This window comes from Prosthecomicrobium sp. N25, from assembly GCF_037203705.1.
Lineage (GTDB): Bacteria > Pseudomonadota > Alphaproteobacteria > Rhizobiales > Ancalomicrobiaceae > Prosthecodimorpha.
The window spans coordinates 218,992-273,456 of the sequence record NZ_JBBCAT010000004.1; the positions used below are offsets into that span (position 1 = coordinate 218,992).

Genomic DNA, 54,465 nt, shown 5'->3' on the forward strand with positions numbered 1-54,465 from the left:
TTCGGGACGCTCCGAGGTGATCAAGATCTGGAGCCGCCGCTCCACGATCCTGCCTCACTTCGTCGGCCTCACCTTCGGCGTCTACAACGGCCACAAGCACATCCCCGTGCTGGTGTCGGAAGACATGGTCGGCCACAAGTTCGGCGAGTTCTCGCCGACGCGGACCTACTATGGTCATGCGGCCGACAAGAAGGCGAAGAGGAAGTAAGCCGATGAGCAAGCCCAAGACCGAGCGCGCGCTCAGCGACAAAGAGGCCCAGGCGGTGGCGCGGAACATCCGCATCAGCCCGCAGAAGCTGAACCTCGTCGCGTCCCTGATCCGGGGCAAGAAGGTCTCCACCGCGCTGGCGGAGCTGACCTTCTCGCACAAGCGCATCGCCAAGGACGTCAAGAAGACGCTCGAGAGCGCGATCGCGAATGCCGAGAACAACCACGAGCTCGACGTGGACAGCCTGGTGGTGAGCCAGGCCTTCGTCGGGAAGGCCATGGTGATGAAGCGGTTTCACGCTCGTGCCCGCGGGCGCGCCGGCCGCGTCGAGAAGCCCTTCTCGCACCTGACGATCATCGTCCGCGAAGTGGAGTCCGCCTGATGGGACAGAAGGTCAACCCGATCGGGCTTCGGCTCGGCATCAACCGGACCTGGGATTCGCGCTGGTACGCCGGCAAGGGCGAGTACGGCAAGCTGCTCCACGAGGACATGGCGATCCGCAAGTACCTCATGGGCGAGCTGAAGCAGGCGGCGGTCTCCAAGATCGTCATCGAGCGTCCGCACAAGAAGTGCCGCGTCACGATCCACTCGGCCCGTCCGGGCGTCGTGATCGGCAAGAAGGGCACGGACATCGACAAGCTGCGCAAGGGCGTGGCGAAGCTGACCGACTCCGAGGTGCACATCAACATCGTGGAGGTCCGCAAGCCGGAGACCGACTCGACGCTGGTGGCCGCCTCGATCGCCCAGCAGCTCGAGCGCCGCGTCGCCTTCCGCCGGGCCATGAAGCGCGCCGTCCAGTCGGCGATGCGCCTCGGGGCCGAGGGCATCCGCATCAACTGCTCCGGCCGTCTCGGCGGCGCCGAGATCGCGCGACTGGAGTGGTACCGCGAGGGACGCGTGCCGCTGCACACGTTGCGCGCCGACATCGACTTCGGGACCGCGACGGCGATCACCGCCTACGGCACCTGCGGCGTGAAGGTGTGGATCTTCAAGGGCGAGATCCTCGAGCACGATCCGATGGCGTCGGAGCGGCGGGCCCAGGAGCCCGAGACCGGCCGCCGCGAGCGTGGCGAGGGTCGGGATCGGGATCGGGACCGTGACGGCGACCGCCGGGGTGGCCGCGGCCGCCGCGAGCGCGAGACCGAGCGGGCCGGCTGATCGGCTTCGGTTGAACGAGAGACGTGAGAGAGAACAACGATGCTGCAACCGAAGCGCACGAAGTTCCGTAAGCAGTTCAAGGGCCGCATCCACGGCACTTCGAAGGGCGCGACGGACCTGGATTTCGGAGCTTTCGGGCTCAAGGCCCTCGAGCCTGAGCGCGTCACCGCGCGCCAGATCGAGGCCGCACGCCGGGCGATCACTCGCCAGATGAAGCGCCAGGGGCGCGTCTGGATCCGCGTGTTCCCGGATGTGCCGGTGTCCTCCAAGCCGACCGAGGTCCGCATGGGCAAGGGCAAGGGCGCGCCGGAATTCTGGGCCGCCCGCGTCAAGCCGGGCCGGATCCTGTTCGAGATCGACGGCGTCAGCCAGGAGACGGCCGAGGAGGCGCTGCGGCTCGGAGCCGCCAAGCTGCCGATCCGGACCCGCTTCGTGGCCCGAATCGCCGACTGACGGGGGATTGAGCCATGAAGGCTGCCGACATCCGCACCAAGACGGTCGACGAGCTCAACGACGAGCTGGTCCGCCTGAAGAAAGAGCAGTTCAACCTTCGCTTCCAGAAGGCTACCGGACAGCTCGAGAATACCGCGCGCGTCCGTCAGGTCCGGCACGACATCGCCAGGGTCCAGACGGTGCTCCGCGAGAAGCACGTCTGAGGAGGACGAAACCATGCCGAAGCGCATCCTGCAGGGCGTCGTCGTCTCCGACAAGAACGACAAGACGATCGTGGTGGAGGTGGAGCGCCGCTTCACCCATCCGCTGCTGAAGAAGACCGTGCGCCGGTCGAAGAAGTATCACGCGCACGACGAGGGCAACCAGTTCAAGGTCGGCGACATCGTCGCGATCGAGGAAGGCCGCCCGATGTCGAAGCAGAAGCGCTGGGTCGTGGTCGGCCCGGTCGGCGCCGCCGGTTGATCCCGGACGGGCCCAAGAGAACATTCGAGAAAGGCGTTCGGTCATGATCCAGATGCAAACTAACCTCGACGTCGCCGACAATTCCGGCGCCAAGAGGGTCATGTGCATCAAGGTCCTCGGCGGTTCGAAGCGGAAGTACGCCACCGTGGGCGACATCATCGTCGTCTCGGTCAAGGAGGCGATCCCGCGCGGCCGCGTCAAGAAGGGCGACGTGATGAAGGCGGTGGTGGTCCGGGTGTCCAAGGACATCACCCGCCCGGACGGCCAGGTGATCCGGTTCGACCGGAACGCCGCCGTCCTGATCAACAATCAGAAGGAGCCGATCGGGACCCGCATCTTCGGACCGGTTCCGCGCGAGTTGCGCGCGAAGAACCACACGAAGATCCTCTCGCTCGCGCCGGAGGTGCTGTAATGGCCGCGAAGATCAAGAAGGGCGACAAGGTCGTCGTGCTCGCCGGCCGCGACAAGGGCCGCACCGGCGAGGTCATCCAGGTGATGCCGAGCGAGGAGCGTGCTCTGGTCCGCGGCATCAACATCGTGCAGCGCCACACCAAGCCGCAGGGCGTGAACGAGGGCGGGATCATCCGCAAGGAGGCCCCGATCCATCTGTCGAACCTGGCGGTGGCGGACCCGAAGACGGGCGAGCCCACCCGCGTCGGCTTCAAGATTCTCGACGACGGCCGGAAGGTCCGTTTCGCCAAGCGCTCGGGGGACCTGATCGATGGCTGAGCTCGCCAACTATTCGCCGCGGATGCGCAAGCACTACGACGAGGTCGTGCGCCCGGCGATGATCGAGAAGTTCGGGTACAAGAACCCGATGGAAGTGCCGACCCTCGACAAGATCGTCCTGAACATGGGCGTCGGCGAGGCGACGGCGGACTCCAAGAAGCCGTCGGTCGCGGCCGCGGACCTCGCCCTGATCGCCGGCCAGAAGCCGGTCGTGACCCGGGCCCGCAAGGCGATCGCGACCTTCAAGATCCGTGAGAACATGCCGATCGGCGCCAAGGTTACCCTGCGCAAGACCCGCATGTTCGAGTTCCTCGACCGTCTCGTGACGATCGCGCTGCCGCGCGTCCGGGACTTCCGGGGCCTCAACCCGAAGAGCTTCGACGGCCGCGGCAACTATGCCATGGGCGTCAAGGAACACATCATTTTCCCGGAGATCAACTACGACAAGGTCGATCAGGTCTGGGGAATGGACATCATCGTCTGTACGACGGCGAAAACGGACGAGGAGGCCAGGGAGCTCCTGAAGCTCTTCAACTTCCCGTTCCGCCAGTGAGCCGTTACGGCAGAGGATAGGAAAAAATGGCAAAGACGAGTTCTGTCGAGAAGAACAACCGGCGGCGCAAGATGACGGCGAAGTTCGCCAAAAAGCGCGCCGAGCTGAAGTCGGTCGTGATGGACCGCGAGACGACCCCCGAGGATCGGATCCAGGCGGTCATGAAGCTCGCGGCTCTTCCGCGCAACGGCGCCAAGGTGCGGATCCGCAACCGCTGCGAGATCACGGGCCGGCCGCGTGCGTACTACCGCAAGCTGAAGATGTCGCGCCTGGCGCTTCGTGAACTGGGCAACCAGGGCATGATCCCGGGCCTCGTGAAGTCGAGCTGGTGAGGAGGGTCCCATGACGATGACCGATCCCCTGGGCGATATGCTGACCCGGATCCGGAACGCTCAGCTCCGGAAGAAGTCTAAGGTCAACACGCCGGCGTCCAAGCTGCGCGCCAACGTGCTCGACGTCCTCAAGAGCGAGGGCTACATCCGCGGCTACACGTCGGTGGAAGCCGGTGCGGGCCGTTCCGAGTTCGAGATCGAGCTCAAGTATTTCGACGGCGAACCCGTGATCCGGACCATCGAGCGCGTCTCGAAGCCGGGCCGCCGGGTGTACTCGTCGGTCGCCAACATTCCGCGCGTCGCCAACGGCCTCGGCGTCACCATCCTGTCCACGCCGAAGGGCGTGATGGCGGATCACGATGCCCGCGAGTCGAATGTCGGCGGCGAAGTGCTCTGCCGCGTATTCTGACCGGGAAAGGACAAGCACCATGTCTCGTATCGGAAAGAAGCCCGTGGCGGTCCCGAGCGGCGTGAACGCCGACGTGGCGGGCCAGACGGTCAGCGTCAAGGGTCCGAAGGGGACGCTCTCCTTCGTGGTCCACGACCTGGTCGAGGTGAGCAAGGGCACGGACGGCATCGCGGTCAAGCCGCGGGACGAGTCCAAGCAGGCGCGGTCGCTCTGGGGCATGTCCCGGACGATGATCTCGAACCTGATGGTCGGCGTGTCGAAGGGCTTCGAGAAGAAGCTCGAGATCAACGGCGTCGGCTACAAGGCGGCGCTCGCCGGCAAGACCCTGAACCTCTCGCTCGGCTACAGCCACGACATCGTGTATCCGGTTCCGGAGGGAATCACGATCGCAGTCGCCGGGCAGAAGCAGGACCAGATCACCATCACCGGCATCGACAAGCAGCGTGTCGGACAGGTGGCGGCGGAAATCCGCGAGTTCCGCGGGCCCGAGCCCTACAAGGGCAAGGGCGTGAAGTACGCCGATGAGAAGATCTTCCGCAAGGAAGGCAAGAAGAAGTAAGGAGCGGTCATCATGGCTCATGCGTCTACTACGGAGCGCCGTCGCGCCCGCGTCCGCCGCGCCGTGAAGGCCGCTGCCAACGGCCGCGTCCGGCTGTCGGTCTTCCGGTCTTCGAAGAACATCTACGCGCAGGTCATCGACGACGTGAAGGGGGTCACGCTGGCCGCCGCCTCGTCGCTCGAGAAGGATCTCAAGGGGTCGCTGAAGACCGGCGCGGACGTGGAAGCCGCCAAGGCGGTCGGCAAGCTCTTGGCGGAGCGCGCCAAGGCGGCCGGGGTCGACAAGGTCGTCTTCGACCGCGGCGGCTACATCTACCACGGCCGCGTCAAGGCGCTGGCCGAAGCGGCCCGCGAGGGCGGCCTCGAGTTCTGATCGATCTGAGAAAGACTTATGCGCGCTTCTTCAAGCTGCGCGGGAAGGAACGGTAACTATGGCTACGCGTGAGCGGGAAGAGCGCGACAGCGAATTCGTCGACCGGCTGGTGCACATCAACCGCGTCGCCAAGGTGGTGAAGGGCGGCCGGCGCTTCGGCTTCGCGGCGCTCGTCGTCGTCGGCGACCAGAAGGGCCGCGTCGGCTTCGGCCACGGCAAGGCCCGCGAGGTTCCCGAGGCGATCCGCAAGGCGACCGAGGCGGCCAAGCGCAGCCTGGTCCGCGTGCCGCTCCGCGAGGGGCGCACGCTGCATCACGACGTGGCGGGCCATCACGGCGCCGGCAAGGTGATCCTGCGGGCGGCTCCGGCCGGCACGGGCATCATCGCGGGCGGCCCGATGCGCGCCGTGTTCGAGACGCTCGGCGTCCAGGACGTGGTGGCGAAGTCGCTCGGTTCGTCGAACCCCTACAACATGGTGCGCGCGACCTTCGACGCCCTGAAGCACGAGGACAGCCCGCGCTCGGTCGCGGCGCGCCGCGGCATCAAGGTCTCGGCCCTGCAGGCGCGGCGCCGCGAAGAGGGTGTCGACGCGGGCGCAGAAGCCTGACCGTCCGGCGATCACTGACAGAGCCGGGGCCGCTTGAACCAGGGCGGCCTCGTCCATAGCTGAAGAAACACGGGGATCGTCCCAATGTCGACCACCGACAAGACCGTCACGGTCGAGCAGACCGGCAGCCCGAGCCGCCGTCCCGGCGACCAGCGGGCCACGCTGATCGGCCTCGGCCTCAACAAGCGGCATCGCCGTTCCACCCTGAAGGACTCTCCTCAGGTGCGGGGCATGATCGCCAAGGTGCAGCATCTCGTCCGCGTCGTGGACGAGTGAGATTTAGGGATCGATCCCCATGAAGCTGAACCAGATCAGCGACAACCCCGGCGCCGTCAAGGCCGGCAAGCGGCTCGGCCGCGGCATCGGCTCGGGCCTGGGCAAGACCTCGGGCAAGGGCGTCAAGGGCCAGAAGGCGCGCCGCGGCGTGGCCATCAACGGCTTCGAGGGCGGCCAGATGCCGCTGCACCGGCGCCTGCCGAAGCGCGGCTTCAACAACATCTTCCGCCTCGACCTCAACGAGGTCAGCCTGGCGAAGGTGCAGGCCGCGATCGAGGCCGGCAAGCTCGATCCGAAGGCGACCGTGACCGCGGAGGCCCTCAAGGCCGCCGGGATCATCCGGCGCGTCAAGGACGGCGTCCGCCTTCTCGGGCCCGGCGAACTGACCGCCGCCGTCACCTTCGAGGTGGCCGGCGCGTCGAAGCCGGCGGCCGAGGCGGTCGAGAAGGCCGGCGGCAAGGTCGTGGCGCTCCTGGCGCAGGCCGCCGCCGAGGCGTGACACCGAAGGCGAACACGACCGGGGCCGCTTCCTGAGGCGGCCCCGGTTTCCCGTCTCGGGGCGGGCATCCTGGCAATCGGAGAGGCGAATGGCTTCGGCAGCTGAACAACTCGCAGCGAACCTCAATTGGGGTGCCTTCGCCAAGGCCGAGGAACTCAAGAAGCGCATCTGGTTCACCCTCGGCGCGCTGCTCGTCTACCGCCTCGGGACCTACCTGCCGCTGCCGGGCATCAATCCCACGGCGCTGTCGCAGGCCTTCCACAATGCCCAGACGGGCATCATCGGCCTCTTCAACATGTTCTCGGGCGGCGCGGTCGGCCGCATGGCGATCTTCGCGCTCGGGATCATGCCCTACATCTCGGCCTCGATCATCGTCCAGCTGCTCACGACGGTGCTGCCGTCCTTCGAGGCGATGAAGAAGGAGGGCGAGTCGGGCCGCAAGCAGCTGAACCAGTACACGCGCTACCTGACCGTGATCCTGGCCGTCTTCCAGGCCTACGGCATCTCGGTCGGCCTCGAGGGCTCGACCAACGTGGTCGCCGACCCGGGCCTGTTCTTCCGTGTCTCGACCGTGCTGACCCTGCTCGGCGGCACCATGTTCCTGATGTGGCTCGGCGAGCAGATCACGTCGCGGGGCATCGGCAACGGCATCTCGCTCATCATCTTCGCGGGCATCGTGGCGGAGCTGCCGCGGGCGATCGCGGGCACCCTCGAGCTCGGCCGGCAGGGCGCGATCTCGACGGGCGCGATCCTCGGCATCATCGTGCTGGCCGTCGTCGTCATCGCCTTCATCGTGTTCATGGAGCGCGCGCAGCGCCGGCTCCTGATCCAGTATCCGAAGCGCCAGGTCGGCAATCAGATCATGCAGGGGCAGTCGTCGCACCTGCCGCTGAAGCTGAACACCTCGGGCGTCATCCCGCCGATCTTCGCCTCCTCGCTGCTCCTGGTGCCGGCGACAGTCGCCAACTTCCAGGCGGGCCAGGCGGGCGGGTGGCTGACCAGCGTGACCGCGTTCCTGGGGCACGGCCAGCCGGCCTACATGGTGCTCTACGCGGCGCTGATCATCTTCTTCTGCTTCTTCTACACCGCGATCGTGTTCAACCCGACCGACACGGCCGACAATCTGAAGAAGCACGGCGGCTTCATCCCCGGCATCCGGCCGGGCGAGCGCACCGCCGAATACATCGACTACGTGCTGACCCGTATCACCGTCGTCGGCGCGATGTACATCACCGTCGTTTGTCTCTTACCCGAATTCCTCATTTCCTGGACCGGCGTCCCGTTCTATTTCGGGGGCACGTCGCTGCTGATCGTGGTCTCGGTGACCATGGACACGGTGTCGCAAATCCAGGGACATCTGCTCGCCCACCAGTACGAAGGTCTGATCAAGCGGGCGAAGCTGAAAGGGGGACGGAAATGAGACTGATCCTGCTCGGGCCTCCGGGGGCCGGGAAGGGGACCCAGGCACAGCGGCTCGTCGAGAAGCACGGCATCGTGCAGCTCTCGACCGGCGACATGCTGCGGGCGGCCGTGAAGGCGGGAACCGAGGTGGGGCTCAAGGCCAAGGCGGTCATGGACGCCGGCCAGCTCGTCTCCGACGACATCGTGGTCGGCGTGGTCGCGGACCGGATCGATCAGGCGGACTGCCAGAAGGGCTTCATCCTGGACGGCTTCCCGCGGACGGTGCCGCAGGCCGAGGCGCTGACCCGGATGCTGGCCTCCAAGGGCATGAAGCTCGACGCGGTGATCGAGCTCAAGGTGGACGAGGACGCGCTCGTCCGGCGGATGGAGACCCGTGTCCGGGAAACGATCGCGGCGGGCGGGCAGGTCCGTGCGGACGACAACCCGGAAAGCTTCAAGAAGCGCCTCGTGGAGTTCCGCGAGAAGACCGCGCCCCTGTCGTCCTACTACGCGGGGACGGGCGAACTCAGGACCGTCGACGGGATGAAGCCGATCGACGCGGTGACGAAGGACATCGAGACGATCCTCGGCTGAGGCGGCCGCCGGTCGAGGGACCGGCGGCGCGGCCGCGCAGGAGGGCGTCCGACGACGATCGGCCCGGCGCCGGAGCGGCCCCCTCGCGGGGCGTCCGGCGGCGGGCGGCTGGATACCCCGGACGGGTTGACGCCCGCTCGTGGAATCTCTATATCCCGACCCTCAATCGCGACATCCATGCGATCGGCGTCGGGGCCCCGAGGGGGACCGGCACCGGTCTCGTCGTCTTGTGTGCGACCCCTTCGGGCCTGGACGAGGCTCAGGAACGTGGTCGTCCCCGGACGACCCGATCGACTGGAGAGGACTGCCGTGGCCCGCATTGCAGGCGTGAACATTCCGACGAACAAGCGCGTGGTCATTGCGCTTCAGTACATCCACGGGATCGGCCCGCGGAAGGCTCAGGAGATCATGGACAAGGTCCGGATCCAGCCCGAGCGCCGGGTCAACGAGCTCTCGGACGCCGAGGTGCTGCAGATCCGCGAAGTGATCGACCGCGACTACATGGTGGAGGGTGACCTTCGCCGCGAAGTCGCGATGAACATCAAGCGCCTGATGGACCTCGGCTGCTACCGCGGCCTGCGCCATCGTCGCGGCCTGCCGGTGCGCGGACAGCGGACGCACACCAACGCGCGGACCCGCAAGGGTCCCGCCAAGGCGATCGCCGGCAAGAAGAAGTAAGGACGGGGCGGGACCGGCCGCGCGCGAGCGCCGCCGGCCGTCGGCTCCCGACGAAGTTCAAGGATCAGCCACATGGCCAAGGAAGCGCAGCGCGTGAAGCGCCGTGAGCGGAAGAACATCTCCTCCGGCGTCGCCCACGTGAACTCCACGTTCAACAACACCATGATCACGATCACCGACGCCCAGGGCAACACCATCGCCTGGTCGTCGGCCGGTGCCAACGGCTTCAAGGGCTCGCGCAAGTCGACCCCGTTCGCGGCGCAGGTCGCGGCCGAGGAGTGCGCGCGCAAGGCCCAGGAGCACGGCATGCGCACGATCGAGGTCGAGGTGCGCGGTCCCGGTTCGGGCCGCGAGTCGGCGCTCCGGGCGTTGCAGGCGGCGGGCTTCGTGGTCACCTCGATCCGCGACGTGACCCCGATCCCGCACAACGGATGCCGCCCGCGCAAGCGGCGCCGCGTCTGACCGGATTGGACGAACCGTCGTTCGGCCGCGCGTAACCTGCGGCCCTCGTCAAGGCGGACGGCGCATCGGGATCCTCGGACCCGGGCCGTCCGCAGTGTCGTTCGGAGAGACCCGACCCGGATCCGCCGGGCGTGGCCCCTGATCCTCCGGCGGCCCACTCGAACCTTGGGTGACCCCGTGACCATCCACAAGAACTGGCAAGAGCTCATCCGCCCGAGCAAGCTCGACGTCAAGGCCGGCGACGACGGGCGCCGCGTCGCCACGGTCGTGGCCGAACCGCTGGAGCGCGGCTTCGGCCTGACGCTCGGCAACGCCCTCCGGCGCGTGCTCCTCTCGTCGCTGCAGGGCGCCGCCGTCACGGCCGTGCAGATCGACGGCGTGCTGCACGAGTTCTCCTCGATCCCGGGCGTCCGCGAGGACGTGACGGACATCGTGCTGAACATCAAGGAGATCGCCATCCGGATGCAGGGCGACGGGCCGAAGCGCATGGTCGTGCGCAAGTCGGGCCCCGGCGTCGTGACCGCGGGCGATATCCAGACCGTCGGCGACATCGAGATCCTGAACCCTGAGCTGGTGATCTGCACCCTCGACGAGGGTGCGGAGATCCGCATGGAGTTCACGGCCAACACGGGCAAGGGCTACGTGCCGGCCGACCGGAACCGTCCCGAGGACGCGCCGATCGGGCTCATCCCGGTCGACAGCATCTATTCCCCGGTCAAGAAGGTCAGCTACCGCGTCGAGAACACCCGCGAGGGCCAGGTGCTCGACTACGACAAGCTCACCCTGACGGTGGAGACCGACGGCTCGGTGAAGCCGGAGGACGCGGTCGCGTATGCGGCGCGCATCATCCAGGATCAGCTCGCGATCTTCGTGAACTTCGAGGAGCCGCGGAAGGCGGAGGTCGAGGAGCGGGTGCCGGAGCTCGCCTTCAACCCGGCGCTGCTCAAGAAGGTGGACGAGCTCGAGCTGTCGGTGCGGTCGGCGAACTGCCTGAAGAACGACAACATCGTCTACATCGGCGACCTCATCCAGAAGACCGAGGCGGAGATGCTCCGTACCCCGAACTTCGGCCGCAAGTCGCTCAACGAGATCAAGGAAGTTCTCGCCCAGATGGGTCTCCATCTCGGCATGGAGGTCACCAATTGGCCGCCGGAGAACATCGAGGAACTCGCCAAGCGTTACGAGGACCACCAGCTCTGAAGCCCGGGCCGCCCGCCAGTCGGGCGGCCGCTTCTGGACCACGGCCGGCCTTCGGGCCGGTCGACAAGGACTACTTCGCCCGGATGACGCATGCCCGGGGTGCGACGGTCTCCTCCGGGGCCGAAGCTCCGGGGCGCGTCTCCGGATCGTCGCAGAGAGGCGCTCCCGCGGGGGCGCGGGCCGGGCAGGGATGCCCCGCCAGACCAGGAGACCAGTCATGCGTCACGGCAATTCGGGCCGCAAGTTCGCCCGTACCCACGAGCACCGCAAGGCCATGTTCGCCAACATGGCGGCCTCGCTCATCACCCACGAGCAGATCGTCACCACGCTGCCGAAGGCGAAGGACCTGCGTCCGGTCGTGGAGAAGCTGATCACGCTGGCCAAGCGCGGCGACCTCAACTCGCGCCGCAACGCGGTCGCGCAGATCCGCGACGAGAAGGCCGTCAAGAAGCTCTTCGACGTGCTCGGCCCGCGCTACAAGGACCGCAACGGCGGCTATACGCGCGTCCTGAAGGCCGGCTTCCGGCACGGCGACAACGCCGCCGTCGGCGTGATCGAGTTCGTCGACCGCGACGTCTCGGCCAAGGGCGCCGAGGACCGCGCGCGCGCCGAGGCGGCGGAGGCCGCGGAGGGCTGAGGTCCTTCCGGTTCCCGTGGAGTTCGAGAGGGGTGGCCGTCGGCCGCCCCTTTTCTTTTGGGGGCGCGACGGTTCAGCCCAGGAGCGGGACCAGGGTCGCCACCAGGACGACCGCCATGGCGATGTTGAACCACTTCAGCCGGACGGGATCGGCGAGCAGTCTCCGGAGGGCCATGCCGGACAGGATCCACGTCGCGAGTGCCGGCAGGTTGACGAGGCCGAACACCAGGGCGACGGCCGCAACCGAGGCGAGCGGGCTCTCCGGCCTGGCGTGAAGCGCCATCGTGGTCCCCGCCACCGCCCAGGCCTTGGGGTTCAGCCACTGGAAGCCCGCGGCCTCCAGGAACCCGATCGGCCGCTCCGATCCGGCCGGCGCGGCCCCGACCGAGCGGGCCGTGCCGATGCGCCAGGCTAGGTAGACGAGGTAGACGGCACCCGCCGCGTTCAGGACGAGCCGCAGCGCGGGCACGGCGGCCAGCAGGGCCCCGATCCCGAGCCCCACGGCGATCAGGACGGACAGGAAGCCCGTGGTGATGCCGGCGAGGAGCGGCACGGTTCGCCGGACGCCGTAGGTCGCGCCGGAGGCGAGCAGCATGAGGTTGCTGGGTCCCGGCGAGATCGAGGTCACCAGGGCGAAGAGGGCAAGGGGCAGGAGGGAGTCGGTCTGCATGGCTGGCACCTGTCTTGATGGACGGGTGCATCCTGACGTCCGCGCCGGAGGAGCAGTGGTCCGGAATCCTGACTACCGGCGACGGGCCGAGGGCGGGAGCCTGCCGATCGCGGCATCACCCGGCTAGGGCCTGGGGAGCGACGTCGGCGAGGAGATAGCGCTCGAACCAGAGGGGGAACGCGCGGACGAGCGGGCGGGGCCCCTCCAGGCGCAGGCCGAGCCGTTGCGCCTCGGCGAAGGTCGTGTCGCCGCGCCACCATCCGACCAGCGGCGCAAGCGGTCCGCCGATCGACAGGGGTTCGGGGAAGCCGGGGTTCAGGCCGCAGACGGACGCCGTACCGTCCTTCATGAGCATGAAGCGGAGAGGATGGGCCCGGATCTCGAACCGGAGCACGAGCGCTTCGGCCGGCGCGGCGTCGCGACTGACGCGGCGCGCCATGTCGTGCAACAGGGGATCGAGGTCCAGGTCCTCGGCCGCGGCATGGCGCGGCAGCCATTTCTGCCCCCAGGTGCCGAGCGCCAGGACGAGCGGCTCGAGGTCGCGGCCGGCCGGGGTCAGCCTGTAGGTCGGACCCCTGGCACTCTCGTCCCGCTCCAGAACGCCGCAGGCGACCAGGTCCTGAAGCCGTTCGGCCAGCACGGTCCGGGAGATTCGCGGCACACCCTTTCGGAAGTCGCTGAATCGGGTGGCTCCCATCAGCACTTCGCGTACGATCAGCAGCGTCCAGCGGCCCCCGAGGATCTCGTGGGCGCGGGCGATCGCGCAGAACTGCCCATAGCCGGTCATGGGGCCAGGATAGCACAGGCGCGACAGGCGGCCGGTCCGAAAAACGGACCGCCTGCAGGGTCGCGATGCGACGTCCCGCGTCGGATTGCGACAACTCGCCGACCGGATCCCGTGTCACGGTCGGTCCTGTCCCTCAGCCTGCCCAAAGCCGGATTCCGCCATGCTCTCCCGAGCCCCCCTCGATATCGCCCGCCTCGTCGCCGAGCGGCGGCCCGGCCACACGCTGGCGGCGCCCTTCTACCAGGCGCGCGAGATCTTCGACCTCGACCTCGACGTCATCTTCTCCCGGCACTGGATCTTCGCGGGGGTGGAGGCCGAGGTGCCGGAGGCGGGCGACTACGCGCGGCTCGACCTCGGGGCGAACTCCATCGTCATCGTCCGCGGCGACGACGACGAGGTCCGCGCCTTCCACAACGTCTGCCGCCACCGCGGCGCGCGGATCGTGACGGAGGAGAAGGGCTGTGTCGGCAAGCTCGTCTGCCCATACCACCAGTGGACCTACGAGCTGACCGGCGAACTCATCCACGCGAGCCACATGGGGGACGGGTTCGATCCGTCCTGCCACGGGCTGAAGCCGGTGCATCTGCGGTCGATCGGCGGGCTCCTGTTCATCTGCCTCGCGGCCGAGCCGCCGGCCGACATCGAGGATGCCGCTGCCGTGCTGGAGCCGCGGCTCGCCCCCTTCGATCTGCGCAACGCCAAGGTCGCGTTCCAGGCCGACCTGATCGAGGAGGGGAACTGGAAGCTCACCATGGAGAACAACCGCGAGTGCTATCACTGCGCGGGCAACCATCCGGAGCTCGGCCTCTCCTTCAACAAATACGCGGTCGGCTTCGTGCCGGATGCGGACGACGAGGCGGGCAAGGCGGAAGCCGCCGCCTACGAGGCCTCGGTGGTGCGGCAGGTGGCGGACTGGGAGGCGCGGGGCTTCCCGTCCGGGCCGGTGGAGCGCCTGTCCGGCTGCGCCACCGGGTTCCGGACGGAGCGGATCGTGCTCGACGGCGCGGGCGAGAGCCAGACGCTCGACACCAAGGTGGCATGCCGGCGGCTCCTCGGGACCGTCACGGAGCGGCGGCTCGGCGGCCTGCACATCTGGACGCAGCCGAACTCCTGGCATCACGTGATGAGCGACCACGCGGTGACCTTCTGCGCCATCCCGCTCGATCCGGAGCACACGCTGGTGCGCACCCGCTGGCTCGTCCACAAGGATGCGGTGGAGGGCGTCGACTACGACCTCGCGCGCCTGACGGAGGTCTGGACGGCGACCAACGGGCAGGACGCGGCGCTCGTCGAACTCGCCCAGAAGGGCGTGCGCAGCCTCGCCTACGAGCCGGGGCCCTATTCGCCGCTGACGGAGGGCCTCGTGGACCAGTTCGCCACCTGGTACGTCGAGCGCCTCAGGGCGCATCTCGGGTGACGGCTCCGATCCTCCCGCCGGCGAGACGAGGCGCGCCATGACCGTTCCGACCAGCCCCGCGCGCCCGCTCTGGGACCCGGAGACGGACGACCGGCTCGTCTGCCGGGCCGTCCTTGAGGAGACCGCGGAGGTGAAGACCTTCGTGTTCGCGGCGCCGGAGGGGCGTCTCTTCGCCTACGAGCCCGGCCAGTTCATGAACCTGGAGGTCGAGGTGGCGGGTGGGGTCGAGACGCGCTCCTACACGCTTTCCTCCTCGCCGGCGCGGCCGCACACGGTATCGATCTCGGTGAAGCGGATCCCGGGCGGGCTCGTCTCCAACCATCTGCACGATACGCTGATGCCGGGCACGAGCGTGAAGGCGCAGTTGCCGCTCGGCGACTTCACCACGGCGCGGCACCGGTCGCCGAAGTACCTGTTCCTGGCCGCGGGGGTCGGGGCGACGCCGCTCATGTCCATGCTGCGGGCCGAGGACGACCTGGCGACCGGGGCGGACGTCGTCTTTCTCAATGCGGCGCGGCGGCCGGAGGATCTGGTCTTCCGGCGCGAGCTGGAGACCATCGCGGCGCGGAACCGGTCCGTGCGGCTCGCCCATGTGGTGACGGGGCAGGGGCGCGAGCCCTGGGCGGGGTTCCACGGGCGGATCGACCGGGCGCTCTTGGCGGCCGTGGCGCCGGATCTCCTCGAGCGCGAGGTGTTCGTGTGCGGGCCCGCGGGCTTCATGGCGCGCGTCCGGGACATCCTCGGCGAGGCCGGCTTCGACATGGGCCGCCACCACGAGGAGAGCTTCGCGTTCGGCGCCGGCGGCCCCGAGCCGGAGGTGCCGGCCGACCCCGCCGCGCGGGAGTACCGGATCACCTTCGCCCGCAGCGGCCGGACCATCGCGTGCGACGGGTCCACGACGATCCTCGCGGCGGCGCGCAAGGCGGGAATCGCCCTGCCATCGGCCTGCACCAAGGGGCTCTGCGGCACCTGCAAGTCGAAGAAGGCCTCGGGCGAGGTCGAGATGAAGCACCAGGGTGGCATCCGGCCGCGCGAGATCGAGGCCGGCATGATCCTCCTGTGCTGCTCGAAGCCTCAGTCCGAAGTGGTCGTGGAGCGCTGAGTCATGCCGGACCTGACGATCATCTATTGGCGCGACATTCCGGCCCAGGTCATGGTCGGCTCGGGCCGGCGTGCCGTGAAGCGGGAACTCCCCGAGCGCTTCCAGGTCGCCGTCGATGCCGCGGCCATGCGGGGCGGGGCGCGGGAGACCGACGCCTATCTGGCCGATTGGCGGAAGGTCTCGGCGGGCCCGCGTGACGGAGATCCGGAAGAGGTGGTCGCAAACGCGGCGGCGGAGATCGAGGCCGCCTACGATGCTGACCGCCTCCGCCGCCTCGTCGAGGCCGGCGGGCGGGAAGGCTGATCCGCCGGGTCCTCGCGGCCGACCGGATCCCGGGGCTCCCCGAGGCCCCGGCCTTCCCGGTCCGCCGACGGCTCGTCCGAGCCGCGCGCCCCCGGAGCCTCGACCGAGAAGGGCCATGCTGCGCGTTCCCGCCGCCTTCGAACCCCCGGGCAAGCCGCCCCGGCCGCGCGACCGCTTCGCGCTGCGCTTCTGGTCCGTGGCCCATGCGGGCGGGCTCGCCCGCTTCTACGCGAGGTTCGAGCGGCTGCTCCTCCGGCTCCTGCCGCTGGCCCGCCGGGCGGGCTGGACCCGCCTGGAAGGGCCGGTGGCGGCGGTGGAGCGCGGGGTGAAGGGAGCGCTCTTCGATTGCCGCATGTGCGGCCAGTGCATCCTGTCGTCGACGGGCATGTCCTGCCCGATGAACTGCCCGAAGAACCTGCGCAACGGCCCTTGCGGCGGGGTCCGGTCCGATGGCGGCTGCGAGGTCTATCCGGAGATGCCCTGCGTCTGGGTGAAGGCCTGGGAGGGGTCGCGCCGCATGGAGGATGGCGACCGGATCCGTGAGGTCCAGCCGGCGATCGACCATCGGCTCAAGGGACGTTCGAGCTGGCTCGCCGTGATGCGGGAGAAGGGGGGCGGCGAATGACCTCCCGGCTCCACCCGGAGGACTTCGGCGAGAATCCCTGGGATCCGCTGCCGGCCCTGCCGGGGCACACGTCGCGCGGCCGGCTGGAACGCGTGCTGCGGCGCGGCGAGTTCGCGGTCACGGCGGAGCTGAACCCGCCGGACTCGGCGGATGCCGAGGACGTCTACAAGCGGGCGTCGGTGTTCGAGGGATGGGTCGACGCGATCAATGCCACGGACGGCTCCGGCGCCAACTGCCACATGTCGTCGATCGCGATCTGCGCGCTCCTGACCCGCGTCGGCTTCTCGCCGGTGCTGCAGATCTCCTGCCGCGACACGAACCGGATCGGCATCCAGGGCAACGTGCTCGGGGCCTCGGCGCTCGGCGTCAACAACGTGCTGTGCCTGACCGGCGACGGGGTGCAGTCGGGCGATCATCCGGAGGCGAAGCCGGTCTTCGACCTCGACTCGACCTCGCTCGTCGCCACCATCCGGCGCATGCGCGACGAGGCGAAGTTCCTGTCGGGGCGCAAGATCACCACGCCGCCGCCGGTCTTCGTCGGGGCGGCCGAGAACCCCTTCGCGCCGCCCTACGACTTCCGCCCGATCCGTCTCGCCAAGAAGGTGGCGGCCGGGGCGCAGTTCGTGCAGACGCAGTACTGCTTCGACGTGCCCCTGCTGGCGCGCTTCATGGAGCGAGTGCGCGACATGGGGCTCCACGAGCGGTGCTTCATCCTCGTCGGCGTCGGCCCGCTCGCGTCGGCCAGGACGGCCCGCTGGATGCGGGCGAACGTCGCCGGCGTGCATATCCCGGACGCGGTCGTCGAGCGGTTGGAGCGGGCCGAGGACGCCAAGGCGGAGGGCAAGCGCATCTGCGTGGAGATCATCCAGCAGGTCCGGGAGATCCCGGGCGTCGCGGGCGTCCACGTCATGGCCTACCGGCAGGAGGAGTACGTGGCCGAGATGGTCCACGAGTCCGGCGTCCTGAAGGGCCGGCAGCCCTGGCGGCGCGACCTGACGCGGCCGGGGTTCGATCTCGACCAGCGGCTCAGCGAAAACCTCGCCCGGGCCGGGGAGGGGTGAAGCGCGGTCAGGGCAGGTCCCAGCGAAGCTTCTGCAGATCACGGCTGGGCGACACCACACGCTGGATCAGGATGTCCGGGCCCTCCCGACGATAGACCACAATCCACCGTTTCACGAGTATCGACCGGGACCCCTCCCACAAGTCGGGCCTCGGCCGGCCGAGTTCGGGGAAGCGCGTCAGTCTGAGGCAGGAGGCCTCGAGCTCCGCCATGACCTTCTCGGCGAGTGTCTCGTCTTCCTGGGCGATCCACTCCCAGATCTCGAGCAGGTCACGCCGCGCCTGGTTCGAGAAAACAAGGTCGACCATCTCATGCGCGTTTGCGAGCGGATCTCGACTTGGCTTCCGCCTTCAGGGCCTCGAAGTCGACAGGGCCGTAGATCCCGCTCGCCTCACCCTCGGCCACGGCCTCGCGAAGCCATGCGAGCTTGACGGCGTCTTCCTCGCGCAGAAGGTCGAAGGCGCAGCGGGTGGCCTCCTCGACGGATTCATAGGTTCCGTCCTCGATCTTGTCGGCGACATACGCGGATTGCGCTTCGGTCAGTCGAACGGTCGTCGGCATGGCGGACTCCTCGGAGGAGAGTATGGGATGACGAGGGTGGACTTGCAACCAGCGACATGCCTTTACGTCATAACGTCGACGCCGGTGCCGCCCCGGTCCGCCCGGCTCTTCGACGGCGCGGGGGCGAGGGGCGCCGTCGCATGAAGGACAGCCGCCGGCCCCCGGAGCCCCTAGCGTCCGGCGAAGCTGCAACCCTCGCCGGATTCCTTCCATGACCGAGACCGTCGTCACCTCCGAGAAGCGCAAGGTCGTCCTCGGCTTCGAGCGCCGCTTCGTGATGATCGGGGAGCGCATCAATCCGACCGGGCGCAAGCTCCTGGCGGCCGAGATGGCGGCCGGGGACTATTCGCGGGTGGTCGCGGACGCGCTGGCGCAGGTGGAGGCGGGGGCGCAGATGCTCGACGTCAATGCCGGGATCCCGCTCGCCGACGAGCCGAAGATCCTCGCCGAATGCGTCAAGCTCGTGCAGGACACCGTCGACGTGCCGCTGTCGATCGACAGCTCGATCGTCGAGGCGCTGGAGGCCGGGCTCGCGGTCTACAAGGGCAAGGCTCTCGTCAATTCGGTGACCGGCGAGGAGGAGCGGCTGGAACGCGTGCTGCCGCTCGTCAAGAAATACGGAGCTGCCGTGGTGGCCATCTCGAACGACGAGACGGGCATCTCGGAGGATCCGGACGTGCGCTTCGCGGTGGCCCGGAAGATCGTCGAGCGGGCGGCCGACCACGGCATCCCGCGCGAGGACGTGGTCGTCGACCCGCTGGTCATGCCGGTCGGGGCGATCAACGACGCGGGCGCCAAGCTGATGCATCTCCTGCGGCGGCTGCAGGGCGAGCTCAAGGTCAACACGACCTGCGGGGCCTCGAACTTCTCCTTCGGCCTGCCCAACCGGCGCGGGCTCAACGCGGCGTTCATGCCGATGATGATCGGGGCGGGCCTGACCTCGGCCATCATGAACCCGCTTCACGCGGAGGACATCCAGGCGATCCTCGGCGCCGACGTGGTCATGGGCCACGACCCGAACTGCATGAGCTGGATCCGCAAGTACCGGGAGCCAGCCCCGGAAGGGGCGGCGGCCAATCCGGAGGGCGGAGGCGGCCGGCGCGACCGGGAGGGGCGCCGCCGGGCGCGGGGGTAGGCGACTTGGCACGCGATCACCTGGTCTTCTTCGCCCCCTCCGGCAAGCGCGACCGCTTCGCCGAGGGAACCACGCTGCTCGAGGCCGCCCGCCGGCTCGGCGTCGACCTCGATTCGGTATGCGGCGGGCGCGGGATCTGCGGGCGCTGCCAGGTGGTGCCGACCGAGGGGGCCAACCCCAAGCTCGGCATCAAGAGCGCGGCGGACCACGCCACCGCCTGGAACGCGGTCGAGGCGCGCTACGTCGAGAAGCGCGGCGCGCTCGCGCCCGGGCGCCGGCTCGGGTGCCAGGCGCGGGTCTGCGGCGACCTGGTCGTGGACGTGCCGCCGGACAGCCAGGTGCACCGGCAGGTCGTGCGCAAGCGGGCCGAGGCGCATCCGATCGCGGTCGATCCGGTCGTGCATCTCCACTACGTCGAGGTCCGTGAGCCGGACATGCACGACCCGTCGAGCGACTTTCGGCGGCTCGCCGAAGCACTCGAGGCGCAGTGGGGGATCCGGGACTTGCGTGCCGACCTCGCCGTCCTCAAGGGCCTGCAGAAGACGTTGCGCGCCGGCGAATGGAAGGTGACCGCAGCGGTCCGGCAGGGGCGCGACCTGGTCGCCCTGTTCCCGGGCTTCCGGGAGGCGATGCACGGGCTGGCGGTCGACGTCGGCTCCACCACGATCGCGGCGCATCTCTGCGACCTGGCGAGCGGCGACGTGCTCGCCTCCTCGGGGATCATGAATCCGCAGATCCGCTTCGGCGAAGACCTGATGAGCCGGGTCTCCTACGTGATGATGAACCCCGGCGGGGAGCGCGAGATGACGGCCGCCGTGCGGGCCGCGCTGCAGTCGCTGGCCGAGGCGGTCGCGGGCGAGGCGGGGATCGGGGCGGACGAGATCCTGGAGGTCACGATCGTCGGCAATCCGATCATGCACCACCTGATGCTCGGCCTGGATCCGACGGAACTCGGCGGGGCGCCCTTCGCCCTGACGGTCGACGGAGGCATGGAGGTGCCCGCGGGCGAACTCGGGCTGGCGCTGGCGCCGGGGGCGCGGGCCTACCTGCTGCCCTGCATCGCCGGGCATGTCGGGGCGGACACCGCCGGCGTCGTGCTCTCCGAGGGGCCCTACCTCAAGGACGACGTCACGCTGCTGGTCGACGTCGGCACCAATGCGGAGATCGTCCTCGGCAACCGGCACCGGCTGCTCGCCTGCTCGTCGCCGACCGGTCCGGCCTTCGAGGGTGCGCAGATCTCCTCCGGCCAGCGCGCCGCCCCGGGCGCCATCGAGCGCATCCGCATCGACCCGGCGACGCTGGAGCCGCGCTTCAAGGTGATCGGCTCGGACCTGTGGTCGGACGAGCCCGGCTTCGACGAGGCGACGGCCGCGACCGGTGTGACGGGCATCTGCGGCTCCGGCATCATCGAGGCCGTCGCCGAGATGCTGCTCGCGGGCCTCCTGACGCCGGACGGTATCGTGGACGGGGCGATGGCGGCACGCACGCCGCGCGTCGTGCCGGAGGGCCGCACCTTCTCGTACGTGGTGCGCGAGGGCGAGCCCCGCATCGTCGTCACCCAGGCGGACATCCGCGCCATCCAGCTCGCCAAGGCGGCGCTCTACGCCGGCATCCGGCTGCTGATGGACCATTACGGCATCTCGAGCGTCGACCGGATCACGCTCGCCGGCGCCTTCGGCAGCCACATCGACACGACCTACGCGATGATCCTCGGCCTCATCCCGGATTGCGACCTCGCCAAAGTGGGCTCGGCCGGCAACGCCGCGGGGACCGGGGCGCGCATCGCGCTCCTGAACGCCGGCGCGCGCGGCGAAATCGAAGCGGTGGTGCGGCGCATCGAGAAGATCGAGACGGCGCTGGAGCCGGCCTTCCAGGCGCATTTCGTGGGCGCCATGGCGATCCCCCACAAGACCGACCCGTTTCCGCGGCTCGAAGCGGCGCTCGGCCGGGTCTTCGCGCGCGGCGCGCCGTCCGGCGAAGGCGAGGGCGGGCGGGAGCGGCGGCGCCGGAGGGGCTGAGGGCCGGCGACGGCAGGCCTTTTCCCGGGAACGCGGCGGAAAGGGAATCCTGCTAGAAGGCGCTGGATCCGACCCGAGCCGGGACGAGCCGCATGGACGGTCTGACGGACCTGATGAACCGCACGCAGGACTTCCTGCAGCTCGAGAAGCTGCCGGAACTCACGGTGCTGCTCATCGGCGTCCTGGTCGGCCTCGTCGGCAAGAATCTCTACGCGCTGGTCAAGACCATCCTGGGGGTCGCGGGCAGCTTCGCCGGGCGGATGGCCTCGGGGCTCTGGATGGACCTCCGGCGCGAGACGCCGAACGTGCTCGACTGCGGGCTCGCCGTCGTGACCCTCGTGGAGGGGCGCCCGATCCTGCTGATGGACGCGCTCCTCGGCCCGCGCAAGCTCGCCGACATCTACCTCAACCCGCGCACCGCCTTCGGCGTCCGCATCCAGACCTTCTTCGTCAAGAAGGACCGGCCCTGGGTCTCGTTCCCGCCCAAGAAGCGCGAGCGGGGCCTGCTCATCTGGATCCACAACTGGCGGAGTGCCCGGCGGGTGCAGCTCGGTCTGCCGCCGCTGCCGCCGCTCAACACGACGCTCATGAAATACCGGCGGGTCTACCAGCCCATCGAGAACCTCATCGGGCAGCATCTCGCCAACGAGTGGGCCATGCAGATGGCGCTCGGGGAGGACTGCTACGTGTTCCGCTTCGTGGTGGCGGTCATCTACGAGAAGAATGCCGACGACTACATCGACAGGCAGTTCCACGCGCTCGTCGTGTGGGAGGAGGCGCTGCGCCGGATCGGCGGCGAGGACCCGGTCGCCTACCAGCCGGAGATGCGGCACCGGGCCGACACGCTGCGCCGGATCGCGGCGCGCTACCGGGAGGCGCAGAGCGAATTCGGGAGCGTCCACATCATGATCCCCCGCTCGCTGCTGCAGGGCGACTACGCCGTCGACTGGGTGCCGAACCATGCGGGCATCATGGTGCCGGTGCACCGGCCGGTGTCCTTCGACGCAGGCTCGGCGGCGGACGTGAACCTCATCCAGCGGCTCGGTCCGCGCTCGGCCTGACCGGGGCTCAGACCGCGGCGCGGGCCGGGCGGCGGGCGTCGGCCTCGGCGCGCGGCGTGGCGCGGCCGAGAAGGGCGGCTGAGAGCCCGACCCCGAGCACCCACCAGGCGGGACGGACCGCGAGGTCGAGGTAGAGGTTCGCCTCCAGGACCGCGTCGGGGGGCACCTTGGTGGCGGCGGCGTACCACCCGGCCTCGAGCAGGGCGGTGGCGAGGCCCGCCACGGCGGCGGTCGCGGCGAGCGGCACGAAGGTCAGGGCGATGCGGCGGCGGATCAGCACCCGGTAGAGCTCGAGGAGGACGAGGAAGCCCAGCATCAGGGCCGCCTCGCTGGCGTCGATCTTCGACTGCATGAAGAAGTGAAGGACCGCGAGCACGGCGACGGGGTGGATCAGGGCGTGAAGACGGCGCCAGCGGGCGGCCCCGAGCCGGCGGATCGCCGCGTCCGTGGAGGTGGCGCCCATGGCCGCCATGGCGCAGAGCGCCAGGAAGCCGATCGTCAGGTAGGTGCGCAGCACGATCTCGGAGGCGATCTTGGCGAGGTCGAAGGCCTGGTCGCCGGCGTAGAGGACGAGGTGGAGGAGGCCGTAGGCGAGGGCGGTCACGCCGAGGATGCGGCGGATCGAGATCAGCTTCGTCCAGCCGCCGATATGGCGCAGCGGGGTCACCGCCAGGGTCGCGAGGAGAAAGCGGATCGACCACAGGCCGGCCTGGTGGATCGCCTCGTTGAGCGGGCGGGCGCCGAGCCAGCCCTGCTGCCAGCGCAGCGCGAGCCAGAGCGCCGGCAGGAGCGCGCAGGCGAGCGCCGCCGCCTTCAGGACCGAGAACCGTCCGCTTCTGTCGTACCAGGGAGCCAAGCCGTACCTCTTCCGCACCGACCACGAGGATCAATACGGCGCCGCACGGGGCGAAGTTTCAAGCGGGCGATCACGTTTCGCGGAACGGCGCGCGAGGGGCGGGCCGGGCGGCGGGCCGCCCGTGTCGCGAGGCGGATCGACGCGGTATGCTCGGGCTTTGCAAGCCCCTCGCCATCGCCTAAACCGGACGGGACTGCCGAGAGGTCTCCCATGCCGTTGCGACTCGTCGCCCTCCTCGTCCTCCTCCTCGCCGCCGCCACCCCCGCCGCGGCGCAGACCCGGGTCGTCCCGGAAACCAAGCAGCAGCTCCAGCTCTCCTTCGCGCCGGTCGTGAAGCGGGTCGCCCCGGCGGTCGTCAACGTCTACGCGATCCGGACGGTGCGGCAGCAGGGGCTCTCGCCCATGTTCGACGACCCGCTGTTCAAGCGCTTCTTCGGCGACGGGCCGCTCGGCATGCCGAAGGAGCGGATGGAGTCCTCGCTCGGCTCCGGGGTCATCATCGACCGCTCTGGCCTGATCGTGACCAACCATCACGTCATCAAGGACGCGACCGAGGTGAAGATCGCCATGTCGGACCGGCGCGAGTTCGAGGCCGACATCGTGCTGAAGGACGACCGGACGGACCTCGCGATCCTGCGCATCAAGGAGCGCGGCGACTACCCCTTCGCGGAGTTCGGCGACAGCGACCAGGTCGAGGTGGGCGACATCGTGCTGGCCATTGGCAACCCGTTCGGGGTCGGCCAGACGGTCACGCAGGGCATCGTCTCCGCGCTGGCGCGCACGCAGGTCGGCGTGAGCGACTTCCGCTTCTTCATCCAGACCGATGCGGCCATCAACCCGGGCAACTCCGGCGGCGCGCTCGTCGACGTCAACGGCCGGCTCGTCGGCGTGCCGACGGCGATCTTCTCCCGCTCGGGCGGCTCGATCGGCATCGGCTTCGCGATCCCGGTCGCGATGGTCAAGTTCGTGGCCGAGCAGGCGCGCAACGGCGGCACGCTCCGGCGCCCCTGGCTTGGCGCCACCCTGCAGACGGTGACGCCCGACATGGCGGAGAGCCTCGGGCTGAAGCGGCCGCAAGGCGTGATCGTCTCGGGGCTCAACGCGGCCGGTCCGGCCGCGCGCGCCGGTCTCAAGGTGGGCGACCTGGTGGTCAGCATCGAGGGCGTCGAGGTCGACGATCCCGACAGCTTCGGCTACCGCTTCTCGACCCGGCCGCTCGGCGGCGTCGCCCGGCTCGCGGTGCTCCGCCAGGGGCGCCCGCAGACCATCGAGATCGCGCTCGCCGCGGCGCCCGAGACGGTGCCGCGCGACGAGCGGACGATCCAGGGCGGATCGCCGTTCCAGGGCGCGACGGTCGTGAACCTGTCGCCGGCAGTCGCCGAGGAGCTGCGATTCAACGGCACGGCCGAGGGCGTCATCGTCAAGACCGTGACGGAGGGGAGCGCGGCGGCGCGCGTCGGCTTCCAGAAGGGTGACGTCGTCGTCGAAGTGAACGGCGTCAAGATCGATTCCACGCGCACGCTGGAACGGGTCAGCCAGTCCGATCCGGGGCTCTGGCGGCTGGCGATCCAGCGGGACGGGCAGGTGGTCCGCCTCGCGTTCCGGGGCTGATGCCGGGCGGAAGCCCGTTGCCGGACGGGGGCCGGGCTCCCACTTCCCCGGTGCGGGGTGGGACCGGGCGACCGGCTCCCCGGCCGCAGCGTCACTGCAGGGGCGAGCCTTGAGCGATCTCTTCTCCGCCGCCGGCCTGGAACGATCCGCCCCGCGGCCGCTCGCCGACCGGCTGCGGCCGAAGCGGCTCGACGAGGTGGTGGGCCAGGAGCATCTGGTCGGGCCGGACGGGACGATCTCGCGCATGCTGCGCTCCGGCTCGCTCGGCAGCCTGATCTTCTGGGGGCCGCCCGGGACGGGCAAGACGACCGTAGCGCGGCTGCTGGCGACCGAGACGAAACTCCACTTCGAGCAGATCTCGGCCATCTTCTCGGGCGTCGCCGAGCTCAAGAAGGTGTTCGAGGCGGCGCGCGGCCGGCGGGCGACCGGGCAGGGGACGCTCCTCTTCGTCGACGAGATCCACCGCTTCAACCGCGCCCAGCAGGACAGCTTCCTGCCCGTGATGGAGGACGGCACGATCGTGCTCGTCGGGGCCACCACCGAAAACCCGTCCTTCGAGCTCAACGCCGCGCTCCTGTCGCGGGCGCATGTGCTGACCTTCCGGTCCCTCGACGAGGCCGCCATCGGGCGGCTGCTCGAAAGGGCCGAGGCGGAGCTGAAGCGGCCGCTGCCTCTCGACGAGGGCGCGCGGGCGGCGCTGGTCAGGATGGCCGACGGCGACGGCCGGGCGGCGATCACGCTCGCCGAGGACGTCTACCGGGCGGCGGATCCGGGGGAGGTGTTCGACGCGGCGACGCTCGCCGAGGTCGTCCAGCGGCGGGCGCCGATCTACGACAAGTCCCAGGACGGGCACTACAACCTGATCTCCGCCCTGCACAAGTCCGTGCGCGGGTCGGATCCGGACGCGGCGCTCTACTACCTCGCGCGCATGCTGGACGGCGGGGAGGACCCGCTGTTCATCGCGCGGCGCGTGGTGCGGATGGCGGTCGAGGACATCGGTTTGGCCGACCCCCAGGCCCTGGCGGTCGCCAATGCGGCGAAGGAGGCCTACGACTTCCTCGGCTCGCCGGAGGGCGAGCTGGCCATCGCGCAGGCGGTCGTCTACGTGGCGACGGCGCCGAAGTCGAACGCCGTCTACACGGCCTTCAAGGCGGCGCAGCGGGCCGCCAAGGAGGGCGGGTCGCTGGTGCCGCCGAAGACCATCCTCAACGCGCCGACGAAGCTGATGGCCACGGAGGGCTACGGGGAGGGCTATCTCTACGACCATGACCAGCCGGACGCCTTCTCGGGACAGGACTACTTCCCGGAAGCGATGGGACGCCGGCGCTTCTACGAGCCGGTGGAACGCGGCTTCGAGCGGGAGATCCGCAAGCGGCTGGAGTGGTGGGCGCGGCTGCGCCGCGAGCGGGGCGGGGGCTGACCTTGCCTCAGCCCTGGACCGCGAGACTTTCGGCGACCGGCCTGAACGCGTCGACCAGCGCGGCGTCGAGCTTGCCCTGACGGGCGAGGCCGACGAGGGCGGCATAGGCCTCCATGGGGGGCACGGGGTGCTTGTAGGCGCGCTTCTCCACCATGGCGCCGAAGACGTCCGCGATGGTCAGCATGCGCGTCAGGGTGGGGATCTGGTCCGCGACGAGACGGTCCGGGTAGCCGCTCCCATCAAGGTATTCGTGGTGGTGGCGGACCATGTCGCGGATCTCGGGCGTGAAGGCGTCCTGGCGCTGCAGGTACAGCGAACCGTGCACCGCGTGGGCCTGCATGATCAGCCGCTCCTCCAGGCTGAGCCGGCCGGGCTTGTCGAGCAGCGCCAGGGGCACGCGGGCCTTGCCGATGTCGTGGACGAGACCGGCGGCGGCGAGCGACAGGGCATCGGGTTCGGCGAGGCCCGCCGCGCGGGCGAACGCGATGGCGAGGCCGGTCACCAGCAGGCAATGCTGATAGGTTCCGGAGTGGTGGTCGCGGACCGTGTCGAGCCAGTGCAGGATGCCGACGGTCTCGATCGCGCCGATCATGGCGCGACCTGTTTCCAGGATGGCCGCAGGGTCGATGGTTGCGCCGGTCGCCATCCCGGCGAAGCTGCTTTCGAGCGCTCGCATGCCCCGGTCCACGGAGCCGAGGGCGGGGGAGGGATCCTCGACAGGCTTGGGGGCGGTGCGGACTGGAGGGGCGATGAGGGCGGCCAGCTCCGAGGGCCGCACGATGCGGCTCGCCCCGAGCGCGGCCGCCTGGGCCTCGGCGAGCCGGTTGACGCCTCTCAGCAAGAAGATCCGCTCGCCGCGCCAGGCGGACAGGGCCTGCTTGGCGAAGCGGACGTGGTCCGGGGCGAGCATGTCGAGGTCGACCAGAAGCGGACCCTTGCCCACAAGGCGCGGCGCCGGGCCGGTGCCGAGCACAACCAGGCGGATCGTCTCGCGTGTGGCAGTCGTCCAGGCCTCCGCGCGCGATTCAGATGCCAAGACGGTCAGTTCGGCTCTTCTCACAGTCACCCCGATCCCCCGTCGCCCCGATTAGCGGTAATTGCGAGTATATTGCAAGTACCTCCGGTGGTCGTGTCCAGAACGTTGGAGCAGCAGGCCCTAATATGCAGTGAACGGCTACCGTTACGGCAATGAACGCGGTTGTGCCGAGGGCGCGGTCGGCGGCCAAGTTGGCGTTTGCGGTCACTCGATTATGATGTCGGCATCCCTCCGACGGTCACCCGAGTCGCACCATGGCGGTTCCGCCTCTCCTGCATGTCGTCCTGGTCTTCGTCGGCGGCGGGCTCGGGTCCGTCCTGCGGTATCTGACGAGCCTCGCGGCGCTCGCCCTGTTCGGGCCGGGCTTCCCCTGGGGGACGCTGACGGTCAACGTGGTGGGCTCGGGCGTGATGGGCTTCGTCGCCGCCTACATCGTGCTGCGCTGGACGCCCGAAGGGGGCGGCGACGCGCTGCGCCTCTTCCTGATGACCGGCGTCCTCGGGGGCTTCACCACCTTCTCGGCTTTCTCGCTCGACGTCCTGACGCTCTGGCAGCGGGGTGCCGTCGGAACCGCCACGGTCTATGCGGTCGTGTCCGTGGCGGTCTCGATCCTGGCGCTGGTGCTCGCCGCGGCGGCGACGCGGTCCCTGATGGTGGGCTGACCCGGTTCGGCCTTGCATCGCGCCCGGGATTCGGCCAAGGGAAGCCCCATGGCACAGGTCGAAAACAAGGCGGTCGTCGAGGACGAGGCCGGGCTCAGGCTCGACCGCTGGTTCAAGCTGCACTACCCGGGCCTGGGCTTCGGCGCGCTGCAGAAGCTCGTCCGCACGGGCCAGGTGCGCGTGGACGGCAAGCGGGTGGAGACCTCGACGCGCCTCGTCTCCGGGCAGTCCGTGCGCGTCCCCCCGCTGGCCGCGGGGACCACGGAGGGCGAGGAGGCGCCGAAGCGGGCGATGCCGCGGGCGGACGGCGACGACGCGGCGTTCCTGCGGTCGATCACCCTGTGGGAAGACGAAGACGTGCTCGTCCTCAACAAGCCGGCCGGCCTCGCCGTGCAGGGGGGGTCGGGGCTGACCCGGCACGTCGACGCCATGCTGGAGGCGCTCAAGGACAGGAAGGGGCAGGTGCCGCGGCTCGTGCATCGGCTCGACCGCGAGACGGCCGGGTGCCTGGTGGTCGCCAAGACGCGCTCGATGGCGGCCGAACTGGCGGCGACGTTCCGCTCGCGCTCGGCGCGCAAGATCTATTGGGCACTGGTCGCCGGCGTGCCGAAGCCGCAGCAGGGCCGGATCTCGACCTGGCTCGCCCGGGACGAGGCGGACGGTGAGCGCATGAAGGTGGCCCGCCACGGCGAGGAAGGGGCGGCCCATGCGCTGACCCACTATGCGGTGGTCGACACGGCCGGCCCGAAGCTCGCCTGGCTGTCGCTGAAGCCGGTGACCGGGCGCACGCACCAGCTCCGCGCCCACTGTGCCCATATCGGCCACCCGATCGTCGGCGACCCGAAATACTTCGTCAAACGGGACTGGGACCTGCCGGGGGGCATGCAGAACCGGCTCCACCTGCTGGCCCGGCGGATCGTGCTGCCGCATCCGCGCGGAAAGGGCTCGATCGACGTGACGGCGCCGCTGCCGCCGCACATGCAGCAGTCCTGGAACCTCCTCGGCTTCGACGCCAAGGCGTACGACAGGTCGGAGGAGACCGAGGACTGAGGCCGCTCAGAACTTGTAGCGGACGCCGAGCGTGCCGAACTGGATGCCGCCGGCGGCGTTGCGGAAGATCGCGGCCTTGCCCCACCAGTCGCGTCCGCCGGAGCGATGCTGCAGGCGGGCGAAGACCTCCCAGTTGCTGTCCGGGGCCGCGAAGGTCACCTCGGGGGAGAGGTAGTGCAGCAGGTAGGCGCGCCGTCCGCTGCGCTCCTCCTCGTATTTCGGCACGTCCGTCGCGACGTTGAAACCGGTCGAGACCGCCACGCTGGTGCGGACGTAGTTGTTCCAAGGGAACCAGATCCAGCGACCGTAAAGGGCGACCCAGGCCTCGCCCTCGGTCTGAGCCCCGAACCGCTTGCCGACGCCGACCTCGCCCTCGAAGCGGACGAACTCGCCGACCGACAGCAGGCGCTTGGAGACGGCCAGGCCGACGAAGCCGGCGTCGCCCCACTTCCACTGTGACGGCGGAACGAAACCGTCCACGCCGAACATCTTGGACATGGCGCTGTCGATGCGGCGGCCGGCAAAGAGCGACACGGCACAGTCGCCGGCGCAGTAGGCCGAGGAGTCGAGCCGCGGCCCGACGAGTTCCAGGTTCTGGGCCCGGACGGGCAGCGCCGACGCGAGGAGGACGAGGAAGGCGAGCAGGAGGCGACTTGGTTCTCTTCCGAACTTCATGCGACCATTCCCGCCCCAGATTTCCGGGCCCCAGTGCGGGCCGGTGCCCCGACCCGAGAACGAGGCCCATGACCGACCCGTTCGCTCCGCCGCCGCAGGATCCGATGTGCCGATCGGTGCATCGATCCGAGGCTGGAATGCGATTAGATAGGTATATTCGAATACATTGGCCCCAACTAGCGTTCGGAGCAGTTTCGAATGCACTGAGGCGCGGGCGCATCACCGTGGACGGGCGGCGGGCGAAGCCGACCGACCGGCTCGGTGCCGACCAGGTCGTGCGCCTCGGCGGGCTCGGGGGCGAATCTGCCCGCCTGCGGGCGGCCCCCAGTGCCGGAGGAGAGGCGGCGGCGGAGCCGTCGCCGACCGACCGGGCCTTCCTCGACTCGATTCTCGTCTATCGGGACGACGAGCTCCTGGTCTTCGACAAGCCGGCAGGGCTCGCCGTTCACGCGGGGACGCGGACCACGCGGCACCTGGAAGGCCTCCTCGCCGCCTATGCGGACCCGGAGCACGGGCGGCCGAGACTGGTGCACCGGCTCGACAAGGACACCTCCGGACTGATCGTCGCCGCCCGGCGGCGCGAGATCGCGGCGCAACTCGGGCGTGCCTTCGCGGCGCGGGACGTGACGAAGGAGTACCGGGCGGTCGTCGCGGGCGTGCCGAGCCCGGGAACCGGCACGATCGAGCTTCCCCTCGCCAAGGTGGAGACCGCGGCGGGCGGACGCGTCGTGGCGGGTCATCGTCCGGAGGCATCGCCGGCCCTCACCCGCTATGCGGTCCTGTCGGCGAGCCCGGACGGGGCGCGGAGCCTCGTCGCGCTGCGGCCCGAGACCGGGCGGCAGCACCAGCTGCGCGTCCACATGGCGGCGATCGGACATGCCATCCTGGGCGACCGCCTCTATGGCGGGGCCGCAGCGCAGCGCGCGGACCGGCTGCTCCTGCACGCCGCCCGCCTGACCTTCCGGCATCCGCGAGGCGGAACCCTCGATCTGTCCGCCCCAGTGCCTGCGGTCTTTGACGTCGCGGATTGACTGCCGGTTACAGACCTCGACCCCCCCAGCCAAAATGAAACATTTCTCGTCACGCGGCTGTTGACGCGTAATTGCGATCATTCATTACTAGAATGTCAGATGAATTCCGCAGCTGATTCGCCGGGGATTGGCGTTTACTATTTGTTAACGAATTTATTTCTGGGTCCGGCCGAATCAGATTCGGGGTTCTAGACTTTCTGTGCTTGGAGATTTGCGATGACCCATACGACTCTCTTTCGTTTTGCGGCGGCCGGCCTTCTCGCGACGGCCGTCCTCGGTTCGGGCGAGGCCTCGGCCCAGTCCCAGCGGCGCGTTCCGGACGGCTGCCCCGTCACCCATGCCGATCTCAAGAGTGCGCTCGTCACGGCCGCCGGCCAGGACAGCACCGGCCTCAACAACGATTACTGGGGCGTGGTGGTGAACCGGTCCGGCATCGTCTGCGCCGTCGCCTATTCGGGGCCGACGGTCAGTTCGCAGTGGCTGCTCAGCCGGCAGATCGCCTCCGCCAAGGCCTTCACGGCGAACGGCCTCAGCCTCGACAAGGCCGCCGTCTCGACGGCCGCGCTCTACCCCTGGGTCCAGTCCGGCGCCCCGGCCAACGGGGCCTTCCCGGGCTTCGCCCCCGGAAACCCTCTCTACGGCCTCAATGGCGGCAATGTGCAGGCGGCGGGCGTCTACGAAGGACCGTCTTCGCAGTTCGGCACGCCGAACGACCCGATGGTCGGCCTGCGGGTCGGCGGTACGATCACGTTCGGCGGCGGCCTCGGACTCTACAGCGGCAACACCGCCGTCGGGGGGCTCGGGCTCTCCGGCGACACGGCCTGCGCGGACCATTCCACGGCCTTCCGCGTCCGCGCCCTCCTCAACAAGGCGCCCGGCCCGAGCGTCGGAACGGCCTTCGACAAGATCGTGCTGACCACCGACGCGAGCGGGCATCCGCACTGCCCGAACGACGCGGGCACAATGGGACAGTGAGCAACCCTCCGGCGCCGGAGAAGATCCGGCGCCGGACGCGGATGCGGCTTGGCCTGGAGGGATCGGAATAGTACACCTCCCGCAGCGACGGGGGGCACCGATGGATCTCATCCTTTTCGACGTCGACGGCACGCTCGTCGACAGCCAGCACATGATCGTCGGCTCGATGGACCGGGCCTTCCTGGCGCTCGGACGCGAGCCGCCGAGCCGGGAGGCGACCCTCGGGGTGGTCGGGCTCTCGCTCCAGATCGCGATCGGCCGGCTCGCCCCGGATACGGACGACGCCGGTATCGCCGACCTGGCCGAGGCCTACAGCCGGGCCTTCCAGGAGCTGCGCGCCGGACCGCACCGGCAGGAGCCGCTCTTCCCCGGAGCCCTCGCCGCCATCGAGCGGCTCGGCGCCCGGGACGGGGTCGTGCTCGGCATCGCCACCGGCAAGTCGCGACGCGGCGTCGCCTCGCTGCTCGACCTCCACGCCCTCCACGGCCGGTTCGCGACGATCCAGACGGCGGACGACCATCCGTCGAAGCCGCATCCCTCCATGATCCTGACCGCGCTCGACGAGACCGGGATCGACCCGGATCGCGCCATCATCGTGGGCGACAGTTCCTACGACATGGAGATGGCCCGCGCCGCCGGCATCCGCCCGATCGGGGTGGCGTGGGGCTACATGGATCCCGAAACCCTCAGGCGCGCCGGCGCGGAGGCCATCCTCGAGAGCTACGAGGACCTCGACGGCGTGGCGGGCCGCCTGCTCGACTGGTCTTGACGAAACATGCGTGACTTTCTCTCCTACGATCCCAAGGACTACGATCCCTCCCGGTTCGAGGCGTCGGCCTTCGACCCGGATCCTGTCCAGCGTGCGCGCAACGCGTTCCGGACCGAGCTGCCCAAGCGCTTCTACAAGGACGCGACGGCCGAGCCCGCCGAGGAGGGGCACCGCATCCTGCTCGACGGCCGTCCGGTCCGGACGCCGGCCCGCAAGGTCCTGGCGGTGCCGCGCCCCGACCTCGCCGCGCTGATTGCCGCGGAGTGGGGGGCGCAGGGGGAGCGGATCGACCCGGCGACGATGCCGCATACCCGGCTCGCCAACGCGGTGGTGGACGGCGTCGTGGAGCGGCGGGAGGAGGTCGCCGCCGATGCGCTGAAATATGCCGGGACCGACCTCGTCTCCTACCGGGCGAGCACGCCGGAGCGGCTGGTCGACCGGCAGACGGAGCTCTGGGACCCTGTGCTCGACTGGGTGGAGGAGGCCTATGGCGCGCGCTTTCTCGTCGCGGAGGGGATCATCCATGTGGCGCAGGACCCGGAGGCGCTCGCCGCGGTCGGCCGGGCGGTTCAGGGGCTCGACCCCTGGCGGCTGGCGGGGCTGCACTCCATGACCACAATCACCGGCTCGCTCCTGATCGCGCTCGCGCATCTCCAGGGCCGTCTCGGGCGCGAAGAGGCCTGGACGGCGGCGCAGATCGACGAGGATTGGAACATGGCGCTCTGGGGTCGCGACCCGGAGGCGGTCGCCCGCCTGGAGGCGCGCCGGCGCGATTTCGAGGCCGCCTCGGCCTTCGCGCGGGAGACCGGTCCGGGATGATCGTGTCGCACCGGCACGGCTTCCTCTTCATCAAGACCCGCAAGACGGGGGGGACCAGCGTCGAGCTGGCGCTCTCGGAGATCTGCGGGCCGGAGGACGTGGTCACGCCGGTGTCGCGGCCCGACGAGCGGCTGAGGCGCGGCCGCGGGCCGCAGAACTACCTGAGGCCCTGGCGGGAGCGGCCGTGGGACTGGCCGCTCCGCCTGCTCCGCGCCCGCAACCGGCCCGATCCGGCCCTGATGCGGTTCTGGCCGCACATGAGCGCGACGCAGGTCCGGGAGGCCCTCGGGGCGGAGATCTTCGACCGTTACCTCAAGGTGACGATCGAGCGGAACCCCTGGGACCGCGAGCTGTCGGGCTACCATTGGGCGATGCGCAACGCGGGGCCCGGGCGGCCGTCCTTCGAGGAGCACGTGCTCGACCCGTCCGGCCGGCACGCGTTCCACAACTTCGAGAAATACTCGATCGCGGGCCGGATCGTCGCCGACGTGGTGCTGCGCCACGACCGCCTGGAGGACGATTTCGTGGCCCTGATGGCGCGCCTCGGCATCGACCCGCCGCCGGCGCTGCCGGCCGCCAAGTCCGGCATCCGGAGCGCCGATTCGCGCGACTACCGGCGGCACCACACGCCGGCGACACGGGCGGCGGTCGCGGAGCGCTACCGGCGCGAAATCGAGGCGTTCGGCTTCGAGTTTTGACGTTGCGGCCGCCTTGCGCTAGAGCGGCGCCGGGCGGTCCCCCGGCGGAGCGGGCATGATCATCAGCCACCGTCATCGCTTCATCTACCTGAAGTGCCGCAAGGTCGGCTCGACCAGCGTCGAGGTGGCGCTTGCCGACCTGTGCGGCCCGGAGGACGTGGTGACCCCGCTCGACGGGGCGAAGACGCGCGCGGACGGCCGGCGCCATGTGAACTGGCAGAACCATGACGTTCCCCGGGACCGCTGGCCGCTGCTCGCGCGGGCGCTGGTGGCCGCCGGGGTGTCGAAGCGGGCGGCGGGGGTCGAGTATTTCAACCACATCCGCGCGGCGCGCCTGCGCCGGCTGCTCGGGGCGGAGGTCTTCGACGGCTACCTGAAGGTGGCGATCGAGCGCAACCCGTGGGACCGGGAGGTCTCGAACTTCTATTTCCATCACCCGAAGCCGGAAGGGCGCCCGTCCTTCGAGGAATTCCTCCGCCGGCACACCAGGCGGAAGCCGATCGACAACTTCGACATCTATTCGATCGACGGCCGGGTCGTCGCCGACATCGTTCTCCGGCACGAGCGGCTCGACGAGGACTTCGCGGCCCTGATGGCCCGCCTCGGGATCGACCCGACGCCCGCGCTGCCGCGGGCCCGCTCGCACCAGAGGCCGGACAAGGGACGCTACCGCGATCTCTACACGACCGAGACGAGGGACCTCGTCGCTCGCCTCTACGCCAGGGAGATCCGTACCTTCGGGTACGAGTTCTGAGATCGCGCCCATGATCCTGTCGCACCGGCACCGATTCATCTTCATCAAGACGGCCAAAACGGCCGGAACCAGCATCGAATTCGCCCTCGCGACCCTGTGCGGCCCGGAGGACGTGGTCACGCCGGTGTCGGAGCGGGAGGAACGGGAGCGGGGGGAGCACGGGGCGCGCAACTGGGTGGTGCCGCTCCGCGCGCGGCCGCTCAGGTGGTGGTGGGCCAAGGCCACGGGACTGAACACGAAGTGGTACGGCGAGGTCTACTACAACCACATGGGCGCCGCGCGCGTGCGGGCGCTCGTCGGCGAGGCGGTCTGGTCGAGCTACCGGAAGGTCGCGGTCGAGCGCAACCCGTGGGACCGCGAGGTGTCCAACTACTTCTACCGGGCCCGACTTCAGAAGAACCCGCCGAGCTTTCGGGACTTCGTCCTCGACGACCGGCTTCATCATCCGCTGAAAAACTTCCACGCCTATTCGATCGACGGCCGGGTGGCGGTCGACCGGGTGCTGCGGTTCGAGAGGTTGGAGGAGGACCTGGGGACGTTCCTCGCCGAGGTCGGGATCGACCGCCTGCCGCCGCTGCCGCGCCAGAAGGGCAACCTGCGGCCGAAGGGCATTCCCTACCGGGACTACTACGACGACGAGACGCGGGAGAAGGTCGCCCGGCTCTACGCGCCGGAGATCGCGCTGATGGGCTACCGGTTCTGACGTCGGGCGAGGGACGTTCGGCCGCGCCGCTCAGCCTTTCGGCGTACTTTGCGGCCCCGGGGGGGGCATGCTAAGCAGCCCCGACACGGCAACCGGGGGCTCGCGCCATGAAGGAAATCCTCGCTGAACTGGAGCGTCGGCGGTCGGAAGCCTGGGCCGGCGGCGGCCCGAAGCGGATCGAGGCGCAGCACAAGCGCGGCAAGCTGACGGCGCGCGAGCGGATCGAGTGCCTGCTCGACGAACGCTCCTTCGAGGAGATCGACATCTACGTCGAGCACCGCTGCACCGATTTCGGCATGGCCGATTCGAAGACGCCGGGCGACGGCGTGGTGATCGGCTCGGGCACGATCAACGGCCGGGTCGTCTACGTCTTCGCCAAGGACTTCACGGTGTTCGGCGGGTCCCTGTCGGAGACCCACGCCGGCAAGATGACCAAGCTGCAGGACATGGCGCTCCGCAACCGGGCGCCCATCATCGGCCTCTTCGACGCCGGCGGCGCGCGCATCCAGGAGGGCGTGGCGGCGCTCGGCGGCTACGGCGAGGTGTTCCTCCGCAACGTCCTCGCCTCGGGCGTGATCCCGCAGATCTCCCTCATCATGGGCCCCTGCGCGGGCGGCGACGTGTACTCGCCGGCAATGACGGACTTCATCTTCATGGTGCGCGACACGAGCTACATGTTCGTGACCGGCCCGGACGTGGTGAAGACGGTCACCAACGAGATCGTCACGTCGGAGGAACTCGGCGGGGCCTCCGTGCACACGACCAAGTCGTCGGTCGCCGACGGGTCCTTCGAGAACGACGTGGAGGCGCTGCTGCAGGTGCGCCGGCTGGTCGACTTCCTGCCCGCCAACAACCAGGCGTCGCTGCCGGAGATCGCCACCCACGACCTGGCGGACCGGGTCGACCGCTCGCTCGACACGCTGGTTCCCGACAATCCGAACAAGCCCTACGACATGAAGGAGCTGATCCTGAAGGTCGTTGACGAGGGCGACTTCTTCGAGATCCAGGGAAACCACGCCAGGAACATTCTCTGCGGTTTCGGCCGCATGGAGGGACGGACCATCGGGGTGGTCGCCAACCAGCCGATGGTGCTCGCGGGCGTCCTCGACATCGACGCTTCCAAGAAGGCGGCGCGCTTCGTCCGCTTCTGCGACTGCTTCAACATCCCGATCGTCACCTTCGTGGACGTGCCGGGCTTCCTGCCGGGCACCGCGCAGGAATACGGCGGGCTCATCAAGCACGGCGCCAAGCTGCTCTTCGCCTTCGCGGAGGCGACCGTGCCGAAGGTGACGGTCATCACCCGCAAGGCCTATGGCGGGGCCTACGACGTGATGAGCTCCAAGCACATCCGCGGCGACGTGAACTACGCCTGGCCGACGGCCGAGATCGCCGTGATGGGCGCCAAGGGGGCGGTCGAGATCCTCTACCGCTCCGAACTTGGCGATCCCGAGAAGATCGCCAGGCGCACCAAGGAATACCAGGACCGCTTCGCCAACCCCTTCGTGGCGGCCGAGCGGGGCTACATCGACGACGTGATCATGCCGCATTCGACCCGCTCGCGCATCGCCCGCGCGCTCCGGCTCCTGCGCAACAAGCAGGTCGAGAACCCCTGGAAGAAGCACGACAACATCCCGCTGTGACGGCGCCGCGGCGCGGCGCAAGACGAGGCCTGGGCTTAACTCCCGGGCAAGCGGGGCCTGCTAGGCTTGCCGGATCTTCCTCCCGAGAGGACCCGGACCGATGCAGCCGTTCGATCGCAAGAGCCTCCTCGACAAGGCGAGCCGCACCGGCTCGCTCGACGCCGCCGACGTCCTCGTGCTCCGCCGGGAGGTCTACGGGGACGACGGGCGGATCGGCCCGGCGGAGGCCGAGCTCCTGTTCGACCTCGAGGACCGGATCACGGCGCCGGTGCCGGAGTGGACGGCGCTCTTCCTGGAGGCCATGACGGACTACGTGGTCGAGCAGACCGAGCCGCAAGGCTACGTCGACGAGGCCGAGGCGCAATGGCTGCTTCAGCGCATCACCGCCGACGCGAAGGTCAAGTCGGAGACCGAACTGGAGCTCCTCGTCAGGGTCGTAGAGAGGGCGCGCGCCGTGCCGTTCCGGCTCTCCGCCGCCGCGCTGGCGGAGGTGCGGCACGCGGTCGTGGACGGATCCGGCGTCACCCGGCACGGGCGGCTGGAGCCGGGGCGGATCACCATGGCGGAGGTGGCGCTGGTCCGTCGCGTCCTGCACGCGGCGGGCGGCGAGCGCGGCATCGCGGTGTCGCGCGAGGAGGCCGAGGCGCTCTTCGACATCGACGACGCGGTCGGCGACGCCGAGAACGTGCCGGAGTGGGCCGGGCTGTTCGCCAAGGCGGTCGGCAACTACCTCATGGCGGCCACCCTTCACGAGGCCCCCGCGCGCGAGGAGGCCCTGCGGCGCGAGCGCTGGCTCGACGCGCCGGCCGAGGGCTACGGGACCTTCCTCGACCGCTTCGTCGACGGGCTGACCGGCTTCGGCAATCTCATCGAGACCCTCACCCAGAGCCTCTCCGACAAGGTCGAAGCGGCGCATGCGGAGGATAACCGGCGCGACGCGGCGGCGATCACCGATGCCGAGGCGCTCTCGGCGGGCGAGGTCGACTGGGCGGTCGCCTGGATCGGGCGCAATGGGCGCGTGACGGCGGCCGAGATGGCCCTGATCGACTTCCTGCGCCGGATCCATCCGGTGCTGCCGACACCGCTCGAGGCGGTCGTCCGGCGCGGCGCCGCCTGAGCACGACCGGTCAGGCCGGCCGCTCGCCGAGCGCGGGCCGCGGCTCGGGCGGAGTCGTGAAAGCCTTCAGGAGAATGGCGGCGAGGATCAGTGCGCCGCCCGCCAGGCTCGTCGCCTTGGGGGTTTCGGCGAAGACGAGGTAGACCCAGAGCGGGGCGAAGACGGTCTCTGTCTGCGCCAGCACCGTCAGGCCGACGGCGGGCACGGCGCGGGAGGCGCGGTTGAAGAGGATCGTCCCGATGCCGATCAGCGCGGCGCCGTGCGTCACCGCCATGGCGACGTCGAGCGGCGGCGGCAGCAGGGTGCGCCCGTTGAAGAGCGTCGCGGCCAGGCACACCAGAAGGGTCAAGAGCCCGTAGCCGGCCAGGACGGGCGCGAAGTCGCGGCCCTTGCCGAGACGCACCGCGACCGCATAGACGGCGAAGCCGAAGGCCGAGAACAGGCCGCCGAGGTTGCCCGCCAGGTCGCCGCCGCCGAGGTCGCCGCCGACCATGACGAGGAGGCCGGCGAGCCCGACCAGGATGGAGGCCACCCCGCCCGTCCCGAGCCGTTCACCCAGGAAGATACGGGCCAGGATCGCGGTCTGCAGGGGGGCCGTGGAGGCGAAGAAGACCGCATTGGCGACAGTGGTCCGCTTCAGGGCGAACACGAAGGCGACCGCGGCGAGGACGAGGCCCGCGGCCGCGACGAAGCCGAGCCGGTCCGTCTTGAGGAACCGGGGCAGCAGCAGGCCGCCGCCGGACACGACCGAGATGCCCTCCATCACGGCCATGACGCCGACCGCACGCCAGATCAGGTACTGGAACGGATCGGCCTCGGCGGCGAAGCGGACGGTGAGGACGCCGAAGCTCCAGAGCAGCCCGGCGGCGAGGGCCATGGCGGATCCGATCAGCGGCGAGCGGGACATCGGGCCATTCTCCGGGTGACCGGGCCGGCCACTGGGCCGTTTGCGGGGGGCATGCCGGCGCCTCAGGCCGCCGGACGGATCGGAGCCGCCGCGGCGGCCCGCTCGGGGGCGCCGGCGGCGAGCATACGCCACAGTACGTAGCCGCCGAAGAGTGCGTGGAGGGCGGCGTTGTGCAGATAGAGCAGGCTGGGGCCGGCGCGCGCCATCAGGGCGGCGGCCGAGACCGGGCCCGCGATCGCGCCGAGGCAATAGACCAGCAGCAGCACCGCGGCGACGCCGACGGCGTTCTCGCGTCCGGTGCGGTCGTTCACATGGGAGGCCAGCACGTAGTACTGGGTCGCCAGGACCGACCCGAGCGCGAAGCCGAGCGCGTAGAGGACGGGATGGGGCAGGCGCGCGCCGAGGAGGCCGATCAGGACCTCGAAGAGCACGCAGGCGCCGATGAGGCCGAGCAGGACCCGGCGCCTGTCGATCCGGTCGGACAGGCGCCCGACGGGGATCTGGAGCGCGGCGCAGCCGGCGGTCAGGAGCGTCATGTAGGTGCCCACCTGCGCGGTGGAGAGGCCGATCTCGGCGGCATAGACCGCCGACAGCGACCAGAAGGGGCCGTTGCAGGCGCCGATGAGGAAGACGCCCACGATGGCGACCGGGCTCGTCCGCCACAACCAGCGGACCGGCAGGCTGGGGCTCGCCGGCCGTTCCGGCGGATCCTGCTCGGTGAGCGCGAGGGGCAGGATCGAGGCCGCGAGCAGGGCCGCGGCCGCGGCGAAGAGCGTGAAGCCGGTCGGCTCGTCCAGCCGGAGCAACTGGTTGCCGGCGGCCCAGCCGGCATACTGGATGACGCTGTAGACCGAGATCACCCGGCCGCGCACGGCATTGTCGGACTTGCCCTGAAGCCAGCTCTCGACCGTGGCGTAGACCCCGGCGAGGCAGAAGCCGAGCACGCCGCGGAACAGGATCCAGGCCCCGATCTCGTGGAAGACGGCAAAGCCGAGGGTCGCCACGATGCCGATGGCGATGGAGGCCGTGTAGGCGCGGGCGTGCCCGGCGTGGCGGACCGCGCCGGGGTTGGCGACGGCACCGAGCATCATACCGAGGAAGTAGGCCGAGCCGAGCAGGCCGACCTCCACCTCGCTCGCCCCGTGGGCGCGGGCTCCCAGGGGCACGATCGTGGTCAGCAGTCCGTGGCCGGTCAGGAGCACGAAGACGGAGACGAGAAGGGCGGCGACCGGGCGATAGGCGGAGGGCACGGGACGGGCTTCCGATTCGCGAGGGCGTGGCGGGACGGTACCACTGTGGGCGGCCGGCGGGCGGCGCATGGTTCGGCGCGACACCTTCTGTCGCCGGCCGCCCTGCGCCGATGTGCCGGGTCGGCGCTCAGGCGCGGCGTTCGGGCGCGAAAGGCGGGGCGGAGAAGCGGCGGATCAGCCAGCTGCGGAAGACCGAGACGGCCGTGTCGCCGAGGTCGTCGGGATCGGTGGCGAGGTAGTAGCCATAGCCGTCGTCGATCATCAGGTCGAAAGGCCGGACCAGCCGTCCGGCCGCGATCTCGGCCTGGAAGAGCAGGGGGTCGACGAGCGCCAGTCCTTCGCCCGACAGGGCGTATTGCACGGCCATCTGGGCCGTGTCGAAGACGAGGCCGCGGTCGACCTTCACCTCCGGGCACCCGGCGGTGCGGGTGACCATTTCCCAGAGATAGGTCTTCGGCCGGTCCTCCAGGCGGACGTGGAGGAGGTCGTGGGCCGCGAGGAAGCGCCCCAGGTCCGTCCCCTCGGCGCGGGCGGCCACGTCCGGGTGGCAGAGGATGGTCAGGCGGACCATCCACAGAAGGTCGAGGACGCGATCCGTGACCTTGGGCTCGGAATAGATCACGGCCACGTCGGCGCCGCGTTCCATCGGGCCGGAGACGATGCGGCTGTCGATATCGATGCCGATGTCTGGGTGTTCGGCACGGAAGTCCTTCAGGATGGGAACCGCCAGCTGGTGCGCGAAGGTGTGGGGCAGGGCGACCCGCAGGGACCGGCGGGGGCCGGCGCGCTCGGCACGGACCTCCTCGAGCGCCTCGTCGATGCGGTCGAAGGCGCGGGTGACCACGGGGAGGAGCCGCCGACCGGCGTCCGTCAGGGCGAGTTGGTGCGGCTTGCGCTCGAAGAGCGGGATGCCGATCAGGTCCTCGAGCCCGATCACGTGGCGGCTGACGGCGGACTGGGTGACCAGCAGCGACTGGGCCGCGGCGGTGAAGCTGCGGTGCCGTCCGGCGGCCTCGAAGGCGCGCAGGGCGTTGAGGGGAAGCCAGCGGCGGTCCATCGGAGCGTCTCCCGGGCACGGGCACCCGGGCCGTCAGCCGATCCGGGTCGCCGTCAGTCTCTCCTCGTCCAGTTCGTAGCCGAGGCCGGGCGTCTCCGACAACACGATCCAGCCGTCGCGGTCGACGTCGAGGGGCTCGCGGATCGGGAAATCCCGGCGCGGCAGGGTCCACTCCGGCGGGTCGAAGGGGAACTCCAGGTACGGAGCGTCGGCCAGCGCGCAGGTGAGGTGGGCGTTGGCGACGACGCCGAGGCCGTTGGTCCAGGTGTGCGGCGTGAAGACCAGGTTGGCGGCCTCCGCCATGGCGGCGACGCGCCGGAGCCCCGTGATCCCGCCGACGAGCGCGGCATCGGGCTGCACCACGTCCAGGCAGCCGTCGCGGATGAGGTCGCGGAACTCCGGCAGTTCGCGCGTCATCTCGCCGCCGGCGATGCGGATGTCGGTCATCTCGCGCAGGCGCCGCATGCCCTCGCGGTCGGAGCGGTGGAGGGGTTCCTCCATCCAGTAGACGCCGAGCCCCTCCAGCTCGCGGGCGACCTGCAGGGCGTCCTTGAGCGACCAGGGGGCATAGGCGTCCCAGGACATGCGCCAACCCTGGTTGCAGTCCACCATCAGGTCGAGCTTCGTGCCGACCCGGGCGCGGACGGCCTCCAGGGCGGCGATGTCGGCGCGCCAGTCGCCCCGGTGGAAGCGGATCTTGAGGGCGCGGAAGCCGCGGTCCAGGTAGGCCTCGGCCGCCTCGGCGAGGGCTGCGGGGGCGCGCAGCGTCCCCGAGGAGGCGTAGGCGCGGACGCGGTCGGAGAGGCCGCCCAGCAGCTTCCAGACCGGCAGGCCGGCGATCTTGCCGGCGAGGTCCCAGAGCGCGAGGTCGAGCGGCCAGCAGCGGCCGACGTGGAACTGGATGTTGGAGAGGATGCGCCAGTGCCGCTCGATCGCGAGCGGGTCCTGCCCGATGAAGAGATCCTCGTGGCCGGCGAACCCGGCCATCGCGTCCCCCGAGCCGACGCCGACGAGGCCCTCGTCGGTGGTCACGCGGACGATCGTGGCGTCGAAACGGGTGCGCGGCCGCGTGTCCCAGCTCGCGTGGAACGGCGGATCCAGGGGCAGCCGGTGATGGGTGATCTCGATGCCGGTGATCTTCATGGCGGTCCGGCCCTCACGCCTGCGTCAGGACGCGTTCGGCGAAGACGAGAAGGTCGGCGTCCTCGATCCGGCGGCGGTTGGAATGGCGCATGGCGGCGTTCTCGGGGCGCGCCATCTGGGCGGAGAGCGTCTCCGGCGCGATCCCGGCGAACTCCTCCGCGAGCGACACACGGATGCCGATGCCGCGGGTGAGGCGCTCGAAGGCGGCCGGCAGGTCCCGGGCCGCGCCGAGGCCCATGGCGCGCGCCGCCGCGTCGAAGCGGCCGTCGTCGTCGACGATGTTCCAGTCGAGGGTCGCGATCATGCCGAGGGCGACGGAGCGGCCGTGGTGGAGGGGGCGCAGGGACGCGAGGGCATGGCCGATGGTGTGGGCGACGGCGGTGCCGCCGTTGTCGATGGCGATGCCGGCGAGCCAGGCCGCCCGCTGCAGGCCGGCGCGGGCCTCCAGGTTGGCCCCGTCCGCTACGGCGGGCTCCAGATGACGGGCGGCGAGGCGGATCGCCTCGTGGGCGTAGAGGCGATTGGCCGGCGTGGCGTTGGCGTTGGTGGCGGCCTCCAGGGCGTGGACCAGGGCGTCGATGCCGGTCTGGGCGGTGAGGGCGGGCGGCAGGGAGAGGGTCGTCTCCGGGTCTAGGATGATCTCGTGCGGCTTCAGGGCGTCGCCCCAGAGCCAGACCTTGGCCTTGTCGGCACGCGTCAGGATGGCGGTCCGGGTCGCCTCCGAGCCGGTGCCCGACGTGGTCGGGATGGCGATGCGGGCGAGCGTCGCGGCGGGGAAGTCGCGTTCGCAGAGCTGATAGGCGACCGCCGGGGCCGTGTCGGTCGCGATCGCCGCGACGGCCTTGCCGAGGTCGAGGGCGGAGCCGCCGCCGAGCGCCACGACGGCCGCGGCCTTCGAGCGCCGGGCCACGGCGGCGGCGGCGTCCGCCTGCGCGGCGGTCGGATCGCCGGTGAAGTCCGAGAAGGTCTCGACCGCGAGCCCCGCGCCGGCCAGCGACGCGCGGACGTCGTCGACGAGGCCGGTCGCGGCGAGGCCCGGGTCGGCGACGAGCAGGACGGCGGCGCCGGGCCCGGTCAGCGCGGCGGCCAGTGGCCCGGCGGCGTCACGGGCGCCGGGGCCGCCGGTGATGTGGGGCAGTCGGGCGAGTTCCCAGCGGGCCATGCGTCCTCCGAACGTCGATCCCGCTCAGGTTTAGTGGCGCGGGGGCGGGCCGGTCAGCGCCGATATTCGATAGCGTGATCCAAAAAAACGATATGGCCGCGCCAGGCCTTTCCGCGCCGGCCGGCAGGCGGCAGGGTCTCGGGGGCGGGGCGAAAGGATCTTCGATGGCGAGCGACACGGGTGAGGGGATTTCGGCCGGGGCGGGCGAGCGCGGGCGGCGGCGGGGGCGCGAGGAGCGGCAGAGGAGCCGTCCGGCCGAAGTGCGCAAGCCGCAGCCGCGGCTGCCCTTCGCCCCGGTGCCGGCGGTCTCGGCGGACGAGCTGGAGGCGATTCACGCCGCCTCGTTGACCATCCTGGAAGAGATCGGGATGGACTTCCTGCATGACGAGGCGCGCGCGATCCTCAAGGCGGAAGGCGCGGACGTCGACCCGAATTCGAAGCGGGTGCGTTTCGACCGGGGGCTCGTCGAGGCCAAGATCGGGCTCGCGCCGCCGAGCTTCCGGTTGCATGCGCGCAATCCCGGCCGGGACGTCGTGTTCGGCGACGGCCACGTGGCCTTCGCGTCCATCGGCTCGACGCCGAACGTGGCGGACCGGGCCGGCGGTCGGCGGCCCGGCAACATCGCCGACTACCGCAACCTGATCCGGCTCGGACAGACGCTCGACGCCATGCATCTCTGGGGCGGGTATCCGACGGAACCGGCGGACATCCACGCCTCCGTGCGGCACCTCGACGCGCTGCAGGCGATGCTGACCCTCTCGGACAAGCCGATCCACGCCTATTCGCTCGGGCGGGAGCGGATCACGGACGGCATCGAGATGGCGCGGATCGCCCGGGGCATCGACCGGGACCGGCTCGAGCGCGAGCCGTCGGTCTTCACCATCGTCAACTCGTCGTCGCCTCTCAGGCTCGACGGGCCCATGCTGGAGGGCATCATCCAGATGGCGCGGGCTAACCAGGTGACGGTGCTCACGCCCTTCACGCTGGCGGGCGCCATGGCGCCGGTGACGATCGTCGGGGCGGTCGCGCAGCAGAACGCCGAGGCCCTGGCCGGGCTGGTGTTCGCGCAGTCCGTGCGGCCCGGCTCGCCGTTCATGTACGGCGGTTTCACCTCGAACGTCGACATGAAGTCGGGGGCGCCGGCCTTCGGCACGCCGGAATACATGAAGGCCGCGCTCCTCGGCGGCCAGCTCGCCCGCCGCTACCGGGTGCCCTACCGGTCGTCGAACGCCTGTGCGGCGAACACGCTCGACGCCCAGGCGGCCTACGAGAGCGTCTTCTCGCTCTGGGGCGCGATCATGGGCGGGGCCAACCTGATCATGCACGGGGCCGGCTGGATGGAAGGCGGACTGCACGCCTCCTTCGAGAAGATGGTGCTCGACGCCGACCTCCTCGGCATGATCGCGGAATTCCTGACGCCGCTCACGGTCGACGACGACACGCTGGCGCTCGACGCCGTGCGCGAGGTCGGGCCGGGCGGGCACTTCTTCGGCTGCGCGCACACGCAGGCCCGCTACCGGACGGCCTTCTTCGCCCCGATGATTTCGGACTGGCGCAACTACGAGACCTGGCGCGAGGCCGGGTCGCCGACCGCCTACGACACGGCCGAGCGGCTCTACCGGGAGCGCCTCGACACCTTCGCGGAGCCGCCCATGGAGCCGGCCGTCCGCGAGGAACTCGACGCCTTCGTCGCCCGCCGCAAGGCCGAGGGCGGCGCGCCCACGGACTTCTGACATGGGCGAAACGGCGCGCTCAGACCTCCGACAGGATCTTCTCCCGCGCCGCGGAGGCGAGGAAGGCCGAGCGCGTCAGGCCCCGCCGCTTCGCCGCCGAGTCGATCGCCTGCAGGAGGCCGGCGTCCATGGAGATGTTGGCGCGGGCGGGGCGACCCGACTCGAAAATCAGCGGCACCAGCACGAATGCGTCAGTCTCGGACATATCTTTGCGAATGGCGGGGTCCGACGCACATTCGGAAATGGTCCGCGCCGCAGGAAGCGAGCGACCTCGGCGCGCGAGGTCGTCAGCGATTTCGCTCAGAGCCGACACCGCATCGCTGAGAGCCTGCTCTGGTGTCCCCCCGCCGCCATGGCATCCCGGAACGTCCGGAATCCGGACGCCCCAGACATCCTTCTGTCCGTCGATGATTCCGACATAGTGAGTCATGAACGATATCCTCAAAGCCAGCCGGCCAATCGTGCGATCGATCGTGCGACACCTTCGGATTGGTCCTTGTGCCTGGGCACGATGATCTGGATGTCGGGCCGGTCCAGTTTCACGAACTTGTCGTGTTTTGCACCGCCGATGTTCACCCACCCCTCGCGCGAGAGGCGCGCAACGATACGACGCGTATTGGTTTCCACACTGGGCACCGCATGTCTCTCCAATGTGCATATAAATGTGCAAAATGTCCAGATGCATCCGGCCGGCTTTACGGTCGAGTACCGCTCCCCGGCTGCTGCGGGCGGCAGAGAGGCCATCTTTCCTAACGTAATGTCGAACTTCGCGAGAAGTGAAGCACCGTCGCGCGTTCCTCGATGCCGACGTGGCCCGCCGTCCCCCGGCTCGCTATCATGGAGCCCCTTGCCGGTCGGATTCGCCCTGTTCGTCCGCCCGCAGTTCCCGGAGACCGCCGACCTTGTTTCCCTCGACGCCGCACGGGGCCGTGCGATCGGTGTTCGTCGCGTTCGGGGTAGCGCTCGGCCTGTGGTCGGGGGCGGTGCCGACCGTGGCGGCCCGGTCGGGGATCTCGCCGGCAGAGCTGGGGATCGGCTTCACGCTGTTCATGGCGGGCAACCTGACCGCCATGTCCTTCGCGGGCGTGCTGGCGCGCCGCTTCACGCTGAGGCGGATCCTGCTCGCGGCGCTGCCGGCCCAGGGGCTGGTGCTGCCGCTCCTGTTCCTGGCGGCCGGGCGGCTGTGGTTCATGGCGGCGCTGACCGCGATGGGGGTGCTGGTCGGGATCATCGACCTCATCATGAACGCCGAGGGCATGGCGGTGGAGACCGAGAAGCGGGCGCCGATCCTCGCCGGGCTGCACGGCTTCGCGTCGGGCGGCATCGCGGTCGCGGCGATCCCGTCGAGCCTGGCGGTGACGCTCGCCGGGCCCTGGACGATCGCCGCGGCGGCGCCGCTGGTGTTCGGCTGGGTCGCGCTCTGCGTCACCCGTGCCACGCCCGAGCGGCCGCTCAGGCCGGCGGACGGGCGGTCGAGGCGGCTGCCGCTGACCTGGAGCCTCGTCGCGATCGGGCTGGTGGCGGGCATCTCCATGGCGGGCGAGATGGCGGCGATCCTGTGGTCCTCGTCGCTCCTCGCCGTGGAGGCGCCGCGGCTGGCGGCGCTGGCCGGGACGGGCGCGGCCTTCTTCGCGGGCTGCCAGTCGAGCGTGCGGCTCGTCGCCGACCGGCTGCGGGCTCGGCTCGGCGACCCCCTGCTGATGAACCTCTCCATCCTGGTCGCGACGGCCGGCTTCGGCATCGTGGCGCTCGGGGCGGGGTTCTGGACGAGTGCGCTCGGCTTCGCGCTGATCGGCGCCGGGACCGCCTCGATCGTACCCTGCGGGTTCGCGCTCGCGGCGACGACCTCGTCGCTGGCGGCGTCCACCGCGCTCGCGGTGGTGACCCTCGTCTCGTCCCTGCCGCGCGGGCCGATGCCCTTCGTGTTCGGCGCGATCGTGGAGCGTTACTCCTTCCCGCTGGCCTTCGGGCTCTTCACGGGGCTCCTCGCCATCGCGTTCCTGATCGCACTCGCCTTCCAGCGCTCCCGGCGCGCCCTCTCCTGAGGGCGCGGACGGCCGGGCGCGTCGTCCCTCGGTCCCGTCCTACCGGAGTGAAGCCATGAAGTCCTCTGCCCGGGTCGTCGTCATCGGCGGTGGCGTGGTCGGCTGTTCGGTGCTCTACCACCTGACCAAGCGCGGCTGGCGCGACGTGATGCTCATCGAGCGCGCGGAGCTGACCGCGGGGTCGACCTGGCACGCCGCCGGCGGCTTCCACACGCTCAACGGCGATCCGAACGTCGCCAAGCTGCAGCAGTACACGGTCGAGCTCTACCGGGAGATCGAGGCGCTCTCCGGCCAGTCCTGCGGGCTGCACCTGACGGGCGGCGTCATGCTGGCCGGCACCCGGGAGCGGCTCGACTGGCTGAAGATGGCCCATGCCAAGGGGCGCTACCTCGGCATGCACACCGAGATCATCTCGGCCGCCGAGGCCAAGCGGCTGATGCCGCTGATCGACGAGACGAAGTTCGTCGGCGCCATGTACGACCCGTTCGAGGGCCACCTCGACCCCTACGGGACCACCCACGCCTACGCGAAATCGGCCCGGATCCAGGGCGCCGAGATCGTCCTGCGCAACCGGGTCGTCGACACGGTCCAGCGGGCGGACGGGACGTGGGACGTGGTCACCGAGCAGGGCACGGTCCATGCGGAGCACGTGGTCAACGCGGGCGGGCTCTGGGCGCGCGAATGCGGGCGGATGATCGGGCTCGAACTGCCGATCCTGGCCATGGAGCACATGTATCTTCTGACCGACGACATGCCGGAGGTGGCCGAGATCAACGCGGCGACCGGCAAGGAGGTGATCACCGCGCTCGACTTCGAGGGCGAGATCTACACGCGCCAGGAGCGCGGCGGCATGCTGCTCGGCACCTACGAGAAGGCCTGCAAGCCGTGGTCCGAGAAGACCACGCCCTGGGACTTCGGCCAGGACCTGCTGGAGCCCGACCTGGACCGGATCGCGCCCTCGCTGGAGGTCGGCTTCGAGCATTTCCCGGCCTATGCCAGGGCCGGCATCCGCAAGATCATCAATGGCCCCTTCACGTTCGCCCCGGACGGCAACCCGCTCGTCGGGCCGATCAAGGGGGTCCGCAACTACTGGGTCGCCTGCGGCGTGATGGCGGGCTTCAGTCAGGGCGGCGGCGTGGGGCTGGCGCTCTCCAACTGGATCGTCGACGGCGATCCCGGCTTCGACGTGTTCGGCATGGATGTCGCCCGCTACGGCGACTGGACGACCCTCGGCCACACCAACGCGAAGGTGCGCGAGAACTACGCCCGCCGCTTCCGCATCCGCTTCCCGAACGAGGAACTGCCCGCCGCGCGGCCGTTCCGGACCACGGCCCTGTATGACCGGCTGGTCGAGGGCGGCGCCGTCATGGGGGACCTCTGCGGCCTGGAGCATGCGCTGTGGTTCGCGCCGTCCAGGGCCGAGGCGCGCGACGACTTCTCGTTCCGACGCTCGAACGACTTCCCGCATGTGGGGGCCGAGGCGCGCGCCGTGCGGTCCGGCGTCGGTGTCCTGGAGATCTCGAACTTCGCCAAGTACGAGATCGCGGGGACGAGTGCGGAGGACTTCCTCGACCGCCTGCTGCCGAACCGGATCCCCGCGGTCGGCCGCATGGTGCTCACCCCGATGCTCAATCCGGCCGGCATGCTGATCGGCGACTTCACGGTCGGGCGGCTGGCGGAGGACCGGTTCCTGGTCTTCGGCTCGAGCCTCGCGGAGGCCTATCACATGCGCTGGTTCCTGGCGCGGGCGCCGGAGGGCGTGTCGGTCCGGAGCCTGGGGCTCGAACTGGTCGGCCTTCAGGTCGCCGGACCGCGGTCGCGCGACCTGCTCGCCCGTCTCGCACAGCGCGACGTGTCGGCCGCCGCCTTCCGGTTCATGGACATCGCCCGCTTCGACGTCGGCCGCTTCCCGGCGACCGTCGGGCGGGTCACCTACACGGGCGACCTCGGCTACGAGATCTGGGTCAGGCCGGAGCACCTGCGGGGGCTCTGGGATCTGGTCCTGACGGCCGGGGCGGACCTCGGGATCCGTCCGTTCGGCGCGCGGGCGCTCAATGCGCTGCGGCTCGAGAAGAGTTTCGGCTCCTGGTCGCGCGAATACCGGCCGATCTACACGCCTTGGGAAGCGCGGCTCGAGCGGTTCGTGGCGACCCAGAAGGCCGACTTCGTGGGCCGGGACGCGCTCCTGCGCGCGCGGGAGGCGGGGCCGAAGCGGATCCTGGCGACCTTCGCGGTCGATGCGCTCGACGCGGACGTGATCGGCGACGAGCCGATCTGGCGGGACGGGCGGGTGGTGGGCTGGGTCACGTCGGGCGGCTATGCGCATGCCAGCGAGACGTCGGTCGCGCTGGGCTACGTCGAGGCGGCCGCCTTCGAGGCGGCGGCCGGATACGAGATCGAGATCATCGGCGAGCGCCGTCGGGCCAGGGTGCTCGTCGAACCGCTGTTCGATCCGGCCGGCGTGCGAATGCGGGCCTAGGCAGGAACCTACGCAGAAATCACATTGTCCGTTTCCATACGGACCATGGATTATATTCGTATTCTTGATCAGCGTGACGAAAGGGCACAAGAGCAACCACGCTTCTCGGGCGCAGCGTTAACCTGGAAGTCACTACCGAAATTCCAAGCTTGTGAGCATTGAATTCGGGGTGCCCGCCATGATGTCGTCGCTACGCTTCCGTATACCTTTTGCCCTCGTCGGGCTGGCGCTGGCCAGTGCCGCCGTGATGGGCACGATCGGCTGGATGGGAGCCCGGGACGGTCTCGAAGCCGAGGCCCGCAGCCGGCTCCTGCAGGCGGCGGGCGCGCGGGAGCTCAGCCTCGACCTCATCGCCGAGAGGCTCGACGTCGACCTTGCGGCGCTGACGGCGGACAAGATCATCGCGGGCAATCTGGGCGACCTCGACGAGAACCTGCAGCCCGGCAAGCCCGATACCGATAAGGTCATCCAGTTCTTCGCCGGCCTGCCGGCGGCCGAGCGCGCGCAGGCGGACGGTGCGAAAATCGGGGCCATGTACGGTGTCCGCCACGCCAAGGTGCACCCGGCGGCGTCGGCGGTGAAGGCGGTCGGCGGCTACGCAGACATCCTTCTTCTCAACAAGGACGGGCGCGTCGTCTACACGGTCGTGAAGGGCGACGACTTTGCCCATGACGCCGCGCGGGACCTGGCCGGCACCGGGCTCGGCCAGCTCTTCACCGCCATGCGCGACGGGCCGGACGACAAGGCCAGCTTCGTCGACTTCGCGGCCTACGCGCCGGGCGGCGAGGAGCCTTCCGCCTTCCTCGGCCGTCCCCTGGTGCGCAAGGCGAACGTTGCCATGGGCGAGGCTCAGGCGAGCGTGCGCGGCGGCTACGTGGTGCTCCGGCTGGGCCCGGCGATCTTCGACCGGGTGCTGTCCGACCGCAACGGTCTCGGCGATACGGGGCAGACCTTCGCGGTCGGCCCGGACGGGCGGCTGCGCAGCAACGCGCCGCTGTCCGCCAACCCGACGGCCGGCTTGCCGGCGACCGCCGTCGGCATGGCGGCGGAAGCGGCGAAGCTCCAGGCCGGTTCGGTGTTCCGGTTCATCCGCGACGGCGAGGAGCGGCTCGCCGCCACGTCGCGGACGCGGATCTTCGGCAGCGATTGGATGCTGGTGGCCGAAAAGGCGGTCTCCGAATCGCTCGCCGCCGCGGACGAGATCAGCCGGACCCTGCAGATCGCCGCCGTCGCCATCCTGGCCGGCACGGTGCTGATCGGCATCCTGGTCGCCTCGGGCATCACGCGGCCCATCCTGAAGCTCACCGCGGCCCTCCGGGCGATTGCGGGCGGCAAGCTCGACGAGGAGATCGCCGGCCGGCACCGCAAGGACGAGATCGGCGAGATCGCCCGTGCGGTCGCCAGCATCAAGGATTCCGTCGAGGCCGAGGCGGCCTGGCGGCATGCGGAGAACGAGAGCGGACGCGCGGAGCAGGAACGTGCCCGGCGGGCGATGACGTCGCGCCTCGCCCGCGAGTTCGAGGAGAAGGTCGGGTCGGTGGTGGGCACCGTCGCACGGGCCGCCGAGACCCTGGAGACGGAGGCCGGCCGCATGGCGGAGCTGGCGCAGGTCTCCGCGAAGCGCTCCAGCACCGTCGCGGAGGCCTCCGAGGCGGCCAACACGGACGTGCGCAGCGTCGCCAATTCGACGGATCGGCTGCTGGCGTCGCTCGGCGGCATGGCGGAGCTGATCGGGCGCTCCGGCACGATCACGGCCCAGGCCGACCAGCAGGCCCAGGCCACCAACACCCTGGTGGAGTCCCTCGCATCGACGGCCGCCAAGATCGGATCGGTGGTGGACATCATCCAGTCGATCGCCGAGCAGACCAACCTGCTCGCCCTCAACGCCACCATCGAGGCGGCGCGGGCGGGCGAGTCGGGCCGGGGCTTCGCGGTGGTCGCGGGCGAGGTGAAGACGCTGGCGGGCCAGACCGCCAAGGCCACGGACGAGATCGCCCTGCAGATCGCCGACATGCGCGAGGCGACCCGAACGGCGGTGGACGCCATCAATAAGATCCGCAGCGTCGTCGGCGACATCGGGGCGGCGGTCGGGTCCGTTTCGGAGGCGGTCACGGACCAGCGTCATGCCACGGACGGCATCGCCCGCTCGGCGCAGAACGCCGCACAGGGGACCGAGATCGTCTCCGCCAACATCGTCGACGTCCGCCAGGCGGTGGTGTCGACCGAGACCGCGGCCCAGTCCGTGGTCGAGCAGGCCCGGGACCTCGGCCGCGAAGCGCAGGAGCTTCAGGACGGGCTGCGCCGGTTCGTCGAGCAGCTCGAGGCCGCCTGACCGGAGCCGTCGCGGGACGTCGCGAACGCGACAGCGCGCGGGCGCGCGCCGGGCGAAAGTCTGGGGCGCCGGTCGAGGCGGGCCGGCGCCGAGGCCCCGACCGTGCCATGACCGAGCCCGCTCCCGACAGGAAACCGCGCCGCATCGCCTGTTCGCGCTGCGGGGCGGCGTTCGGCTGCCTCAACGACGGGTCCGGGCGCTGCTGGTGCGGGGAGGAGCCGTTCCGTCTGCCGGTGCCGCTGCCCGCGGAGGTGGGACCCTTCGCGGATTGCCTCTGTCCGGACTGCATCCGAATCGTCGCTTCCGCGTTAGAGGCCCGTGGCACCGGACCGGAGGCTCGACGATGACCGACACGACGGCGATTCACGAGGGCGGCTGCCTGTGCGGGGCGGTGCGATGGCGGGCGGTCGGGCCCTTCCGCGACTTCACCGCCTGTCACTGCACGCAGTGCCGGAGGACGAGCGGCCATTTCGTCGCCATGAGCTCGGTGCCGCTCGACAGCTTCACGATCACGCGGGAAGACGGGCTCGCCTGGTTCCAGTCCTCGTCGATCGCGACCCGGGGCTTCTGCCGGATCTGCGGCGGCAACCTGTTCTGGAAGCCGACCGCCGAAGCCCGCATCTCCATCGCGGGCGGCTCCTTCGACGGACCGACCGGCCTCTCCATCGCCAAGAACATCTACTGCGCCGACAAGGGGGACTATTACGAGATCCCGCCGGGGGCGCCCTGCCATCCGGAGTCCGATTGAGATGAGCGAGCCGTCGACCGCGAAGGATCCGCTGCTGCAGCCCTACCGCCTGAAGCACCTGACCCTGCGCAACCGCTTCATGTCGACGGCGCACGAGCCCTTCTACACCGAGGACGGCCTGCCGAAGGACCGGTACCGGCGCTACCACGCCGAGAAGGCCCGGGGCGGCATCGCGCTGACCATGATCGGCGGCTCGTCGGTGGTCGCCGAGGACAGCCCGCAGGCCTTCGGCAACGTCCTCCTCTTCAAGGACGAGGTCGTCCCCTGGCTCCGACGCCTCGCCGACGACGTGCACGAGAACGGCGCGGCCGTGATGATCCAGATCACCCACCTCGGCCGGCGCACCGGGTGGAACAAGGAGGACTGGCTGCCGGTGATCGCGCCCTCGCCGGTGCGCGAGCCGGCGCACCGGGCCTTCCCGAAGGCGATGGAGGACTGGGACATTGCGCGGGTGATCGCCGCCTACGCGGATGCGGCCGAGCGGGTCAAGGCGGGCGGGCTCGACGGACTCGAGTTCGAGATGTACGGCCACCTGATCGACCAGTTCTGGTCGCCGGCCACCAACCTCCGGACGGACGACTACGGGGGCAGCCTCGAGAACCGTATGAGGTTCGGCTTCCAGGCGCTTGAAGCTGTTCGTGAAAGGGTTGGGCCGGACTTCGTCGTCGGCGCGCGGATGGTCTGCGACGAGGACTGGACGCGCGGGCTCAGCCGCGCGGAGGGGCTGGAGATCGCGCGGCGGCTCGCCGGGTCGGGCCTGATCGACTTCATCAACGTCATCCGGGGCCACATCGACACCGACGAGGCGCTGAGCCATGTGATCCCCGGCATGGGATACCGCTCGGGGCCGCATCTCGACTTCGCCGGCGAGGTCCGGGAGACGACGCGCTTCCCCGTCTTCCACGCCGCGCGCATCCAGGACGTGGCGACGGCCCGTCACGCGGTGGCGACCGGCAAGCTCGACATGGTCGGCATGACCCGCGCCCACATGGCCGACCCGCACATCGCCCGCAAGGTCGCCGAGGGCCGGGAGCACGAGATCCGGCCCTGCGTCGGCATGGGCTACTGCATCGACCGGATCTACTTCGGCGGCGACGCGCTGTGCATCCACAACGCCGCCACGGGGCGCGAGGGCCTGCTTCCTCACGAGGTCACGGAGCGGGCCGCGGCGCCCCGCCGGGTCGTCGTGGTCGGGGCGGGCCCGGCCGGGCTCGAGGCGGCGCGGGTGGCGGCGGCGCGCGGACATGCGGTGACGGTCTTCGAGGCGGCCGACGAGGCGGGCGGGCAGGTCCGGGTGACGGCCGGGCTGAAGCGCCGCCGGGAGATCCTCGGCATCATCGACTGGCGCATGGACCAGTGCCGCCGGCACGGGGTGAGGTTCCGCTTCAACACCTACGCAGAGTCGGCTGACATCCTTGGAGAAAATCCTGATCTCGTCATTCTCGCCACTGGCGGAATTCCGAAT

64 protein-coding genes (2 of these 64 cut by a window edge) are annotated in these 54,465 nt (G+C 70.1%); 50 read left to right on the plus strand and 14 right to left on the minus strand.

All coding sequences use genetic code 11. The features are described from left to right. The 22 genes from rpsS to rplQ all read left to right on the plus strand — a co-directional run. Positions 1–208 carry the 3' portion of a 30S ribosomal protein S19 gene (gene rpsS / locus WBG79_RS23195; RefSeq protein WP_337359612.1) on the plus strand. 71 nt of this gene lie to the left of the window's left edge, so the window shows 208 of its 279 coding nt (coding positions 72–279); its start codon lies off the left edge, out of view; the stop codon is at positions 206–208. Positions 209–212: 4 nt separating this feature from the next. Then, positions 213–590, plus strand: a complete 378-nt coding sequence (gene rplV / locus WBG79_RS23200; RefSeq protein ID WP_337359613.1) for a 50S ribosomal protein L22 — start codon at positions 213–215, stop codon at positions 588–590. Then, on the plus strand, positions 590–1,366 hold the full coding sequence (gene rpsC, locus WBG79_RS23205) for a 30S ribosomal protein S3 (protein ID WP_337359614.1): 777 nt from the start codon (positions 590–592) through the stop codon (positions 1,364–1,366). Before rplV ends, rpsC begins: the two co-directional genes overlap by 1 nt. 39 nt (positions 1,367–1,405) lie before the next feature. Next, a complete protein-coding gene (gene rplP / locus WBG79_RS23210; protein ID WP_337359615.1) occupies positions 1,406–1,819 on the plus strand; it encodes a 50S ribosomal protein L16 in 414 nt (137 codons plus the stop codon). 14 nt (positions 1,820–1,833) lie between these two features. Continuing rightward, positions 1,834–2,022, plus strand: a complete 189-nt coding sequence (gene rpmC / locus WBG79_RS23215) for a 50S ribosomal protein L29 (protein ID WP_337359616.1) — start codon at positions 1,834–1,836, stop codon at positions 2,020–2,022. A 13-nt stretch (positions 2,023–2,035) separates the two neighbouring features. Next, the gene (gene rpsQ / locus WBG79_RS23220; protein WP_337359617.1) at positions 2,036–2,281 is read left to right on the plus strand and encodes a 30S ribosomal protein S17; all 246 of its coding nucleotides are present in this window, start codon (positions 2,036–2,038) and stop codon (positions 2,279–2,281) included. 43 nt (positions 2,282–2,324) lie between these two features. Beyond that, complete coding sequence (rplN, locus tag WBG79_RS23225) at positions 2,325–2,693, plus strand: 50S ribosomal protein L14 (protein ID WP_337359618.1); 369 nt, start codon at positions 2,325–2,327, stop codon at positions 2,691–2,693. After that, positions 2,693–3,010: a 50S ribosomal protein L24 gene (rplX, locus tag WBG79_RS23230; protein ID WP_337359619.1), complete on the plus strand. Its 318-nt coding sequence runs from the start codon at positions 2,693–2,695 to the stop codon at positions 3,008–3,010. The genes rplN and rplX overlap by 1 nt, the downstream gene beginning before the upstream one ends. Further along, positions 3,003–3,563 carry a 50S ribosomal protein L5 gene (gene rplE, locus WBG79_RS23235; protein ID WP_337359620.1) on the plus strand — a complete coding sequence of 187 codons (561 nt, stop codon included), beginning with the start codon at positions 3,003–3,005 and terminating at the stop codon, positions 3,561–3,563. Before rplX ends, rplE begins: the two co-directional genes overlap by 8 nt. A 26-nt stretch (positions 3,564–3,589) precedes the next feature. Beyond that, positions 3,590–3,895: a 30S ribosomal protein S14 gene (gene rpsN / locus WBG79_RS23240; protein WP_337359621.1), complete on the plus strand. Its 306-nt coding sequence runs from the start codon at positions 3,590–3,592 to the stop codon at positions 3,893–3,895. Positions 3,896–3,905: 10 nt separating this feature from the next. Continuing rightward, entirely contained in the window at positions 3,906–4,304 is a 399-nt protein-coding gene (gene rpsH / locus WBG79_RS23245) for a 30S ribosomal protein S8 (RefSeq protein WP_337359622.1), read from the plus strand. A gap of 19 nt (positions 4,305–4,323) precedes the next feature. After that, positions 4,324–4,863, plus strand: a complete 540-nt coding sequence (gene rplF / locus WBG79_RS23250; protein WP_337359623.1) for a 50S ribosomal protein L6 — start codon at positions 4,324–4,326, stop codon at positions 4,861–4,863. A gap of 12 nt (positions 4,864–4,875) precedes the next feature. Next, complete coding sequence (gene rplR, locus WBG79_RS23255) at positions 4,876–5,235, plus strand: 50S ribosomal protein L18 (protein WP_337359624.1); 360 nt, start codon at positions 4,876–4,878, stop codon at positions 5,233–5,235. A gap of 58 nt (positions 5,236–5,293) precedes the next feature. Further along, positions 5,294–5,842, plus strand: a complete 549-nt coding sequence (gene rpsE / locus WBG79_RS23260) for a 30S ribosomal protein S5 (protein ID WP_337359625.1) — start codon at positions 5,294–5,296, stop codon at positions 5,840–5,842. A gap of 84 nt (positions 5,843–5,926) precedes the next feature. Beyond that, positions 5,927–6,118 carry a 50S ribosomal protein L30 gene (gene rpmD / locus WBG79_RS23265; protein WP_337359626.1) on the plus strand — a complete coding sequence of 64 codons (192 nt, stop codon included), beginning with the start codon at positions 5,927–5,929 and terminating at the stop codon, positions 6,116–6,118. Positions 6,119–6,137: 19 nt separating this feature from the next. Further along, positions 6,138–6,617, plus strand: coding sequence for a 50S ribosomal protein L15 (gene rplO, locus WBG79_RS23270; RefSeq protein ID WP_337359627.1), 480 nt, complete (start codon positions 6,138–6,140; stop codon positions 6,615–6,617). Between the two features lie 88 nt (positions 6,618–6,705). Beyond that, positions 6,706–8,037 (plus strand): preprotein translocase subunit SecY, encoded by a 1,332-nt coding sequence (secY, locus tag WBG79_RS23275; RefSeq protein ID WP_337359628.1) that lies wholly within the window; start codon positions 6,706–6,708, stop codon positions 8,035–8,037. Continuing rightward, the gene (locus WBG79_RS23280; protein WP_337359629.1) at positions 8,034–8,612 is read left to right on the plus strand and encodes an adenylate kinase; all 579 of its coding nucleotides are present in this window, start codon (positions 8,034–8,036) and stop codon (positions 8,610–8,612) included. Before secY ends, WBG79_RS23280 begins: the two co-directional genes overlap by 4 nt. Positions 8,613–8,921: 309 nt before the next feature. After that, positions 8,922–9,290, plus strand: a complete 369-nt coding sequence (rpsM, locus tag WBG79_RS23285; protein ID WP_337359630.1) for a 30S ribosomal protein S13 — start codon at positions 8,922–8,924, stop codon at positions 9,288–9,290. 72 nt (positions 9,291–9,362) lie between these two features. Further along, positions 9,363–9,752, plus strand: a complete 390-nt coding sequence (gene rpsK, locus WBG79_RS23290; protein ID WP_337359631.1) for a 30S ribosomal protein S11 — start codon at positions 9,363–9,365, stop codon at positions 9,750–9,752. A 165-nt stretch (positions 9,753–9,917) separates the two neighbouring features. Next, positions 9,918–10,952, plus strand: coding sequence for a DNA-directed RNA polymerase subunit alpha (locus tag WBG79_RS23295; RefSeq protein ID WP_337359632.1), 1,035 nt, complete (start codon positions 9,918–9,920; stop codon positions 10,950–10,952). Between the two features lie 217 nt (positions 10,953–11,169). Continuing rightward, complete coding sequence (gene rplQ, locus WBG79_RS23300) at positions 11,170–11,589, plus strand: 50S ribosomal protein L17 (RefSeq protein ID WP_337359633.1); 420 nt, start codon at positions 11,170–11,172, stop codon at positions 11,587–11,589. Between the two features lie 73 nt (positions 11,590–11,662). Here rplQ and WBG79_RS23305 read toward each other — a convergent pair whose 3' ends face one another. Beyond that, positions 11,663–12,259 carry a LysE family translocator gene (locus WBG79_RS23305; RefSeq protein ID WP_337359634.1) on the minus strand — a complete coding sequence of 199 codons (597 nt, stop codon included), beginning with the start codon at positions 12,257–12,259 and terminating at the stop codon, positions 11,663–11,665. 115 nt (positions 12,260–12,374) lie between these two features. Further along, the gene (locus WBG79_RS23310; RefSeq protein ID WP_337359635.1) at positions 12,375–13,046 is read right to left on the minus strand and encodes a winged helix-turn-helix transcriptional regulator; all 672 of its coding nucleotides are present in this window, start codon (positions 13,044–13,046) and stop codon (positions 12,375–12,377) included. Positions 13,047–13,206: 160 nt separating this feature from the next. Here WBG79_RS23310 and WBG79_RS23315 point away from each other — a divergent pair, with 160 nt between their 5' ends. The 5 genes from WBG79_RS23315 (at position 13,207) to WBG79_RS23335 (ending at position 17,554) form a co-directional block, all read left to right on the plus strand. Then, complete coding sequence (locus WBG79_RS23315; RefSeq protein ID WP_337359636.1) at positions 13,207–14,463, plus strand: aromatic ring-hydroxylating oxygenase subunit alpha; 1,257 nt, start codon at positions 13,207–13,209, stop codon at positions 14,461–14,463. A 37-nt stretch (positions 14,464–14,500) separates the two neighbouring features. Further along, positions 14,501–15,565, plus strand: a complete 1,065-nt coding sequence (locus WBG79_RS23320) for a 2Fe-2S iron-sulfur cluster-binding protein (RefSeq protein ID WP_337359637.1) — start codon at positions 14,501–14,503, stop codon at positions 15,563–15,565. Between the two features lie 3 nt (positions 15,566–15,568). After that, on the plus strand, positions 15,569–15,868 hold the full coding sequence (locus tag WBG79_RS23325; RefSeq protein ID WP_337359638.1) for a virulence factor: 300 nt from the start codon (positions 15,569–15,571) through the stop codon (positions 15,866–15,868). 115 nt (positions 15,869–15,983) lie between these two features. Beyond that, positions 15,984–16,493 (plus strand): methylenetetrahydrofolate reductase C-terminal domain-containing protein, encoded by a 510-nt coding sequence (locus tag WBG79_RS23330; protein ID WP_337359639.1) that lies wholly within the window; start codon positions 15,984–15,986, stop codon positions 16,491–16,493. Further along, positions 16,490–17,554, plus strand: a complete 1,065-nt coding sequence (locus WBG79_RS23335) for a methylenetetrahydrofolate reductase (protein WP_337359640.1) — start codon at positions 16,490–16,492, stop codon at positions 17,552–17,554. The genes WBG79_RS23330 and WBG79_RS23335 overlap by 4 nt, the downstream gene beginning before the upstream one ends. A gap of 7 nt (positions 17,555–17,561) precedes the next feature. Here WBG79_RS23335 and WBG79_RS23340 read toward each other — a convergent pair whose 3' ends face one another. Both WBG79_RS23340 and WBG79_RS23345 read right to left on the minus strand, forming a co-directional pair. Continuing rightward, complete coding sequence (locus WBG79_RS23340; RefSeq protein WP_337359641.1) at positions 17,562–17,861, minus strand: type II toxin-antitoxin system RelE/ParE family toxin; 300 nt, start codon at positions 17,859–17,861, stop codon at positions 17,562–17,564. Between the two features lies 1 nt (position 17,862). Further along, on the minus strand, positions 17,863–18,114 hold the full coding sequence (locus tag WBG79_RS23345) for a ribbon-helix-helix domain-containing protein (RefSeq protein ID WP_337359642.1): 252 nt from the start codon (positions 18,112–18,114) through the stop codon (positions 17,863–17,865). A gap of 211 nt (positions 18,115–18,325) precedes the next feature. Here WBG79_RS23345 and WBG79_RS23350 point away from each other — a divergent pair, with 211 nt between their 5' ends. From WBG79_RS23350 to WBG79_RS23360, 3 genes are all read left to right on the plus strand, one after another. Further along, a complete protein-coding gene (locus tag WBG79_RS23350; protein ID WP_337359643.1) occupies positions 18,326–19,249 on the plus strand; it encodes a dihydropteroate synthase in 924 nt (307 codons plus the stop codon). Between the two features lie 5 nt (positions 19,250–19,254). Next, on the plus strand, positions 19,255–21,267 hold the full coding sequence (locus WBG79_RS23355; RefSeq protein ID WP_337359644.1) for an ASKHA domain-containing protein: 2,013 nt from the start codon (positions 19,255–19,257) through the stop codon (positions 21,265–21,267). Positions 21,268–21,359: 92 nt separating this feature from the next. Further along, positions 21,360–22,328: a hypothetical protein gene (locus WBG79_RS23360; protein ID WP_337359645.1), complete on the plus strand. Its 969-nt coding sequence runs from the start codon at positions 21,360–21,362 to the stop codon at positions 22,326–22,328. Between the two features lie 7 nt (positions 22,329–22,335). On the opposite strand, the gene WBG79_RS23365 is transcribed toward WBG79_RS23360, so the two are convergent. After that, complete coding sequence (locus WBG79_RS23365) at positions 22,336–23,184, minus strand: sulfite oxidase heme-binding subunit YedZ (RefSeq protein WP_337359646.1); 849 nt, start codon at positions 23,182–23,184, stop codon at positions 22,336–22,338. A gap of 210 nt (positions 23,185–23,394) precedes the next feature. Between WBG79_RS23365 and WBG79_RS23370 the strand changes: the two genes are divergently transcribed. Together WBG79_RS23370 and WBG79_RS23375 are read left to right on the plus strand one after the other, a co-directional pair. Continuing rightward, the gene (locus WBG79_RS23370; RefSeq protein ID WP_337359647.1) at positions 23,395–24,795 is read left to right on the plus strand and encodes a DegQ family serine endoprotease; all 1,401 of its coding nucleotides are present in this window, start codon (positions 23,395–23,397) and stop codon (positions 24,793–24,795) included. Between the two features lie 109 nt (positions 24,796–24,904). Continuing rightward, a complete protein-coding gene (locus WBG79_RS23375; protein ID WP_337359648.1) occupies positions 24,905–26,215 on the plus strand; it encodes a replication-associated recombination protein A in 1,311 nt (436 codons plus the stop codon). Positions 26,216–26,222: 7 nt separating this feature from the next. Here the strand turns inward: WBG79_RS23375 and WBG79_RS23380 are convergent, their stop codons facing one another. After that, positions 26,223–27,251, minus strand: coding sequence for an HD-GYP domain-containing protein (locus WBG79_RS23380; RefSeq protein ID WP_337359649.1), 1,029 nt, complete (start codon positions 27,249–27,251; stop codon positions 26,223–26,225). 254 nt (positions 27,252–27,505) lie between these two features. Here WBG79_RS23380 and crcB point away from each other — a divergent pair, with 254 nt between their 5' ends. Next, positions 27,506–27,913, plus strand: a complete 408-nt coding sequence (gene crcB, locus WBG79_RS23385) for a fluoride efflux transporter CrcB (protein ID WP_337359650.1) — start codon at positions 27,506–27,508, stop codon at positions 27,911–27,913. Positions 27,914–27,961: 48 nt separating this feature from the next. Beyond that, positions 27,962–28,963, plus strand: a complete 1,002-nt coding sequence (locus tag WBG79_RS23390) for an RluA family pseudouridine synthase (protein WP_337359651.1) — start codon at positions 27,962–27,964, stop codon at positions 28,961–28,963. Positions 28,964–28,969: 6 nt separating this feature from the next. Here the strand turns inward: WBG79_RS23390 and WBG79_RS23395 are convergent, their stop codons facing one another. Then, the gene (locus WBG79_RS23395) at positions 28,970–29,638 is read right to left on the minus strand and encodes a hypothetical protein (RefSeq protein WP_337359652.1); all 669 of its coding nucleotides are present in this window, start codon (positions 29,636–29,638) and stop codon (positions 28,970–28,972) included. A gap of 137 nt (positions 29,639–29,775) precedes the next feature. Between WBG79_RS23395 and WBG79_RS23400 the strand changes: the two genes are divergently transcribed. From WBG79_RS23400 to WBG79_RS23440, 9 genes are all read left to right on the plus strand, one after another. Then, complete coding sequence (locus tag WBG79_RS23400) at positions 29,776–30,669, plus strand: RluA family pseudouridine synthase (protein ID WP_337359653.1); 894 nt, start codon at positions 29,776–29,778, stop codon at positions 30,667–30,669. A gap of 216 nt (positions 30,670–30,885) precedes the next feature. Next, positions 30,886–31,644, plus strand: a complete 759-nt coding sequence (locus tag WBG79_RS23405; RefSeq protein WP_337359654.1) for a hypothetical protein — start codon at positions 30,886–30,888, stop codon at positions 31,642–31,644. A 100-nt stretch (positions 31,645–31,744) separates the two neighbouring features. Continuing rightward, a complete protein-coding gene (locus tag WBG79_RS23410) occupies positions 31,745–32,413 on the plus strand; it encodes an HAD-IA family hydrolase (protein WP_337359655.1) in 669 nt (222 codons plus the stop codon). A gap of 6 nt (positions 32,414–32,419) precedes the next feature. Continuing rightward, positions 32,420–33,232 carry an ATP12 family chaperone protein gene (locus WBG79_RS23415; RefSeq protein WP_337359656.1) on the plus strand — a complete coding sequence of 271 codons (813 nt, stop codon included), beginning with the start codon at positions 32,420–32,422 and terminating at the stop codon, positions 33,230–33,232. Next, positions 33,229–33,930: a sulfotransferase family 2 domain-containing protein gene (locus tag WBG79_RS23420; protein WP_337359657.1), complete on the plus strand. Its 702-nt coding sequence runs from the start codon at positions 33,229–33,231 to the stop codon at positions 33,928–33,930. The genes WBG79_RS23415 and WBG79_RS23420 overlap by 4 nt, the downstream gene beginning before the upstream one ends. A gap of 55 nt (positions 33,931–33,985) precedes the next feature. Further along, positions 33,986–34,684 (plus strand): sulfotransferase family 2 domain-containing protein, encoded by a 699-nt coding sequence (locus WBG79_RS23425; RefSeq protein ID WP_337359658.1) that lies wholly within the window; start codon positions 33,986–33,988, stop codon positions 34,682–34,684. 10 nt (positions 34,685–34,694) lie between these two features. Beyond that, positions 34,695–35,387 (plus strand): sulfotransferase family 2 domain-containing protein, encoded by a 693-nt coding sequence (locus WBG79_RS23430; protein WP_337359659.1) that lies wholly within the window; start codon positions 34,695–34,697, stop codon positions 35,385–35,387. A gap of 107 nt (positions 35,388–35,494) precedes the next feature. Continuing rightward, a complete protein-coding gene (locus tag WBG79_RS23435) occupies positions 35,495–37,027 on the plus strand; it encodes an acyl-CoA carboxylase subunit beta (RefSeq protein ID WP_337359660.1) in 1,533 nt (510 codons plus the stop codon). A 100-nt stretch (positions 37,028–37,127) separates the two neighbouring features. After that, positions 37,128–38,144 carry a hypothetical protein gene (locus WBG79_RS23440; protein WP_337359661.1) on the plus strand — a complete coding sequence of 339 codons (1,017 nt, stop codon included), beginning with the start codon at positions 37,128–37,130 and terminating at the stop codon, positions 38,142–38,144. A 10-nt stretch (positions 38,145–38,154) separates the two neighbouring features. On the opposite strand, the gene WBG79_RS23445 is transcribed toward WBG79_RS23440, so the two are convergent. The 5 genes from WBG79_RS23445 to WBG79_RS23465 form a co-directional block, all read right to left on the minus strand. After that, on the minus strand, positions 38,155–39,051 hold the full coding sequence (locus WBG79_RS23445; RefSeq protein WP_337359662.1) for a DMT family transporter: 897 nt from the start codon (positions 39,049–39,051) through the stop codon (positions 38,155–38,157). 62 nt (positions 39,052–39,113) lie between these two features. Further along, positions 39,114–40,301: an MFS transporter gene (locus WBG79_RS23450; protein ID WP_337359663.1), complete on the minus strand. Its 1,188-nt coding sequence runs from the start codon at positions 40,299–40,301 to the stop codon at positions 39,114–39,116. Positions 40,302–40,428: 127 nt separating this feature from the next. Further along, positions 40,429–41,358, minus strand: coding sequence for a LysR substrate-binding domain-containing protein (locus WBG79_RS23455; protein ID WP_337359664.1), 930 nt, complete (start codon positions 41,356–41,358; stop codon positions 40,429–40,431). Between the two features lie 33 nt (positions 41,359–41,391). Continuing rightward, positions 41,392–42,501, minus strand: coding sequence for a mandelate racemase/muconate lactonizing enzyme family protein (locus tag WBG79_RS23460; protein WP_337359665.1), 1,110 nt, complete (start codon positions 42,499–42,501; stop codon positions 41,392–41,394). Between the two features lie 13 nt (positions 42,502–42,514). Continuing rightward, positions 42,515–43,663, minus strand: coding sequence for an iron-containing alcohol dehydrogenase (locus WBG79_RS23465; RefSeq protein ID WP_337359666.1), 1,149 nt, complete (start codon positions 43,661–43,663; stop codon positions 42,515–42,517). A 164-nt stretch (positions 43,664–43,827) separates the two neighbouring features. Between WBG79_RS23465 and WBG79_RS23470 the strand changes: the two genes are divergently transcribed. Then, the gene (locus WBG79_RS23470; protein ID WP_337359667.1) at positions 43,828–45,396 is read left to right on the plus strand and encodes a trimethylamine methyltransferase family protein; all 1,569 of its coding nucleotides are present in this window, start codon (positions 43,828–43,830) and stop codon (positions 45,394–45,396) included. A 19-nt stretch (positions 45,397–45,415) separates the two neighbouring features. On the opposite strand, the gene WBG79_RS23475 is transcribed toward WBG79_RS23470, so the two are convergent. Both WBG79_RS23475 and WBG79_RS23480 read right to left on the minus strand, forming a co-directional pair. Next, positions 45,416–45,826, minus strand: a complete 411-nt coding sequence (locus tag WBG79_RS23475; RefSeq protein WP_337359668.1) for a type II toxin-antitoxin system HicB family antitoxin — start codon at positions 45,824–45,826, stop codon at positions 45,416–45,418. 11 nt (positions 45,827–45,837) lie between these two features. Then, positions 45,838–46,032, minus strand: a complete 195-nt coding sequence (locus tag WBG79_RS23480) for a type II toxin-antitoxin system HicA family toxin (RefSeq protein ID WP_337359669.1) — start codon at positions 46,030–46,032, stop codon at positions 45,838–45,840. A 266-nt stretch (positions 46,033–46,298) separates the two neighbouring features. Between WBG79_RS23480 and WBG79_RS23485 the strand changes: the two genes are divergently transcribed. From WBG79_RS23485 to WBG79_RS23510, 6 genes are all read left to right on the plus strand, one after another. Next, entirely contained in the window at positions 46,299–47,441 is a 1,143-nt protein-coding gene (locus WBG79_RS23485; RefSeq protein WP_337359670.1) for a hypothetical protein, read from the plus strand. 55 nt (positions 47,442–47,496) lie between these two features. After that, entirely contained in the window at positions 47,497–49,920 is a 2,424-nt protein-coding gene (locus tag WBG79_RS23490) for a GcvT family protein (protein WP_337359671.1), read from the plus strand. Positions 49,921–50,071: 151 nt separating this feature from the next. Then, on the plus strand, positions 50,072–52,252 hold the full coding sequence (locus WBG79_RS23495; RefSeq protein WP_337359672.1) for a methyl-accepting chemotaxis protein: 2,181 nt from the start codon (positions 50,072–50,074) through the stop codon (positions 52,250–52,252). Between the two features lie 107 nt (positions 52,253–52,359). Then, positions 52,360–52,599 (plus strand): cysteine-rich CWC family protein, encoded by a 240-nt coding sequence (locus tag WBG79_RS23500; protein WP_337359673.1) that lies wholly within the window; start codon positions 52,360–52,362, stop codon positions 52,597–52,599. Next, entirely contained in the window at positions 52,596–53,000 is a 405-nt protein-coding gene (locus tag WBG79_RS23505) for a GFA family protein (protein WP_337359674.1), read from the plus strand. Before WBG79_RS23500 ends, WBG79_RS23505 begins: the two co-directional genes overlap by 4 nt. Before the next feature lies 1 nt (position 53,001). Continuing rightward, on the plus strand, positions 53,002–54,465 hold the 5' portion of the coding sequence (locus WBG79_RS23510; RefSeq protein ID WP_337359675.1) for an NADH:flavin oxidoreductase. 591 nt of this gene lie beyond the right edge of the window; the window shows 1,464 of its 2,055 coding nt (coding positions 1–1,464); its start codon is at positions 53,002–53,004; its stop codon lies off the right edge, out of view.

Coding starts and splice junctions, on each gene's coding strand:
- secY (WP_337359628.1), top strand. CDS start 6,706: ATGGCTTCGGCAGCTGAACAACTCGCAGCGAACCTCAATTGGGGTGCC.
- WBG79_RS23500 (WP_337359673.1), top strand. CDS start 52,360: ATGACCGAGCCCGCTCCCGACAGGAAACCGCGCCGCATCGCCTGTTCG.
- WBG79_RS23435 (WP_337359660.1), top strand. CDS start 35,495: ATGAAGGAAATCCTCGCTGAACTGGAGCGTCGGCGGTCGGAAGCCTGG.
- rplX (WP_337359619.1), top strand. CDS start 2,693: ATGGCCGCGAAGATCAAGAAGGGCGACAAGGTCGTCGTGCTCGCCGGC.
- WBG79_RS23400 (WP_337359653.1), top strand. CDS start 29,776: ATGCGATTAGATAGGTATATTCGAATACATTGGCCCCAACTAGCGTTC.
- WBG79_RS23460 (WP_337359665.1), bottom strand. CDS start 42,501: ATGAAGATCACCGGCATCGAGATCACCCATCACCGGCTGCCCCTGGAT.
- WBG79_RS23370 (WP_337359647.1), top strand. CDS start 23,395: ATGCCGTTGCGACTCGTCGCCCTCCTCGTCCTCCTCCTCGCCGCCGCC.
- WBG79_RS23335 (WP_337359640.1), top strand. CDS start 16,490: ATGACCTCCCGGCTCCACCCGGAGGACTTCGGCGAGAATCCCTGGGAT.
- WBG79_RS23475 (WP_337359668.1), bottom strand. CDS start 45,826: ATGACTCACTATGTCGGAATCATCGACGGACAGAAGGATGTCTGGGGC.
- rplE (WP_337359620.1), top strand. CDS start 3,003: ATGGCTGAGCTCGCCAACTATTCGCCGCGGATGCGCAAGCACTACGAC.
- WBG79_RS23280 (WP_337359629.1), top strand. CDS start 8,034: ATGAGACTGATCCTGCTCGGGCCTCCGGGGGCCGGGAAGGGGACCCAG.
- rplV (WP_337359613.1), top strand. CDS start 213: ATGAGCAAGCCCAAGACCGAGCGCGCGCTCAGCGACAAAGAGGCCCAG.
- rpsH (WP_337359622.1), top strand. CDS start 3,906: ATGACGATGACCGATCCCCTGGGCGATATGCTGACCCGGATCCGGAAC.
- crcB (WP_337359650.1), top strand. CDS start 27,506: ATGGCGGTTCCGCCTCTCCTGCATGTCGTCCTGGTCTTCGTCGGCGGC.
- WBG79_RS23420 (WP_337359657.1), top strand. CDS start 33,229: ATGATCGTGTCGCACCGGCACGGCTTCCTCTTCATCAAGACCCGCAAG.
- WBG79_RS23330 (WP_337359639.1), top strand. CDS start 15,984: ATGCTGCGCGTTCCCGCCGCCTTCGAACCCCCGGGCAAGCCGCCCCGG.
- WBG79_RS23415 (WP_337359656.1), top strand. CDS start 32,420: ATGCGTGACTTTCTCTCCTACGATCCCAAGGACTACGATCCCTCCCGG.
- WBG79_RS23395 (WP_337359652.1), bottom strand. CDS start 29,638: ATGAAGTTCGGAAGAGAACCAAGTCGCCTCCTGCTCGCCTTCCTCGTC.
- rplQ (WP_337359633.1), top strand. CDS start 11,170: ATGCGTCACGGCAATTCGGGCCGCAAGTTCGCCCGTACCCACGAGCAC.
- WBG79_RS23410 (WP_337359655.1), top strand. CDS start 31,745: ATGGATCTCATCCTTTTCGACGTCGACGGCACGCTCGTCGACAGCCAG.
- rpsQ (WP_337359617.1), top strand. CDS start 2,036: ATGCCGAAGCGCATCCTGCAGGGCGTCGTCGTCTCCGACAAGAACGAC.
- WBG79_RS23465 (WP_337359666.1), bottom strand. CDS start 43,663: ATGGCCCGCTGGGAACTCGCCCGACTGCCCCACATCACCGGCGGCCCC.
- rpmC (WP_337359616.1), top strand. CDS start 1,834: ATGAAGGCTGCCGACATCCGCACCAAGACGGTCGACGAGCTCAACGAC.
- WBG79_RS23310 (WP_337359635.1), bottom strand. CDS start 13,046: ATGACCGGCTATGGGCAGTTCTGCGCGATCGCCCGCGCCCACGAGATC.
- WBG79_RS23390 (WP_337359651.1), top strand. CDS start 27,962: ATGGCACAGGTCGAAAACAAGGCGGTCGTCGAGGACGAGGCCGGGCTC.
- WBG79_RS23345 (WP_337359642.1), bottom strand. CDS start 18,114: ATGCCGACGACCGTTCGACTGACCGAAGCGCAATCCGCGTATGTCGCC.
- WBG79_RS23325 (WP_337359638.1), top strand. CDS start 15,569: ATGCCGGACCTGACGATCATCTATTGGCGCGACATTCCGGCCCAGGTC.
- WBG79_RS23430 (WP_337359659.1), top strand. CDS start 34,695: ATGATCCTGTCGCACCGGCACCGATTCATCTTCATCAAGACGGCCAAA.
- WBG79_RS23340 (WP_337359641.1), bottom strand. CDS start 17,861: ATGGTCGACCTTGTTTTCTCGAACCAGGCGCGGCGTGACCTGCTCGAG.
- WBG79_RS23360 (WP_337359645.1), top strand. CDS start 21,360: ATGGACGGTCTGACGGACCTGATGAACCGCACGCAGGACTTCCTGCAG.
- rplR (WP_337359624.1), top strand. CDS start 4,876: ATGGCTCATGCGTCTACTACGGAGCGCCGTCGCGCCCGCGTCCGCCGC.
- WBG79_RS23470 (WP_337359667.1), top strand. CDS start 43,828: ATGGCGAGCGACACGGGTGAGGGGATTTCGGCCGGGGCGGGCGAGCGC.
- rplO (WP_337359627.1), top strand. CDS start 6,138: ATGAAGCTGAACCAGATCAGCGACAACCCCGGCGCCGTCAAGGCCGGC.
- rpsE (WP_337359625.1), top strand. CDS start 5,294: ATGGCTACGCGTGAGCGGGAAGAGCGCGACAGCGAATTCGTCGACCGG.
- WBG79_RS23315 (WP_337359636.1), top strand. CDS start 13,207: ATGCTCTCCCGAGCCCCCCTCGATATCGCCCGCCTCGTCGCCGAGCGG.
- WBG79_RS23305 (WP_337359634.1), bottom strand. CDS start 12,259: ATGCAGACCGACTCCCTCCTGCCCCTTGCCCTCTTCGCCCTGGTGACC.
- rpsC (WP_337359614.1), top strand. CDS start 590: ATGGGACAGAAGGTCAACCCGATCGGGCTTCGGCTCGGCATCAACCGG.
- rpmD (WP_337359626.1), top strand. CDS start 5,927: ATGTCGACCACCGACAAGACCGTCACGGTCGAGCAGACCGGCAGCCCG.
- rpsK (WP_337359631.1), top strand. CDS start 9,363: ATGGCCAAGGAAGCGCAGCGCGTGAAGCGCCGTGAGCGGAAGAACATC.
- WBG79_RS23350 (WP_337359643.1), top strand. CDS start 18,326: ATGACCGAGACCGTCGTCACCTCCGAGAAGCGCAAGGTCGTCCTCGGC.
- rplN (WP_337359618.1), top strand. CDS start 2,325: ATGATCCAGATGCAAACTAACCTCGACGTCGCCGACAATTCCGGCGCC.
- WBG79_RS23455 (WP_337359664.1), bottom strand. CDS start 41,358: ATGGACCGCCGCTGGCTTCCCCTCAACGCCCTGCGCGCCTTCGAGGCC.
- WBG79_RS23490 (WP_337359671.1), top strand. CDS start 47,497: ATGAAGTCCTCTGCCCGGGTCGTCGTCATCGGCGGTGGCGTGGTCGGC.
- WBG79_RS23405 (WP_337359654.1), top strand. CDS start 30,886: ATGACCCATACGACTCTCTTTCGTTTTGCGGCGGCCGGCCTTCTCGCG.
- WBG79_RS23425 (WP_337359658.1), top strand. CDS start 33,986: ATGATCATCAGCCACCGTCATCGCTTCATCTACCTGAAGTGCCGCAAG.
- rplP (WP_337359615.1), top strand. CDS start 1,406: ATGCTGCAACCGAAGCGCACGAAGTTCCGTAAGCAGTTCAAGGGCCGC.
- WBG79_RS23445 (WP_337359662.1), bottom strand. CDS start 39,051: ATGTCCCGCTCGCCGCTGATCGGATCCGCCATGGCCCTCGCCGCCGGG.
- WBG79_RS23320 (WP_337359637.1), top strand. CDS start 14,501: ATGACCGTTCCGACCAGCCCCGCGCGCCCGCTCTGGGACCCGGAGACG.
- WBG79_RS23440 (WP_337359661.1), top strand. CDS start 37,128: ATGCAGCCGTTCGATCGCAAGAGCCTCCTCGACAAGGCGAGCCGCACC.
- rpsN (WP_337359621.1), top strand. CDS start 3,590: ATGGCAAAGACGAGTTCTGTCGAGAAGAACAACCGGCGGCGCAAGATG.
- rplF (WP_337359623.1), top strand. CDS start 4,324: ATGTCTCGTATCGGAAAGAAGCCCGTGGCGGTCCCGAGCGGCGTGAAC.
- WBG79_RS23505 (WP_337359674.1), top strand. CDS start 52,596: ATGACCGACACGACGGCGATTCACGAGGGCGGCTGCCTGTGCGGGGCG.